This is a genomic window from Spirosoma migulaei (assembly GCF_054776855.1).
Genome location: NZ_BAAHBG010000002.1, coordinates 109,165 through 166,835 on the forward strand (window position 1 = coordinate 109,165; position 57,671 = coordinate 166,835).

44 protein-coding genes (2 of these 44 only partly in view) are annotated in these 57,671 nt (G+C 47.2%); 22 read left to right on the forward strand and 22 right to left on the reverse strand.

Going from position 1 to position 57,671, the window contains the following annotated elements:
- Window positions 1–400, forward strand: the end of a protein-coding gene (locus tag ACYVGO_RS01580; protein ID WP_460967066.1) for a glucosamine-6-phosphate deaminase. The gene continues 1,574 nt to the left of window position 1, outside the view; 400 of the gene's 1,974 nt are visible here — the last part of the coding sequence; its start codon lies beyond the left edge, outside the window; its stop codon occupies window positions 398–400.
- A 77-nt stretch (window positions 401–477) separates the two neighbouring features.
- Here ACYVGO_RS01580 and ACYVGO_RS01585 read toward each other — a convergent pair whose 3' ends face one another.
- Window positions 478–1,065, reverse strand: coding sequence for a DUF7010 family protein (locus ACYVGO_RS01585; protein ID WP_142776548.1), 588 nt, complete (start codon window positions 1,063–1,065; stop codon window positions 478–480).
- A gap of 285 nt (window positions 1,066–1,350) precedes the next feature.
- Here ACYVGO_RS01585 and ACYVGO_RS01590 point away from each other — a divergent pair, with 285 nt between their 5' ends.
- Both ACYVGO_RS01590 and ACYVGO_RS01595 read left to right on the forward strand, forming a co-directional pair.
- A complete protein-coding gene (locus ACYVGO_RS01590; RefSeq protein WP_460967068.1) occupies window positions 1,351–2,124 on the forward strand; it encodes a hypothetical protein in 774 nt (257 codons plus the stop codon).
- Window positions 2,125–2,172: 48 nt separating this feature from the next.
- The gene (locus tag ACYVGO_RS01595; protein WP_460967070.1) at window positions 2,173–3,345 is read left to right on the forward strand and encodes an acyltransferase family protein; all 1,173 of its coding nucleotides are present in this window, start codon (window positions 2,173–2,175) and stop codon (window positions 3,343–3,345) included.
- Window positions 3,346–3,384: 39 nt separating this feature from the next.
- On the opposite strand, the gene ACYVGO_RS01600 is transcribed toward ACYVGO_RS01595, so the two are convergent.
- From ACYVGO_RS01600 to nirB, 5 genes are all read right to left on the reverse strand, one after another.
- Window positions 3,385–6,654, reverse strand: a complete 3,270-nt coding sequence (locus ACYVGO_RS01600; protein WP_460967072.1) for a fibronectin type III domain-containing protein — start codon at window positions 6,652–6,654, stop codon at window positions 3,385–3,387.
- Window positions 6,655–7,188: 534 nt separating this feature from the next.
- The gene (locus ACYVGO_RS01605) at window positions 7,189–7,860 is read right to left on the reverse strand and encodes a response regulator transcription factor (protein ID WP_142776552.1); all 672 of its coding nucleotides are present in this window, start codon (window positions 7,858–7,860) and stop codon (window positions 7,189–7,191) included.
- A 2-nt stretch (window positions 7,861–7,862) separates the two neighbouring features.
- Window positions 7,863–9,347, reverse strand: a complete 1,485-nt coding sequence (locus ACYVGO_RS01610) for an ATP-binding protein (protein ID WP_460967074.1) — start codon at window positions 9,345–9,347, stop codon at window positions 7,863–7,865.
- Window positions 9,348–9,364: 17 nt separating this feature from the next.
- Window positions 9,365–9,718: a nitrite reductase small subunit NirD gene (nirD, locus tag ACYVGO_RS01615; RefSeq protein WP_142776554.1), complete on the reverse strand. Its 354-nt coding sequence runs from the start codon at window positions 9,716–9,718 to the stop codon at window positions 9,365–9,367.
- Between the two features lie 114 nt (window positions 9,719–9,832).
- The gene (gene nirB / locus ACYVGO_RS01620; protein WP_460967076.1) at window positions 9,833–12,382 is read right to left on the reverse strand and encodes a nitrite reductase large subunit NirB; all 2,550 of its coding nucleotides are present in this window, start codon (window positions 12,380–12,382) and stop codon (window positions 9,833–9,835) included.
- 280 nt (window positions 12,383–12,662) lie between these two features.
- Here nirB and cobA point away from each other — a divergent pair, with 280 nt between their 5' ends.
- From cobA to ACYVGO_RS01665, 9 genes are all read left to right on the forward strand, one after another.
- Window positions 12,663–13,421 carry a uroporphyrinogen-III C-methyltransferase gene (gene cobA, locus ACYVGO_RS01625; protein WP_460967077.1) on the forward strand — a complete coding sequence of 253 codons (759 nt, stop codon included), beginning with the start codon at window positions 12,663–12,665 and terminating at the stop codon, window positions 13,419–13,421.
- A 396-nt stretch (window positions 13,422–13,817) separates the two neighbouring features.
- Window positions 13,818–15,362 carry an alginate export family protein gene (locus tag ACYVGO_RS01630; protein ID WP_460967079.1) on the forward strand — a complete coding sequence of 515 codons (1,545 nt, stop codon included), beginning with the start codon at window positions 13,818–13,820 and terminating at the stop codon, window positions 15,360–15,362.
- Window positions 15,363–15,405: 43 nt separating this feature from the next.
- Window positions 15,406–16,707 carry a NarK family nitrate/nitrite MFS transporter gene (locus ACYVGO_RS01635; protein ID WP_460967081.1) on the forward strand — a complete coding sequence of 434 codons (1,302 nt, stop codon included), beginning with the start codon at window positions 15,406–15,408 and terminating at the stop codon, window positions 16,705–16,707.
- A gap of 96 nt (window positions 16,708–16,803) precedes the next feature.
- Entirely contained in the window at window positions 16,804–20,373 is a 3,570-nt protein-coding gene (locus tag ACYVGO_RS01640; protein WP_460967082.1) for a molybdopterin-dependent oxidoreductase, read from the forward strand.
- Between the two features lie 84 nt (window positions 20,374–20,457).
- On the forward strand, window positions 20,458–21,915 hold the full coding sequence (locus tag ACYVGO_RS01645; RefSeq protein WP_460967084.1) for a rubredoxin: 1,458 nt from the start codon (window positions 20,458–20,460) through the stop codon (window positions 21,913–21,915).
- A 39-nt stretch (window positions 21,916–21,954) separates the two neighbouring features.
- The gene (locus ACYVGO_RS01650) at window positions 21,955–22,428 is read left to right on the forward strand and encodes a nitrate reductase associated protein (RefSeq protein WP_460967085.1); all 474 of its coding nucleotides are present in this window, start codon (window positions 21,955–21,957) and stop codon (window positions 22,426–22,428) included.
- Window positions 22,429–22,565: 137 nt separating this feature from the next.
- On the forward strand, window positions 22,566–22,961 hold the full coding sequence (locus ACYVGO_RS01655; protein WP_460967087.1) for a hypothetical protein: 396 nt from the start codon (window positions 22,566–22,568) through the stop codon (window positions 22,959–22,961).
- Between the two features lie 73 nt (window positions 22,962–23,034).
- Entirely contained in the window at window positions 23,035–25,908 is a 2,874-nt protein-coding gene (locus ACYVGO_RS01660; RefSeq protein WP_460967089.1) for a M16 family metallopeptidase, read from the forward strand.
- Between the two features lie 51 nt (window positions 25,909–25,959).
- Window positions 25,960–26,268: a nucleotidyltransferase family protein gene (locus tag ACYVGO_RS01665; protein WP_460967090.1), complete on the forward strand. Its 309-nt coding sequence runs from the start codon at window positions 25,960–25,962 to the stop codon at window positions 26,266–26,268.
- Between the two features lie 100 nt (window positions 26,269–26,368).
- On the opposite strand, the gene ACYVGO_RS01670 is transcribed toward ACYVGO_RS01665, so the two are convergent.
- From ACYVGO_RS01670 to ACYVGO_RS01705, 8 genes are all read right to left on the reverse strand, one after another.
- The gene (locus ACYVGO_RS01670) at window positions 26,369–27,238 is read right to left on the reverse strand and encodes a hypothetical protein (RefSeq protein ID WP_460967092.1); all 870 of its coding nucleotides are present in this window, start codon (window positions 27,236–27,238) and stop codon (window positions 26,369–26,371) included.
- 13 nt (window positions 27,239–27,251) lie between these two features.
- Window positions 27,252–28,085: a HipA family kinase gene (locus tag ACYVGO_RS01675; RefSeq protein WP_460967093.1), complete on the reverse strand. Its 834-nt coding sequence runs from the start codon at window positions 28,083–28,085 to the stop codon at window positions 27,252–27,254.
- Window positions 28,086–28,350: 265 nt separating this feature from the next.
- A complete protein-coding gene (locus tag ACYVGO_RS01680; protein WP_460967095.1) occupies window positions 28,351–28,488 on the reverse strand; it encodes a hypothetical protein in 138 nt (45 codons plus the stop codon).
- A 96-nt stretch (window positions 28,489–28,584) separates the two neighbouring features.
- A complete protein-coding gene (locus tag ACYVGO_RS01685) occupies window positions 28,585–29,988 on the reverse strand; it encodes an MBL fold metallo-hydrolase (protein WP_460967096.1) in 1,404 nt (467 codons plus the stop codon).
- An 86-nt stretch (window positions 29,989–30,074) separates the two neighbouring features.
- The gene (locus ACYVGO_RS01690) at window positions 30,075–30,872 is read right to left on the reverse strand and encodes a sulfite exporter TauE/SafE family protein (RefSeq protein ID WP_460967098.1); all 798 of its coding nucleotides are present in this window, start codon (window positions 30,870–30,872) and stop codon (window positions 30,075–30,077) included.
- 104 nt (window positions 30,873–30,976) lie between these two features.
- Entirely contained in the window at window positions 30,977–32,485 is a 1,509-nt protein-coding gene (locus ACYVGO_RS01695) for an APC family permease (RefSeq protein ID WP_460967100.1), read from the reverse strand.
- 177 nt (window positions 32,486–32,662) lie between these two features.
- Window positions 32,663–35,737 (reverse strand): protein translocase subunit SecDF, encoded by a 3,075-nt coding sequence (gene secDF / locus ACYVGO_RS01700; RefSeq protein WP_460967102.1) that lies wholly within the window; start codon window positions 35,735–35,737, stop codon window positions 32,663–32,665.
- A gap of 97 nt (window positions 35,738–35,834) precedes the next feature.
- The gene (locus ACYVGO_RS01705; protein ID WP_460967104.1) at window positions 35,835–36,215 is read right to left on the reverse strand and encodes a hypothetical protein; all 381 of its coding nucleotides are present in this window, start codon (window positions 36,213–36,215) and stop codon (window positions 35,835–35,837) included.
- A 242-nt stretch (window positions 36,216–36,457) separates the two neighbouring features.
- Between ACYVGO_RS01705 and ACYVGO_RS01710 the strand changes: the two genes are divergently transcribed.
- On the forward strand, window positions 36,458–40,033 hold the full coding sequence (locus tag ACYVGO_RS01710; RefSeq protein ID WP_460967106.1) for a T9SS type A sorting domain-containing protein: 3,576 nt from the start codon (window positions 36,458–36,460) through the stop codon (window positions 40,031–40,033).
- 189 nt (window positions 40,034–40,222) lie between these two features.
- A complete protein-coding gene (gene nadC / locus ACYVGO_RS01715) occupies window positions 40,223–41,056 on the forward strand; it encodes a carboxylating nicotinate-nucleotide diphosphorylase (RefSeq protein WP_460967108.1) in 834 nt (277 codons plus the stop codon).
- 83 nt (window positions 41,057–41,139) lie between these two features.
- On the opposite strand, the gene ACYVGO_RS01720 is transcribed toward nadC, so the two are convergent.
- From ACYVGO_RS01720 to ACYVGO_RS01735, 4 genes are all read right to left on the reverse strand, one after another.
- The gene (locus ACYVGO_RS01720; RefSeq protein ID WP_142776564.1) at window positions 41,140–41,460 is read right to left on the reverse strand and encodes a hypothetical protein; all 321 of its coding nucleotides are present in this window, start codon (window positions 41,458–41,460) and stop codon (window positions 41,140–41,142) included.
- A 260-nt stretch (window positions 41,461–41,720) separates the two neighbouring features.
- Window positions 41,721–42,701, reverse strand: coding sequence for a pyruvate dehydrogenase complex E1 component subunit beta (locus ACYVGO_RS01725; protein ID WP_142770126.1), 981 nt, complete (start codon window positions 42,699–42,701; stop codon window positions 41,721–41,723).
- A gap of 173 nt (window positions 42,702–42,874) precedes the next feature.
- Window positions 42,875–45,106, reverse strand: coding sequence for a type IX secretion system anionic LPS delivery protein PorZ (porZ, locus tag ACYVGO_RS01730; RefSeq protein WP_460967110.1), 2,232 nt, complete (start codon window positions 45,104–45,106; stop codon window positions 42,875–42,877).
- A 68-nt stretch (window positions 45,107–45,174) separates the two neighbouring features.
- Window positions 45,175–45,804, reverse strand: a complete 630-nt coding sequence (locus ACYVGO_RS01735; RefSeq protein WP_460967112.1) for a thymidine kinase — start codon at window positions 45,802–45,804, stop codon at window positions 45,175–45,177.
- 218 nt (window positions 45,805–46,022) lie between these two features.
- On the opposite strand from ACYVGO_RS01735, the gene ACYVGO_RS01740 reads away from it, so the two are divergent.
- From ACYVGO_RS01740 to ACYVGO_RS01755, 4 genes are all read left to right on the forward strand, one after another.
- On the forward strand, window positions 46,023–47,282 hold the full coding sequence (locus tag ACYVGO_RS01740; protein ID WP_460967114.1) for a hypothetical protein: 1,260 nt from the start codon (window positions 46,023–46,025) through the stop codon (window positions 47,280–47,282).
- A 162-nt stretch (window positions 47,283–47,444) separates the two neighbouring features.
- Complete coding sequence (locus ACYVGO_RS01745) at window positions 47,445–49,541, forward strand: ComEA family DNA-binding protein (protein ID WP_460967115.1); 2,097 nt, start codon at window positions 47,445–47,447, stop codon at window positions 49,539–49,541.
- A gap of 34 nt (window positions 49,542–49,575) precedes the next feature.
- Window positions 49,576–49,761 (forward strand): hypothetical protein, encoded by a 186-nt coding sequence (locus ACYVGO_RS01750; protein ID WP_142770135.1) that lies wholly within the window; start codon window positions 49,576–49,578, stop codon window positions 49,759–49,761.
- The gene (locus ACYVGO_RS01755) at window positions 49,758–50,294 is read left to right on the forward strand and encodes a putative polyvalent protein kinase domain-containing protein (RefSeq protein ID WP_460967118.1); all 537 of its coding nucleotides are present in this window, start codon (window positions 49,758–49,760) and stop codon (window positions 50,292–50,294) included. The genes ACYVGO_RS01750 and ACYVGO_RS01755 overlap by 4 nt, the downstream gene beginning before the upstream one ends.
- Before the next feature lie 19 nt (window positions 50,295–50,313).
- On the opposite strand, the gene ACYVGO_RS01760 is transcribed toward ACYVGO_RS01755, so the two are convergent.
- Both ACYVGO_RS01760 and ACYVGO_RS01765 read right to left on the reverse strand, forming a co-directional pair.
- Entirely contained in the window at window positions 50,314–51,060 is a 747-nt protein-coding gene (locus tag ACYVGO_RS01760; protein ID WP_460967120.1) for an ABC transporter ATP-binding protein, read from the reverse strand.
- 82 nt (window positions 51,061–51,142) lie between these two features.
- On the reverse strand, window positions 51,143–51,874 hold the full coding sequence (locus ACYVGO_RS01765; protein WP_142770138.1) for an MlaE family ABC transporter permease: 732 nt from the start codon (window positions 51,872–51,874) through the stop codon (window positions 51,143–51,145).
- 159 nt (window positions 51,875–52,033) lie between these two features.
- Here ACYVGO_RS01765 and ACYVGO_RS01770 point away from each other — a divergent pair, with 159 nt between their 5' ends.
- Together ACYVGO_RS01770 and ACYVGO_RS01775 are read left to right on the forward strand one after the other, a co-directional pair.
- The gene (locus ACYVGO_RS01770) at window positions 52,034–52,723 is read left to right on the forward strand and encodes an SDR family oxidoreductase (protein ID WP_460967122.1); all 690 of its coding nucleotides are present in this window, start codon (window positions 52,034–52,036) and stop codon (window positions 52,721–52,723) included.
- A 135-nt stretch (window positions 52,724–52,858) separates the two neighbouring features.
- Complete coding sequence (locus ACYVGO_RS01775) at window positions 52,859–53,773, forward strand: ROK family protein (protein ID WP_460967124.1); 915 nt, start codon at window positions 52,859–52,861, stop codon at window positions 53,771–53,773.
- Window positions 53,774–53,842: 69 nt separating this feature from the next.
- Here ACYVGO_RS01775 and murB read toward each other — a convergent pair whose 3' ends face one another.
- On the reverse strand, window positions 53,843–54,871 hold the full coding sequence (murB, locus tag ACYVGO_RS01780; protein ID WP_460967126.1) for a UDP-N-acetylmuramate dehydrogenase: 1,029 nt from the start codon (window positions 54,869–54,871) through the stop codon (window positions 53,843–53,845).
- 122 nt (window positions 54,872–54,993) lie between these two features.
- Between murB and ACYVGO_RS01785 the strand changes: the two genes are divergently transcribed.
- Window positions 54,994–55,578, forward strand: coding sequence for an SPOR domain-containing protein (locus ACYVGO_RS01785; RefSeq protein ID WP_460967128.1), 585 nt, complete (start codon window positions 54,994–54,996; stop codon window positions 55,576–55,578).
- Window positions 55,579–55,660: 82 nt separating this feature from the next.
- On the forward strand, window positions 55,661–56,773 hold the full coding sequence (gene gmd / locus ACYVGO_RS01790; protein WP_142770142.1) for a GDP-mannose 4,6-dehydratase: 1,113 nt from the start codon (window positions 55,661–55,663) through the stop codon (window positions 56,771–56,773).
- A gap of 94 nt (window positions 56,774–56,867) precedes the next feature.
- Here gmd and ACYVGO_RS01795 read toward each other — a convergent pair whose 3' ends face one another.
- Window positions 56,868–57,671: the 3' portion of a Do family serine endopeptidase gene (locus tag ACYVGO_RS01795; RefSeq protein WP_142770143.1), read on the reverse strand. It continues 735 nt past the right edge of the window; 804 of the gene's 1,539 nt are visible here — the last part of the coding sequence; its start codon lies beyond the right edge, outside the window; its stop codon occupies window positions 56,868–56,870.

The following is a 57,671-nucleotide window of genomic DNA, read 5'->3' on the forward strand; positions in this document are numbered from 1 at the left end:
AGAGATAAAGCCTCATCAGATATACGCTGCCGGTGATCTTGCCGATCCGCACGGTACGCACAAAGTCTGTTTAGATGCTATTTTTGAGGCTGTTCGTCGGTTGAAACATAAGAACTTCATGAAAGACTGCTGGGTTTGGCTCTATCGTGGAGCCTGGGCTGAGTGGGACATTCATGAAATTGAAATGGCCGTACCCATGTCGCCGGATCAGGTAATGAAGAAGCGACTTGGTATTTTCAAACACCAATCGCAGAAAGACGGTGTTGTGTATCAGGGAACCGACTCCCGGGAATTCTGGCAACGGGCTGAAGAGCGTAATGGCGCTACGGCAGGCCTCTACAACCGGCTCGGTCTGGCCGAATACGAAGCTATGGAAGCGTTTGTGCGCTGGCGGTTTTAAGTAAGTTTCTCAAAAATAAAAAGCCTCCTGCCTGCTGTTAAAAGCAATAGGCAGGAGGCTTTTTATTTACCCACGCTTTAGGCCGAGCCCAGAGTTATTGCGGGTTGATTATCAGTCTGTTTACGAACTTTCGTTACTTCCCATGTCAAACCGAGAACAGTGAGCACATAAATAGCTGAAACAAGCAACGGTAAGATGGTAAAACGGTCGTCAGGAAAAAGATACCAGCAAGTAACTACTCCCAATGCTCTTATCAGTGCATGCAACTGGCATATAGTGCTGTTATATAGCCAGCCAATAATAGGCCAGTGAAGGCTCATGCCAATGGCCAGGCAAAGTGGCACCAGCGATTTATTGACACCACTCGCGGGAATTGTGATACCCCAACTGAGCATCATAGCGAATAGAGCAAAAGGAATCAGGCTTGCCAGGGGTGTTTTAACTATCAAATTAGATTTAAACGGTTTTTGTAAAACCAATCCTAACGGAAATAATAAACCACTTGTAAAAAAGGCTGTCAGTACCCACTGAGCCGGTTTTAAACAAAAGCCAGCAATGCCAAGGGTAAACCAGTAAATAGCACCTGCCACGGGCAGCGAAAGACCTGCGTTGGCAACCAGGAAAAATTGTTGTTTATGGTCTATAAGTTCTTTGTGAAAGTTCATTGGTAAAGTGAGAGTAAATGCGTGAGGAGTTATGGACTAAGTTAAAATTAGTAGGTCAAACCAGTGAACCCGTTATTAAAGCCGATAAACTGGATTAATTGTCGGATCAACAGCACTTTAAGTAGGTTGAAATTGCCTGATCCACCCATAAACTCTGTTAAAAAAAGTAGAGCTTACTCCTAAAAATTAACCGAACTAATCATTGTGATACAAAAATTGAATATACTTGCATTTATATATTGTAGTTATATTATATAATTCTACAACACCCTCCCTTTCAGCCCTATGACCAGACAGAACAAACAGAGAACATTTCGACTTTTTGCCTTACACGAATTTATTCAGGACCACTTTAGTAAGTCTGACTGGATCAAGGTTGGCTATCTGACAGATAGCCTTGAGTTGATTGAAGACCATCCTCGGTTGCTTCGTAGTCTGGATTTTAAAGATGATGATTATGAGGGCAACAGCTTGCAGGTTTTATCGAAATTGATTAGCGAAAGCACCAGTAACCTCTATGAAATCGAACGGTTTGTTGAAGCAAAAAAAGCAACGTTGATTCGGCCTGCCCGGGAAATGCCGGAATTTGTTTCAACGGTTCAGTCCGTTACGCCCGATCGGGTAATTACATTTGCTCCGGATGTATTTCGAATTCCGGCTAAATCCGTTGCGTCAAACGTCCTATCGGTAATGATGCCTTTCGAGAGTAAGTTTTCGGGCACCTATACCGCCATTCGGAACGTGTGTGCCCGGCTTGGAATCGACTGCAAACGGGCTGATGATATTTGGGATAATAGTATTCTGATTCAGGATATTTTCGATCTGATCTTTACCTCAAAAGCTGTCATCACCGATTTTACCGATCGTAACCCGAATGTGTTTTACGAAACTGGCGTTGCACATACACTCGGTAAACTGGTCATTCCTATCACACAATCCACTAGCGATATTCCATTTGACCTTCGGCATCACCGCGCCTTGACCTATCTCCCCAATACCGAAGGCTTATTGAAGCTGGAGAGAGATTTAGAGAAGAAGCTGATGAAGGTGTTCAGTTGATTCGTTAGACTTACTTGTTGTACCTTCGGGGAAACCTTTCTGGCTTTTATGCAATCCTCCATTTCGACACGTTCCGCCAGCACTCAACGTTCCGAAGTTAGTTCCGGCCGACTGCTTTCGCTTGATTTTTTTCGCGGTCTCACTGTCGCAGCGATGGTTACGGTCAATAACCCTGGCGATTGGGGCCACATTTATGCACCCCTAGAACATGCGCCCTGGAACGGATGGACACCTACCGATCTCATTTTTCCGTTCTTTCTGTTCATTGTCGGTGTGTCGATTACGTTTGCTCTGTCGGGAGGAAAGGAAAGGGATGGACAAATGGGGGAGCAGCGAGTTGTTGGAAAGATTGTGAAACGGAGTATTACCCTGTTTTTGTTGGGTTTATTTCTGAATTTCTTCCCAAAATTCGACATCTCAATTGTTCGAATTCCGGGTGTATTACAGCGTATTGCACTGGTTTACCTGGCCTGTTCGCTCATTTTTTTGAAAACGACCCCACGCCAGCAAGTGTATATTCTCTGCGGCTTGCTGGTAGGCTACTGGTTATCAATGACGGTCATTCCAGTGCCGGGTGTAGGTTATGCTAATCTTGAGCCGGAAACCAACCTCGCTGCCTGGTTTGACCGGACAATTCTGACGCCCGCGCACGTGTACAAACCGGCAAAAGTCTGGGATCCCGAAGGGCTGTTTAGTACACTTCCGGCTATCGGTACAGGCTTACTGGGTATACTAACTGGAACTTGGTTGCGAAGTGATCGGTCGGCCGCCGAGAAAGTAGCATGGTTATTCGCTGTGGGCTGTCTGTTAACCTTAGGCGGGCTAATCTGGGATAGCTTCTTTCCCATCAATAAAGCTCTCTGGACGAGTTCGTATGTGCTCCTGGCGGGTGGCCTGGCTATGCTTGGTCTGGCACTGTGCTATTGGCTGATTGATGTGCAACACTACAAACGGGGCGTATTGCCATTTGTAGCCTTTGGCGTTAATGCCATCACGGTGTTCTTTCTGTCGGGGTTGATTCCGCGTATTATGACCCTGATTCATGTTACCCAACCCGATGGTACTGAAATTGGCTCAAAAGAATATCTCTATCGAAACTTTATTGCTCCGTTCTTCGCCGATCCCAAAAATGCATCGCTGGCGGGTGCGCTGACATTTGTCTTGATTTGGTTTGGTATATTGTGGTGGATGTACCGGAAGAACGTGATTATTAAAGTGTGAATAGGTAGTAAGCAAGCATACATTCTCTTGCCTGCTGAATTACAGCCCCAGTTTTAACTGAGCACTTGTACCGAAACTTAATTTTTGGCCAGACTCGAAGCCTACCTGACGGGCATTAGCTATATAGCTGGCCGGAATAGTCACGATGTGTTTAATCCACACCACATCGGTATTCGTGGGTATGCGGTTACAGGACCAGATCATGGGATCATTCCAAGCGCCAGTTTGAATCGTATACATGCTGGAGCAGAGAGGGTGAGTTTGAAAGAAGTAGGATGTACTAAATGCTGAATTTATCGATGGATAACAAAGGGACTTTACCTGCCATTCGTAGGAAGTATTAGGCGTAAGACCCGTAATGCTAACGTTACCTGCATAGTTAGCTGTAGAAAGATTGGTAAGCGTAGTCCAGGTAGTGGTACCTGCTACCCGATAGCGGACTTCGCCCGGCGTGTTAGGCTCAGAAAAAGCAAATAACCAGTTCACGATTGCCGACGTATTAGTAAGATTGGTTACCGCAGGATAAGCCGGATAGGGTTGGCTACATGCGTTGGTTGTGAAATAAGTTTGATTAATTGAAAAATCACCTGTTTGCCCATCCGAACAGTGAGCTCTAACCTGCCACTCGTATTGAGTGCTACTGATTAAGCCAGTTACTACCAGGCTGGTTGTTGTTAGATTACTAAGCGTGGTGAAATCCTGTTGGCCTACCCGTCGATAGTTTACATCATAGGTAACCTCAAGGCCCATTTGTTTCCAGCTCAATAAAACCGAAGAAAACCGGGCGATTGCCGATAAATTAATGGGCGTCTGGCATTGGGTCGTAAAGTTTGGGCCTGCTGTAAAGGCGCCCACCTGCGTGTCTGAACAAAGCGTACTGATCTGCCATTCATAAGTTGTATTGTTCGTTAATCCTAACAGATTGTAAAAGCCTCCAGTCGATGAAGCTGTCAGACCATTGATCGTATACCAGTTTGGGGTGCCTATTGGACGGTAACTAATATTATACTGGGTATCGGGATCGTTTGAAATTGTCCATACCAGTTGTACTGATGTTGAAGTGATCAGTAAACTTTTCAGATTGTTGGCCACCAGTTGATTACAGCCAGTTGTAAACGTTTTCGTTACAGAGTAATTGGATGCAGTATTTGCTGTACACGTTGTTAGTACATGCCACTCATAGGTAGTACCAGCAACCAGACCTGTTAATGAATAGGAGGAAGAGGACAAGCCTGCCATAGTAGTCCAGGTAGGACTACCCACGGGTCGGTATTGAACGGTATAGGTAGTAGCCGGATCCGGTGAAGCACTTACCCCCCATTGGAGAATTGCCCCTCTGGAAGTAGGTATATTAGACAGTCCAGTGGGTGTTCGGCAGGTAGTGGTAAAGGTACTCAGAGTGGTATAGGGTGAACTTTCAACCGCTCCGCAAATATTTTTAACCTGCCATTCATAAGTTGTATTATTAGTCAGGCCCGCAGTCACGGTGTAGCTGCTGCCGTTGTATAATTCGTTTGGTATTCCACTAACTGTGATCCAGTTGGTTGTACCCACAGGCCGATAGCGAAGTTCGGCTGAGGATCCGGGCTCCCCAGAACCTATAGTTGACCAGGAAAAACTAACCAACTCTGCCCCTGGATTATTAGCACTCGTAAAAGAAGGAGGGTTGCAAGCTCCCGTTGTAAATGAGTGCGGGGTGGTATAATCCGAACCTATGGGAGGTGAGCCTGGGCAAACTGCCTGTACCTGCCATTCATAGGCCGTTTGAGATGACAGACCGGTTAACGAATAGGAGGTGGTTGAGTTGAAGGTAGTACCAGTCAGATTGCTAATAGTAGTCCAGTTGGTAGCCCCACTGGGTCGCCACTGAAGGGTATAGGCTTGATTACTAACCCCATTCCAAGATAGAGATGCCGAAATGCGGGTTGGGCTGCTGGCGGGAGAAGAGGGTGTGGGACAACCTGTTGTGAAACTCACGGGACCCGAATAGCTGGCACTACCTACTGCTCTTACCTGCCATTCATAGGCCGTATTAGTTGATAAACCGCCAAGGCCAGTATACGGCTCTGGTGTCGTGCCTTGTGTCATCCAGGTAGCTGCTCCCTGTGGACGCCATTGCACCTCATATTGTGCGCCTTCTCCTATACTATTCCAACTCAGTCGGGCGTAATCTCCCAGAATGCCAGTTGTGGTCAATCCGGTTATGGCAGGCACAACGGGTGTGATAATAGAAATAACTGAACTGATGCTGCCCGTTGTGGTATTAGAAGGACGAATTCGATAATAATAGGCTGTTTGTGGTGCGGCCTGGTTATCTCTAAATGCGGTTTGGTTGGTTGCTACGCCACCAATAGAAACAAAACCGGTTGTTGGAGAAGTAGATCGTTCAATGAAGTAGCCCATTTCATTGTTGGCGTTGTCTTTCCAGGTTAGCAGCACTGAAACGTTATTACTGGCTGCTGCTAGATTAGTAACAGGTGCTACATCCGTGGCGGGGAAATCGAGCGTGTAGGCCGTATGTGTTTGACGTAGGGCTAATCCAGCCTGCATTCGGTCGTACTGGCCAGGGGTGAAGTCGTGTGTGCAGGCAAAATAATAGGACATTATGTTGGTGACTAACGGCGTGAAGGCATCGCCATTGGCATCACGGATCGAGTTATCTGAATTATACTGCGGGCAACCATTCACATTTATGGTCAGGTTACTACTATTTGTGAATGGGTCTGCTGGTGTATCACAGATTAGATCGCCTGCAGAGCTGCAATTTGCGCCGGCTCCTCTTGTCACCAGTTCATTCGTAAACGACGTACCGTTGGAATTTCCAAATGTGTGAATCAGGCTAAAATTATGTCCCAGCTCATGGGGAATCACAAAATTGCCTACGTAATCTGCATCTGTATATTCACCTGCCAGGATAAACGACCGGGTTGAATAGATATAATTATCAGGATAATAGGCCAGGCCATTTAGCCCTGGCTGCAAAAACCGATTGACATAATACTGATTTAGTGCGTTGGGGGAGTCATAAGCATCTACCGACTGGTTGCCATACGTCTGATACATATCGTCATTATCAATATAATCAGGCGTAGTTCCGGCAAAGTAAAATTGGATGCCAAATCCATTTAATAAATAATAGTTGTTGGTGAGGGCTATTGCCTGATTCAGGTTAGCTAAACTAAAGCCCCCTGTGCCGTCGCTCTGGCGAATAATATGCGGGCGAATAGGTACATAGGTAATGGCGGTAAACGCAGTATTAGAGGCTCGTTTGCGTTGGAGAGCCAGATTAGCCTCTTGTACCAAAGACAACGCCTGAGCGGGTGTTAGATCTACTATACCACAAGTTGCTGAGTCAGATGGCAGAACTATCTGTGAACACGCGGATTGATAAGCACTGAGCCAGAGCATTAGCCCAATTGCGAACAGGAGGGACAAGGATACATGCTTCATATTGTACGGTCAAGGAAGGCAGTGATTGGTTTTTGAGAGCAGTGAACGGAATGCAAACGTTGTGGCAAGTGATCTACTAAATGCAGTAAATCCGTACAAACAGGCGAATGGCAGAGTTAATGGAGCCTCGTTGTTCCCGAAAATGCAGCTTACCAACGGTCTCATTTGCAACATAAAAACTAGAGCATAGCAAGTTAGATACAATTAAAAATAGGAAGCGAGTGGGTATACTTCCAAAAGGCTAAATTGTCCCCAATTGGAAAGAAATTGTCCCCAAATTGAAAGTGTATTAGGTTCTGATAAGCGATCTTATATCGGCTAGGCTATCGCTAAAACAGCAACGCTCCCACTAGAACTAGCGGGAGCGTTGCTGTTTTAGCCGAATCAATAGATCTATCGGTTTTTCTCTTCCAGAGCAACCCGAATTAAATCAACGGTATTTTTTACTCCAGCTTTACGGATAATGCTTGCTCGCTGATTGGCAACGGTGTTCGGGCTTATACCAAAGCGGTTCGCAATTTCGGGGCTGCTCATGCCCTCAATGAGACAGGTTAGAATCTGGGCTTCGCGCGAGGTAATTTTGTTCCAGATGGATGTTCGTTTGGGCTCGGCCGCTCTCGCTTCTTTTCGTTGGGTATTGTTGGGCAGCACTAAATGCTGGATAATTACCGATGAGGCATTTGGTGGATAGTACAAATCACCACTGAAAACCGTGCGGACAGCCCGTAATATTTCTTCAAGCCCCGTGTCTTTCAGAATGTAACCCGCAGCCCCATGTTGTACCGCCTTTATAATATAGTCCGGGTTGTTGTGCATGCTGAACATCAACGTTCGAACGCGGGGGTATTGACTGGAGATAACTTTGAGGGCGTCAATACCCGACATCCGGGGCATAGTGATATCTAACAGTAAAACATCTGTCTGAATACTGGAAAGTAAGTCAATTGCTTCGTCGCCGTCGGAGGCTTCGCCCACAATCTGTATATCGGCTTCATCTTCCAGCAACATCCGAATCCCCTTTCTTACCACAGAATGGTCATCGGCTATGAGAATTCGTATCGACATGGCTAGTTAAGGTTATCTACTAGATTAACACTAACGCGGACTTTCGTTCCCCTTTTAGGCTTCGTTGTAATGGTTAACTCACCGTTGAGCAATCGGGTTCGAGTACGCATATTATCGAGACCGTTGATTGTTGGTAACACCTTTTCATCGGCCGTATACGCTTTCATGACAAACCCTTTTCCATCATCTTCTACGGATAAAAGCAATTTATGCATATCCTGCTGCAAGGTAATTTTTATAGTTTTTGCTTCGGCATATTTCACGGCATTGTGCAAGGCTTCCTGCGCAACACGATATAGACCAATCTCCATGGATGGGCTGAGCCGTTTAGCATCCTTTGAGCCGGTAAAGACAACAGGAATACCTACTGATCGGGTTGTTTGTTCAGCCAGGAGTTGCAGGGTAGGGCCTAAACCGAAGTCGCTTAACGTTGAAGGCATCAGGTTATAGGAAACCTGCCGGGTTGTTTGAATCGTGTCGGCAATCAGATCGCATAGTTCCGCAAAACGAAGTCGCTGTTTTTCATCCGTAAATGACGTGGCCTTCAGCTTTTCTGCGTGTAATTTCAGGCCGGTAAGCATCTGACCGATGCCATCGTGGAGTTCACGGGCAAAGCGCCGACGCTCTTCTTCCTGACCTTCCAGCAATGCCGCCGATCGAACGGTATCTTCAGCCAGTTGAAGCTGATATTTTTCCTCGGTAGTCCGTAATAACTCACGTTGAGTATCAACCAGTTTCCGATTAGAAGCGGCCAGATTTTGATTCGTAGCTTCTAACTCCCTGTTAGTTAGCTCCATGTGGTTATTCGCTAGTTGCAGCGCCTTCTCCGACCTGTCCAGTCTACGGATAATATGACGGGTGTAATTGACCACCGGTCTAAAAACAAATAGGCCCTCAACCAATAGAGTCAACAGCGTGGCAATGGTAAGCAACCACTCGATTCGTTCAAGCCGTTTTACCTGATCAAAGCTTTCGGTATCAAACTGAAAGACGATTGCATTCATTTGCTGTATGAATGGGAACTCATCGCGTAAAATGATTTGAAGTGCCGCCTTTTTCTCATCAAGTGTGCTGCTAGGATCGTTGATGCGGCTAAAGTGGTTAAAAAGGGACTGAAATATGGGGGCGACGCGCGTAAACATGCTATCGAGTTGACTGCTCTTTCGAACCGTATAGTCCTTTTCCATATGCAGCATGCCGTTCCGCAACTGAATATGACTCTGACTCCAGGACTGGAGTAGCGAATCGAATGAAACGGTATCGGCGGCAGTAAGCCCCTCAATCCGAAGCATAGCTAACTTTGTCAGGCGCTGACTAAGCATCCGTTGCCGCCCCGCCACATTCACTACCCGGCTGTCATCGTAATGAGTGCTGATGGTATGCTTGATAAACAGGAGCCCGCTCAAAGATAACACGGCAATAACCGTGAGGGCTATCATATAAAACCGCGTTAGTCGGCTGGCTACCTGTTGATCGAGTTGAGTCATTTTGTTGTGGTATTCGGTTATACCCCAATATACACCATTCCATCTGCTATTTTGACCGGGAAGGTGTCAATCTCGTATCCGTCATCATTCAGGCATTGGCCCGTTTTGAGCGAAAACGTCTTCTTGTGAAAAGGGCAAGCCACCTTAGGTTCTTCGCCCTGGCTGCCGATCATACCCCGCGACAGAGCCATCTGTTGGCGATGCGGGCATTCGTTCGCGGTTGCGTACCACTCGCCCCGGCGTGCAAAATTGAATATGGCAATCTGCCGACCGCCGAGCAGCACACAGGCACCTCCATCTTCAGGAATATGTTCAGTTTTACAGGCAGGATGCCAGGTAATTTCGTTTTTATGTATTGTTAGTGTTTCCATTGTCTTTGATAGATTGTCATTCAGAAGTCATTAAGGGTCATTCGGTTGGTATTAATGGTTGATGACTACCGATTGGCAATCTATGACTATAAGTGCCCACCGAATGACTTTCCTTTAAACCCACTCTTTAGCTCGCTTCTGATCGCGCAAGGCGTCAAATTGAACCGTTGGGTCTTTTTGCTCGGGTACATTTACGAAATGAGCAAAGCGTGCACGGAGTTGTGGGTTATCCACTACTTCTTTCCATTCACATTTGAACGTATCAACCAGCAACTGCATCTCGCGCTCCAGATCGTTGGCAATGCCTAATACATCGTCAATAACAACGGCCCGTAAATAAGCCATGCCACCTTCCAGCTTGTTAAGCCAGGTAGCTGTGCGAGTCAGCGGATCGGCGGTTTTGATGTAGAACATCAGGAAACGATCAATGTAGCGGATACAGGTTTCTTTGTCCACATCAGAAGCCAACAATTGGGCGTGTTGGGGTTTGGAACCACCATTGCCACCTACATACAGGTTCCAGCCTTTTTCGGTAGCAATAATGCCGAAGTCTTTACTCTGGGCTTCGGCACATTCGCGGATACAACCCGATACGCCCGACTTGATTTTGTGCGGAGACCGGACGCCTTTGTATCTTTCCTCAACCTCTATGGCGAATGAGACCGAATCCTGTACGCCATAGCGGCACCAGGTACTCCCTACGCAGCTTTTTACGGTACGCAATGATTTTCCGTAGGCGTGCCCACTCTCGAAACCCGCAACGATGAGTTCTGCCCAGATAATGGGTAAATCGCCGACGTGAGCCCCGAACAAATCAATGCGTTGGCCCCCTGTGATTTTAGTATAGAGACCGTATTTCTTAGCAACCTGCCCAATCACAATCAGCTTATCGGGTGTTATTTCACCCCCTGGAATACGCGGCACCACCGAATATGTGCCGCCTTTCTGGATATTGGCCAAAAAGCGGTCGTTGGAATCCTGAATCGTAGCCCTGCCTTTTTCCAGGATATTCTCATTCCAGAGACTTGCCAAAATGGAGGCAACTGCGGGTTTACACACCTCGCATCCATCGCCATGACCAACATGGTCCAGTACGGCGTCGAAGGTTCTCAGGCTGTTGATTTTTACTAAATCCAGGAGCTCCTGACGGGTAAAGTCGAAGTGTTCGCAAAGGATGTTACGGACGTACACACCCTTCTGCTTCATGACACCCTGAATAATGTCTTTTACCATGGGTGTACAGCCTCCACAACCGGTGCAGGCTTTTGTCGCTTTTTTTAGCGCATCGATCGTATTATGGCCATTCTCGCCAATTTCATGGCAAAGCATGGCTTTCGTTACGGCTTCGCAGGAGCAGATCAGGGCATCGTCGGGCAAACTCATTACTCCGGCCCCGGCTTCTTCGCCACCCCGTGAGCCCAGAATCAGATCCTCGGGATCAGGCGGGAGGATGGTTTTGTTCTTGCAGGTTTGCAGGAGCATAGTATACTGGTCGGCATCGCCTACCAGAATACCTCCTACTAGTTCTTTCCCATCTGCCGAAACGTTGATCCGCTTGTAAACGCCTTTCGCCTTATTCTCGTAAACGATTGTTCGACAGGATGGCTCAGTTGCAAATGGATCACCAAACGAGCCAACATCCGTACCAATCAGCTTGAGCTTCGTGGACATATCGTAGGGCTTGAATTCCTTCTCTTCACCCATTAAACGTGATGCGACTACCTCAGCCATTTCGTAGCCGGGAGCCACCAGTCCGTAAATCATGTGGTGCGCTACAGCACATTCACCAATGGCGAAAATGGATGGGTCGGAGGTTTGCAGGAAGTTATCGACAATAATCCCTCCACGTGGGTGCGTATCCAGCCCAGATGATTTTGCCAACTCATCACGCGGGCGAATCCCAGCCGAAATAACCAGCATATCAACGTCTATACGCGAACCGTCGGCAAACAGTAGGCCGGTAATTGTATCGTCGCCAGTGATTTCCTGAGTGCTTTTCGATAAGTGAATCTTGAGCCCCAGCGATTCCAGTTGCCGTTGCAGAATACCTGAGCCCGCGTCGTCAATCTGCCGGGGCATCAGGCGCGGGGCAAACTCTATTACGTGGGCTTCTTCCATCCCTAAGTCGAGTAGGGCTTTGGCGGCTTCGAGCCCCAGCAAACCTCCACCCAGAACCGCTCCCTTCCGGACCAATCCAGGCCGGCCCACTCCAGGCGGGGCTTTACGTGCGTGGGATTGAATAAGGTCGAGGTCTTCAATAGTACGATAAACAAACACGCCATCTTTCTCGACACCAGCCACGGGGGGCACAAACGCGCCAGAACCTGTGGCTAGAATCAGGTAGTCATAAGGTACTACGATTCCGTGGTGTGAGCGAACCACTTTTTGCTCCCGATCAATGTCAACAACAGGGTCCGTCAAGTAGAGAGTAATTCCGTTATCGGCGTACCAACTTTGAGGGGCAAGTGTCAGATCATCGGCAGTTTTGCCGTCGAAATAGGCACTTAAATGAACCCTGTCGTAGGCTACACGTGGTTCTTCCCCAAAAACTGTCAGTCTAAATCGTTGTTCATTTTTTTCTTTGGCTACTATCTTCTCGCAGAACTTGTAGCCCACCATGCCATTGCCAATGACGACGACACGCCTGTTTGTGTTTGTGTTCATAGTTGATTGTAACTATAACATTGTGAAAACCCCGTTTTATTATTGTATTTATCTAATAAAATAGCCTTTTTCCTCCCAAAATAGGCTAGTCAAAAGTAAGAGGTGTTTTTGGTAAATCCTAATGAATAATTTTGTTATAGGTTGAATACGAAACATATTTTTTTGAAAAAGGCTTGTTTTTAAGAATTTCATCTCTACTTTTGAACCATAAATATTCAATAGTGGTAAATATCTATTAATAGTACAATACCACTATTTAACGGGTAAACGGTAAAGTCAGATGAAGCCAATGCTAACACTCGTGGGGGCGGGTCCCGGCGACGGCGAATTGATCACCTTAAAAGGGATCAGGGCGCTCCGACAAGCAGACGTTGTTTTATACGACGATCTTGCGAACCATACTTTACTGGAGTTTGCGCCTGAACAGGCTCTGAAAATCTACGTGGGTAAACGGGCTGGTAAAGCGTCGTTTACGCAGGAAGAAATAAATGAGCTGATTGTCCGGTTTGCGCAGGAATATGGCCACGTCGTTCGGCTTAAAGGGGGAGACCCTTATGTATTTGGGCGCGGATTTGAAGAGTACGAGTACGCCAGGCAGTTTGGTATTCGGTGTGAAGTGGTACCGGGGGTGTCAAGTAGTATAGCCGTTCCCGCTTCGCAGGGTATACCTGTCACAAGCCGGGGGGTTAGCGAGAGCTTTTGGGTAATTACCGGTACTACACGTAAGGGTGAGCTTTCCGATGATCTGCATCTGGCAGTTCAGTCGAAAGCAACCGTTATTGTGTTGATGGGAATGAGTAAAATAAATGAGATATGCACGCTATTTTGTGAGGCCGGACGCGACCACCTGCCTATGGCAATCGTGCAGAATGGTACGCGCGCTGATGAGCAGTGCGTACTAGGTCAGGTCTGGAATATACCGCAGTTGGCAGCAGAGCAAGGCGTGGGGGCGCCCGCTGTGCTGATCATCGGCGAAGTTGTTGCGCTACACCCGTCTTATCTGGCCGAATGTATGCGAAACTTCTCTATGGCCTACTGAGAAAGTTTAACGTTTGGCGTTCGAGGTTTGAAGTTGTCGTTCTCTATTATGTTTGTTTCTACTAGGGAATCAGTTAGTAGTGAACCTTAAACTTCGGACTCCAAACGTCAAACTAAACAAGAAAAAAGCCGATCCGGTGTGGGGGCACCTTTGGATCGGCTAAACGGGATTTGTCTATGCGAAAAACACAAACGCTTCAAAGAAAATGAAAAATAACAGGTAAAGCAAATTAGCGCATTCATGCTATCGGCCTGGCAATAGCCCGCCGGTTAGCCGTCTTCTCTTCTTCCAGGTCACGCTTACGGTCTGTTCTACACCGCCTTACCCCAATTCGGGTAGGTCCACTCACTGTTGTTTCTACCATTCATTTTCTTCTTAATCGGATTGCCTATTCGTATGAATTATATAATCAAACGGGTGTCATTAGCCGCTGTTATTCTGCTACTAACCCAATCAACACTATTCGCTCAGTTCTCGCTCATTGGCCAGGTTCGAACTCGGACCGAACTACGTAACGGGCTTGGTAACCTCGCTCCAAAAGATGCGCCTGCTGCCTTTTTTACCTCACAACGTACCCGGCTTACGTTTGGCTACAAGTGGGATCGTGTACAGTTTCAAACGTCTATTCAGGATGTTCGGGTATGGGGACAGGATGCGTCTACCATCAATAATGCCGACGGGAATCGCCTGATGGTACACGAAGCCTGGGCCGAAGTAACGCTGGCTAATGGTGCCGATACGACCATCAAATTTAAACCCATTCAGAACCTTTCCCTTAAAATAGGCCGTCAGGAGTTGGTTTACGACGACGTACGTTTATTAGGTAACCTCGACTGGCTTCAGCAGGGACGCCGGTTTGATGCCGCCTTGCTGAAAGGTCAGCACAAGGGCTGGGCGCTTGACCTCGGCGTGGGCTTCAACCAAAATACCGACGCGTTTGGGATCGTAGGTGATAATTACACGGCTGGGAATGTGCCTGCTTCGGCTTTGTCGAACAAAAACGTAACTCTGGTAATTCCAGCGGGATTTATACCAACATCGGGTAAGGGGGGGGCACCTGTATTGGCCACGCCATTGAGTACCAACGGGCAGAATCAGCAATTCAAGTCGTTTCAGATGGCTTACCTGACACGCAAATTCAACCAGACAAAATTCTCGGCACTGTTCTTTAAAGATGATTTTCAGAAGTACCGGTCCGATTCACTTGGGAATGCTACGGCGGGTTACGTATATGGGAGACGTTATGATGTTACCGGTACAAATTCACGCCTGACGTATGGGGCCATGTTGACAGGTTTGTTGGGAAACAACTCATCAAAATTTGGTAATGTACAATGGCAGGCATTTGCGTATGGCCAAAGTGGCAAAGACCGGGATGGCTTAAGCATCAAAAACGCGTACCACTACGGTGGGAATGTGATGTTCCAGAAAGGACTGCTAAGTGTTGGTCCCGGTTATGAAGTGCTATCAGGCAACGATGCCACAACAATCCAGTCGGGAGAAACCAGCCGATTTGATCCACTGTATGGAACGCCACACCGGCATTGGGGCTATATGGACTATTTCTATGTGGGAACGGGCTCACCATCGGGTGGGTTGAAAGATGCGTTTCTGAAGTTCAAATACACGGGAACACGCCTGACCACTACGTTTGATGTTCACTACTTCGCGCTGGCAGCTCCAACCTACAATAAAATGCCTGATGCCACCGCCGGTACGCTCCTGTCGACTAAACTGGGTATGGAATACGACTTCGTGGCGAATTATATGCTCAACAAGTTTACGAGCCTGGAATTTGGCTATTCGGTCATGAATGGGACCAACAGTCTGGAGTATGCAAAGCAGGGCACCATGGACGAAAAGAGTAAGATCGGCACCTGGGCTTATCTGATGATTAACATCCGCCCTGATTTCTTTGCCGCGAAAGCAGCCACCAAATAGACTCATCGAACAACTATTTCCTCGTTTTCTAAACACAACTAGCATGAATCTCACATCAAATAAACCGCTCGATTCGCTAAACATATTCAACGTAAAAGGTGTGCAGATGCGGACCTTCCATATTACGTGGTTAACCTTTTTTGTCTGCTTTTTCGGCTGGTTTGGATTGGCTCCGCTGATGCCCGCCATCCGCGCCGATTTAGGGCTAACCAAACCACAGGTGGGTAATACCATCATTGCGGCTGTATCTGCTACAATCCTGGCCCGCCTGGTCATTGGTCGGCTGTGCGATACCTGGGGGCCGCGCAAAACCTATACAGCCTTACTGGTACTGGGTTCATTACCAGTTATGTTCGTTGGTCTGGCGCATGATTACACCACATTTCTGTTGTTCCGACTGGCGATTGGTGTCATTGGCGCATCGTTCGTGATTACGCAGTTCCATACATCAATCATGTTTGCGCCGAAAATCAAAGGCACAGCCAACGCCGTAGCGGGTGGCTGGGGGAACCTGGGCGGAGGCATCACGCAACTGGCTATGCCACTCATCATGGCCGCTATCGTTGGCTTCGGCTATACAAAGCCCGAAGCCTGGCGGCTGGCAATGATTTTTCCGGGCGTGCTAATGCTCATTATGGCATTCATCTATTATCGCTTTACCAAAGACACACCTGCGGGCAACTATGCAGAGATCGAACGGTCGGTGGCAACAGAGGAAAAGGTAAGTTTCTGGGCAGCCTGCGCCGACATCCGCGTCTGGGCGCTGGCCCTTGCGTATGCCTGCTGCTTCGGCATGGAAATCACCTTTGATGGAGTAGCCGCGCTTTATTTCTTTGATAATTTCAAACTGGCCGAAACAGAAGCCGGTTTCTGGGCCATGCTCTTTGGCGGCATGAATATTTTTGCCCGTGCTCTTGGCGGAATTTTGGCTGATAAAGTCGGCAATAAATACGGGATGCGCGGCAAAGGCATCCTGCTGGCAGGCATGCTGGTACTGGAAGGAGCTGGAATCATGCTGTTTGCGCAGGCGGGTAGTTTGCCGCTGGCTATCATCTCCATGATTACGTTCGCCCTGTTCTTGAAAATGTCGAACGGCAGCACCTACGCCATTGTGCCTTTCGTGAACCCTAAAGCAGTCGGTGTTATTTCTGGTGTAGTGGGTGCGGGTGGGAACCTCGGTGGAATGTTGATGGCCTTTCTGTTCAAGTCGCAGTCCATCAGCTACGGCCAGGCCTTCCTATACATAGGCTGTATTGTAGTTGCTGCCGGATTGCTCTTATTCCTGGTGAATTTCAGTAAAGAAGTTGTTCTGGAACAGGCAGAAGCGGAATTGCAGTTGAATTAAGGGAGAAAGGGAAGAGAGGTAAGAAAGGAATGAATTTATTTCCCTCTTTCCCTCGTCCCTTTCCTCCCTCTCCTATTTTCCTCTCCCTTTAAAATCATGACTCATCAAACGACCTGTTGCTATTGTGGTGTTGGCTGTGGAATTGTGGTCAAACAGGAGCCGAACGGACGATTGACCGTTGAGGGCGATAAGCAGCACCCATCGAATCGGGGCCTGCTTTGCTCGAAAGGGATGAATCTACATTATACGGTTATGGATCAGTCGGATCGACTGCTGCATCCGCAGATGCGTCTCAACCGGAATATGCCCATGCAACGGGTAAGTTGGGATGCCGCCTTAGAGCGTACAGCTGCCGTGTTCAGGACATTTATCCAGAAATATGGCCCTGGTTCCGTCGCGTTTTATGTATCGGGGCAGTGCCTGACCGAAGAATATTACCTGGTTAATAAGCTCATAAAAGGGTTTATTGGCTCAAATAACATTGATACGAACTCCCGCTTGTGCATGAGTTCGGCGGTAGTTGGCTATAAACTATCATTGGGCGAGGATTCGGTGCCGGTTTGTTACGATGACATCGAAGAAGCCGACGTTTTTCTGGTGCAGGGGGCAAATCCTGCCTGGTGCCATCCCATAATCTGGCGTCGGATTGAAGCCCACAAAGCGGCTAACCCACACGTCAGGATCATTTGCATTGATCCCCGCAAAACCGATACGGCCCGGTCTTCAGATCTCCATTTACCCATTCGTCCCGGAAGCGATATTGTATTGAACAATGCCATTGGCCGGTTGCTGATCGAAAACGGCGATATTGATGCTGAGTTCATTACTAATCACGCAGACGGGTTTACGGCCTACAGCGAGCAGGTTATGAAGCGCTCGATCAGCGAAGCCGCGGAGATTTGTGGTATTTCTATAGAAGGTATTCAGCAGGCCGCGGACTGGATTGGCCGCTCGAAAGGCTTTCTCTCACTCTGGACAATGGGCCTGAATCAGTCGGTCATTGGGGTGAACAAGAATCTGGCCCTGATTAACCTACACTTAATTACGGGGCGGATCGGTAAACCCGGCAATGGACCATTTTCGCTTACGGGTCAGCCGAATGCGATGGGTGGCCGTGAAACCGGAGGATTAGCGAACGTGCTGCCCGCGCACCGTGATGTAACAAATGCAACTCACCGTGCCGAAGTCGAAACCTTCTGGAATAGCCCGGTTAAAATAGCCTCGAAACCCGGCCTGACCGCTACGGAAATGGTTGAGGCATTAGCCGATGATCGCTTGAAAGCCATCTGGATTATCAATACCAATCCGCTGGTGAGTATGCCTGACCTTAATGCAGCCGAAAAAGCGTTAAAGAATGCTCGTTTCGTTGTTGTTCAGGATGTATCGAACCGGGCTGATACCGTGCAGTTTGCCGATGTCGTGCTACCCGCTGCAGCCTGGCTTGAGAAAGAAGGCACCATGACCAACGCCGAACGACGGATTGCACACCTGCCCAAAGTTCTCGATGCGCCTGGAGAAGCCCTGCCTGACTCAGAAATCATCTGGCGATTCGCTCAAAAAATGGGTTTCGGCGATGCCTTTACCTACGCAAACACATCGGACGTTTACGACGAATATGCCCAACTCACCGCTGGAACGAACGTTGACATAACGGGGGTGAGTTATAACTTACTCAAGGAAAAGCGCACTGTTCAGTGGCCTTATCCGGCGGGAAACGGGGAGCAGGAGGCAGGGAAAACTGGCACCAAGCGCCTATTCACCGACAACAAATTCTATACACCCAATGGCCGTGCGCAAATACACGCGGTGCCTGATGAAAATACATCTGAACCAACCGATGGTAACTTTCCGCTTGTCTTAACCACTGGTCGTATCCGCGACCAGTGGCACACCATGACCAAAACGGGTCGGGTAGCCAAGTTGAACCAGCATAGCCCGCAGCCTTTCCTGCAAATCCACCCGGATGATGCCAAAGCACGCGATATTGAAGAGGGGCAACTGGTTGAGGTGCGGGGACGCCGGGGTGAGGTTCGGGTGAAGGCTCAACTGACGGATGATGTGCGTCCTGGCTTGTGCTTTTTACCGATGCACTGGGGCAAGAAGTCGGTGGGTGATTCGGGGAATAGCAATCTGAATCGGGCTAATAACCTGACCAGCTCGCTCGTTGACCCGCGTTCTAAAGAACCTGATTTTAAATTCTCGGCAGTTGAGGTGGTTCCTTATAGTAAGCCGGTTGAAAAAATCATAATTATCGGTGCCGGATCAGCGGGTTTGGGTTTTATCAACGCCTATCGCGCCTTGAAATCGGGCCGGGTGGATAGCCCTTCTACGCCGGTTAACGACGAGATACACGTTTTCTCCAAAGAGATTTACCCCTTCTACAACCGGGTTCTTTTGCCCGATTACATTAGTGGGGCGCAGTCATGGGAGCAACTTGTCAAACTGCGTGAGGATCAGTTTGAGGAGGCCCGCATTATTGTTCATAAAGGTGTTGGTATTGCTCACATTGACCGGAATGCGAAGGTTGTAGTTGATACCGATGGCATAGAACACACCTACGACAAGATTTTGCTGGGTACCGGTAGTCAGGCGTTTATGCCTAAAGGAATCCCTCGTTTGCCAGGTATTTTCAATATGCGTTCACGGCTCGATGCGGATTCGCTTATGCCCTTCCTTAATCAGCGTGATCCCCACGCCGTTATTGTTGGTGGTGGGTTGCTGGGTCTTGAACTGGCAGCTTCCCTGCGTCAAATTGACGTTCGGGTAACAGTTATTCAGCGGGTAGGCCGGTTTATGGAGCGTCAGCTCGACCCATTAGCCAGTGAATTGCTTTATTTAGAACTTCTTGATCGAGGCATTGATGTTTATTTCAATGAAGAGGTTCAAACCTTTATGGGTACGGATCACGTTGAAGGAGTTCAATTAAAATCAGGCAAAAAGATTGATTGTCAGGTAGTCGTCGTTGCTATTGGTACGGTGCCCAACATTGAACTCGCCCGGGAATCCGGTCTGACCTGCAACCGGGGCGTAGTCGTGAATGATTACCTGCAAACATCGGACCCCGATATTTTTGCCGCTGGCGAAGTAGCGCAATGGAACGGACAGATGTGGGGCATTACCCTGGCTGCTGAACAACAGGCTGAAGCTGCCGCCCGATTTATTGCTGGTGATATTTCGCAGCCTTACAAAGGCAGTTTGTCTATCAGCATTTTGAAAATGGAAGGTCTGCACTTGTGCAGCATGGGCCTAACCGAAGTTCCGTCTAATGCTGGTAGCAGTTATGAAGAAATCGTCTTCATCGACAAGTCGAAACGGTATTACAAGAAGTGTATCGTTCAGGGCGACAAGCTCATAGGGGCTATTTTAGTCGGAGATAAAAACGAGTTTGCTGAATTCCGTGAGCTCATTGCCAATGGGACTGAATTATCTGAAAAGCGGCTTCAACTCCTGCGGGCCAGCAAAAAAGTTGATCCTGTAGAAGGCAAACTGGTTTGCTCCTGCAATACAGTTGGCCAGGGAAATCTGGAGCGGGCTATTCAGGCTGGCTGTACCGATTTTCAGCAGTTATGTCAGAAAACCGGTGCCGGAACAGGCTGCGGCTCGTGTAGGCCCGAGGTGCGGAGTATTTTGGAGAAGATGAGTGAGGCTATTCTAGTTAATGAATAATGTACAATGGAAAATGTATAGCGTGGAAAACCTTATGACTGGCCTGCATTATTCATTGTGCATTATCCATTATACATTCAAATCATGCGCGACTACTATACCCTGAAAGTCAATATGCCCGCCGGGATTGTTTCGCCGGGGGCATTACAAACCGTGTTATCATTGGCCTACGATGCTAAGGTTAGGCAGGTGCGATTTGGTGCGCGTCAGCAGTTGTTAATGACGGTGCATTACGAAGACATGCGGTTTCTGGAAAAAAACCTGAAGCAACACCAGATTTCGTATGAGCTGAATACGGATCAGTACCCTAATATTATCAGTTCGTATTATGGGGAAGACGTATTCAGAACCGGTGCCTGGCTGCGGGAGAGTGAATACCATACCGTTCTGGATCAGTTTGATTATCAGCCTCGACTAAAGGTTAATTTATCGGATTCGAATCAGAGCTTTACCCCATTTTTTACCGGAAATCTCAATTTTATTGCCTCTCCCGAGCCACATTTCTGGTATTTGTATGTGCGCCCGAAGCAGCGTAATAGCCTGTTCAGGTGGCCGGAGTTAATCTACACCAACGACATTGGCCGACTGGCCAAAGCCGTTGAAGAGGCTATGCTGAAGCAGGATTTCCAGGGAGAAAATAGCCTCTATAAAGAGGTTACTGCAACGCAGCGCTTTATTACACAACCCGCTACACAGGACGTGGAGTTACCTGAATTCTCGCTACCGTATTATGAAGGCTTCAATCGATACGGAGAGCGATCATGGCTGGGTCTTTATCGTCGGGATGAGTTATTTTCTATCGCCTTTGTGCTCGATATCTGTGCCTTGTGCCTAAAAACTCGTATCGGTGAATTGTGCATCACGCCTTGGAAGTCGCTGATTATTAAGGGGATTGAAACGAAAGATCGTGCGGGCTGGTCGCATGTACTGGGAAAGCACAACATTAATGTACGTCACGCTGCCAATGAGCTAGCCTGGCAAACCGAAGATCATACCGACGAAGGAACCGAGCTAAAAAATTACATAATCCGTTATTTTGAGAAGAATGATGCCCGAACCTTCGGACTTTGTTTCGGTGTTCAAACGCGCCCGAAATCAGAAGTATTCGGCTCGGTGCTGGTGCGTAAACGCCCATTGCTTCGGTTAGGACAACTGGCGCTGTTTAGTGTCTACGATGTTTATTTTACCGAAAACTTCAATCCCAACAGTCGGACGTATCATCTGTTTGAAAAGGGATTATTCAAACTTCATCTGCCGAACCAATTAACTCGCCTGTGCCGGAAATTCAATGCCCGCCGATCACAGGAAAGTGGGGAAACGATTCGACATGAAATAGAAAAGCCAGAGTCGGCTCCTACTACAGGAACGCATGTACACCAATGCCTGCATTGCTTTACGGTTTATGATGAGCAATATGGCGATGCACGACGCAACATTCCGGCAGGTACCCTGTTTGATAATCTACCCAATGACTATACCTGTTCAACCTGCGACGCGCCGAAAGATGAAATGTGTGAATTAGCAGTAGAGTTTGTCAACTAAAAAAATATTAGCCACTCTGTGGTTAAAAATAATTTTTCTATGAAACCAGTTGCTATTGCCCCAATTTTCTTCGCTTTCGAAAACGATTTTGTCAGTTCGCTCCGCTGCATTCCGATGGTTGTTCGCTATAAACTGGATACCTGCGGCATTAAGTTAAAACTTCCTGAATGGGTTAAACTCACTATTGCTGACAAAGCACGATTAGCAGAACAACCTTGCTATACAACTGCTGAGATTAATCAATACCGACTCGACCTGATTGAACTTGTTCAGGCCAGATGTCAGCATCAAGCTAGCGAACTAGGCGAAGTAGATGCCGTCTGGGAGTACCTGGGTGATGTGTCCACTGAAGTACAACAGAAGGCTATTGAATGGGAGTGTAGCCCTTTAACAGTTCAACAATGGCTCCAGCTGGACATTCTCCAGCGGTTTGCACTTGTGAAATTGAGCCGATCAGGCCACGAAGGCAAGAATTTTCCACGGGCTATTCAGGAGTTTTTGGGGAGCAAATAGATCGGCCAAGCCAATGGAAAATGAATAATGGGAAATGTATAATGTACAATGGCAATTACGAACGGCCAATTGAGTGGCATTATGCATTTTCCATTGGCCATCTGCTTACTTTACCCGGAAAATACTATTATTAGGGTGTGACTCAGCATGCCCATAATCTCAAACAACAAATTGAACGCATCCTGCATTGGGAACAATCGTCCCACTGGCGTTTTCGCGACTTTGTGCAGTTAAGTGAACTGATTTATAGGCATACCCATCGGCGGGTAGAAGCCCATGAGTTGCAACTATTCTGGCAATCGTCTGACGCTAATTCCTCCTTTTTTCTGGATACACTCGCCCAGTTCGCTGATTATGCGGATTGGGAGGATTTCTGTACACGGAATTTTTATGGCACCGTGGAGGTCGATGAGGAAACGGTGCGACTGCATGCACCCATGTGGGAAATTCCAACGCGATGGGTTGTTGTTATCTGCTGGCTATCAGTCCTTGCGTCGATTGTAATAGGTGTTTTGTTAGTTTGGAAGCACTAAACGATTCACGTTATCGAATCGTTATTGTTGTGTACATTCGTTTTCAAAACCATAATCTAATTCAAACGACCAAATGGTACGTTTTCCCCTCTCACTGAGTTTGTTAATCAGTGCTACGCTGGTTGTAGCACAACCCGTTCCTAAACCCAAATCAACAGGTGCCAAACCTGCCTCCGCGCCAAAGCCTTCATCGTCACAGGCCGCAATGCCTAACCTTGCTAGTCTAATTCCACTCGACCCTGCGGTTAAAGTCGGGAAGCTACCCAATGGCCTGACGTATTACATCCGTAAAAATGTTGAGCCAAAAAATCGTGCTGAACTACGGCTGGTTATTCGGGCGGGTTCAGTACTGGAAACGGATAACCAACAAGGGCTGGCCCACTTCATGGAACACATGGAGTTTAACGGAACCAAAAATTTTCCTAAAAACGAACTGGTAAACTTCCTGCAATCGGCGGGCGTTCGCTTCGGCGCCGATTTAAATGCCTATACGGGCTTCGACGAAACGGTTTATCAACTGCCTGTTCCGACGGATTCTGCCAATGTATTTACCAAAGCATTTCAGATTCTGGAAGACTGGGCGCATAATGCCACCATCGATCCAACCGAAGTAGATAAAGAACGGGGTGTAATTCTGGAAGAGCGAAGGCTCGGACGTGGTGCTGGTCAGCGGATGCGCGATAAATACTTTCCGCTTCTGCTCAATAATTCGCAGTATTCGAAACGCCTGCCCATTGGTACTGAACAGGTACTGACCACTTTTAAGCCTGAAGTTCTTCGACAATATTATAAGGACTGGTATCGTCCTGATTTGATGGCTGTTATCGCCGTTGGTGATTTCGATATAAAGCAGGTAGAAGGCATTATTCGCGAGAAATTCGGACGGATTCCCGCTGTGAAAAACCCGAAGCCGCGTACGGAATATGAAATTCCAGCCCATAAAGACACGAAAGTTGTTATCGTAACCGACCCTGAGCAACCGAACACGGTGGTGCAGGTGATTTACAAACGCCCGGAAATCAAAGAGAAAACGCTGAATGATCTGCGTGAAAGTATCAAACGCGGCTTGTTCAACACCATGCTAGGCAACCGGATTCAGGAACTAACCCAACGCGCCGACCCACCATTTTTGGGTGGTTACAGCAATTACAGCGATTTTCTGGGTAATCTGGACGCCTTCACGTCTATTGCCGTAGCTAAAGAGGGCAACGTTGAAAAGGCCATTCGGGCGGTGTTAGACGAGAACGCCCGCGTTAAACAGTTCGGGTTTACGCCTACCGAATTGGCTCGTGCCAAACAGGAGTTCATGACCAATGTAGAACAGGCCTACAGCGAACGGAACAAAACCCGCTCGGTCAATTTCGTGAATGAATACGTCCAGAATTTCACGGATAAAGAGCCGTACACCAGCATTGAGTTCTATTATGATTTCCTGAAAAAAGAGCAGGACGGCATTAAACTGGCCGAAGTAAATGCGCTGGTTGATCAGTTCATCCACAATGATAACCGCGCAGTGATTGTGATGGCTCCCGAAAAGGACAAAGCTAAACTCCCGACCGAAGCGCAGATTCTGAGCTATGTAGACGATGCCGGAAAAGGCTTAACGGCCTACGAGGATAAAACTATCGATAGCCCGCTGCTGGCTACTCAACCAACTGGTTCGCCCGTTGTGAATGAAAAGAAAGTTGCTGATATCGGCGTAACAGAATGGACGCTCAAAAATGGCGTCCGAGTGATATTGAAACCAACGGACTTCAAGAACGACCAGATTCTGTTTTCGGCCAGTAGTTTTGGGGGCACGTCGCTCTATGATCTGAAGGATTTCCAGTCGGCGCGGTTTTCGTCTACGCTCACGGCTATGGGTGGTACGGGCGCTTACAACCAGATTCAACTGGGGAAATTCCTGTCGGGAAAGCAAGTGAGCGTATTTCCGTATGTAGGCGAATTGACCGAGGGTATTAATGGTAGTGCAGCGCCAAAAGATCTGGAAACAGCCCTGCAATTGCTGCATAGCTACTTTACCCAACCGCGTAAAGATGCCGATGTTGTAAAAGGCTTTCTGTCAAACCAGCGAAGTGCCCTGCAAAACCGGATCAATACACCAACCCCACAGGGCGTTTTTCAGGACACCGTGGCGGTTACGCTTGGTAATAACAACCCGCGTCGGCAACCACTCAAACCCGAGGATCTGGATAAAATTGACCTTGATCGGGCGCTGCAAATCTATCAGGAGCGTTTTGCCAATGCGGGCGATTTTACATTCTACTTCGTTGGCAATTTCAAAGAAGACCAGCTGAAGCCATTGGTGGAGAAATACCTGGGTGGATTGCCTGCCACGGATAAACCAGAGAAATTTAAGGATTTAGGGATTCGTGCTCCGAAGGGAGAAGTCAGCAAAACCGTTTACAAAGGCCTTGATCCAAAAGCATCGGTACAGTTAGTCTACACGGGCGATATAAACTGGTCACCAGAAACAGCTACTCAGTTGGATGCTCTGGCCGAGGTACTTGAAATTAAGCTGATTGAAAAGCTGCGGGAAGAAGAAAGTGGTGTTTACGGTGTTGGTGCCAACGCGGCTTATGCTAAATACCCGGTGCCACGGTACACTTTCCGCATCAATTTCGGTTGTGCGCCTGAGAACGTCGAAAAACTCATTGCTACAACGCAGGAGCTGATCAATGACCTAAAACAAAAGGGAGCTTTACCCGCCGATATTGCCAAATTCAAAGCCGAAACCCGCCGGGAAACGGAGCTTCAACTGAAAGACAACCAATTCTGGCTCGGTTATCTCCAGAACCAATATTATAACGGCGATGCGCCCGACGAAGTCCTGCACGAAAGCGAACAGTTGAATAAAGTAACTGTCGAGAGCACGAAGGCTGCTGCTAATCAATACTTCGGCTCGAATTATATTCGGCTGGTGCTGATGCCGGAGAAGAAACAGTAAACGTAGGTGTCCAGCTTTTAACGACCTTTGCCAATCATAAATCAGTCTATCATGGAACTGAACAAGCAAACAATTCTTCAATTCATACAGCGAAACCGGGTGCAGATTAGGGCGTTCGGTGTCGAACGAATTGGCTTGTTCGGGTCGTTCGTCAGAAATGAGCAACGCCCTGATAGTGATATAGATTTACTAGTGGAGTATGAAGCTGGGCAGGCATCATTTAAAAATCTGATGCACTTAGCCTTCTTTTTTGAAGATTCCCTGCATCGTAAAATCGAACTTGTGACGCCAGCATCCATAAGTACCCGACTTAAACAATACATCGCCCGAGAAGTAGAATATGTCGCGCTCACTGATTGAATACCTGGAACATATTCTATGAAACAAAGAATATAAACTGAAGGGCCGGACAGCAAATGATTTGCTGTCCGGCCCTTCAGTTTATTAAAAACACCAGCTTTTATTTTTCCTCTTCTAAAATTACCGACGCTTTCACATGACCATTTGACGCAATAAGCCGTGCCTCTTCAGCTAATTGTTGAGGTGTAATAATAGAAAAAATACTTTTCTTGATCTCTTTTACCGTCTCAAACTGTTCATGCTGGGGTGACTGAATGGGTGGAGTTTCAGCAATTATCTTGAATTGACCAGGCCGGTCAAAATTAACTTTTGAGTAGGGATTTAGTATGTCCGCTACGGCTTCATATTCGTAAAGATTATTCGCCACAACAGCTTCTGTATTAGTAAAGTCGATTTGTTGATAAACGATCAGAACACCATGCGTAGTGAGTAGCGTTACGTTGGTTGGTTTAAGTAGACCTTTAATTCTGCCCGGTTTCAACGGATAATTGATATCGGCCTTTTGATCTAACCCCGGCACATCAAGTGTTTTTTTGACAAGCCGCGCAAAGGCACCACGCCCGCTAGCGGCTGGATTATAGGGTTCACCAACAAATTTTTCGTACAAATCAATGAATTGTGTTCTCGACAGACCCCCAGCAAGGGGCATTGGTTCGCCAAATTGAAGAAGCCCGTTACTATACTGGCTTAACGTACTAATATAAGAGGCATTAAATGCCGACAGCGCTTTACCAAATAGTTCCTGTTTAAACGCTTTGTTGTGCTGCTTCACCGTCTCACGCAGGCTACTCAAACTATTCTTAATAAACTGAGTAACCGGCTTCCCGAGCAATTGCTCAGCAACGGATAGTTTATGGTCAGACGTATGAAAAAAGACAGCCTGATCCGAGACACCCAAGAGCCCGAAGACAATTTTTTCGAGGGACAACGGGTTGGTCTGTATATATAGAGCTGTAATGAACGTATTCATAATGAACGATCAATCAAAAGGGTATAGACTGATTAAGAAGTGTCTGAATAGCAATTCGTCGCTGATCATTCAGCAAGAAATCGACCATTCGTGTACGCAGCGATGGCGGTGTTCCCCAAGTAGGCGGTAAGCTGGCAAATGCCGTATGTATAGCTTGTTTACCCCGTTCATAGCACAAAGATAGACAATCGTTGGCCACAGTGAAACGTCGGCTTGGTGTAATATGTTTCACAACCGCTTTGTAATAAGGGCTATTAAATAGACGGTTTTGGGGTAGTAATGGCCATTCTGGATTGAAAATACGAAGGCCATTTTCACCTCCGAATGTAAAAGCGTTATCGAACGCTACAAACTGAGTCTTTCCTTCATAAGGTACACAAAGCAGATTGTAATTATAACCGCCCTCGAATGCTCGACCCCTGTCAGTATTATCTGCCCAAAGGTCAAATACAGCCAGACGAATCAGGTCGGTTGGATTCAGTAAACGTTTAAACGCGCGGGTTGAACAGACGGCTTCTGTCTGGCGAACCAAATCAGCATGGGGCAGGGCGCGCGAGCCAAAACAAATAATGCCTGGTTTTATAAACCGCCGATTTGCATTTAATTGATCCGGGCGATACGACCCTACCTGTACCTCCACCAGTGCTACGTCAGGTGTGGGGAGGTTAAGTGCTCGTAACAACGTATAGCTGACTACTTCATAAGCCAAAAAATCCAGTTCAATGGCGTTCGCCCGAATTCTATACTTACAGTAATACAGATTGCCATCATCGCACAGGAATTTCATGGGGCTGTGCCCATCGGTAGGTACTTCCTCAATAAGGGTACGCGTTCGGCAAGTATGCATTAAATAAGTTGGCCAGGATTTATGATAAATGGTCCGTTGTTTCTATTACTCAACTTCCTATGTAAAAAATGCAGATTGCGATTTGATGAAATTAAGTAATGGCAATTCTGGCTGACAGCATACTTGCGAGCCTGTTCTTTATCTGTAAGGGGGTGAATGTGTTCGGCTTTCGCTTCCAGCACGACTAATGGAAATCCACGCTCATCAAGTAGCAAAAAGTCAAGAAATCCATTTTTGATCTGCTCAAAATTTTCGCCAAGTTCGTTTAGGTACGTCGAACTGATTTTCGTATGTATTCCAGCGTTACGTTGGCTGGTTCCTTATCTGTATCAAAAAAGCGCCATCCTGCCTCCTCAAGCAGTTTATTGATTTTAATTCGTGCTTTAGCCTCTTTCTGCGCCATCTGTTAAGGGTTCAGACAAACAAAGTAGCACCGAACTTCGGTCTAACAAGATGATTGGTGTTGATAATAGAGAAGAATTAGTAACTCAAACGACTTTTAATGAGAAACGGGCGTATCGGCTGAAATCGGTACGCTCGTTTTTTTGATGGCAGCCATACCACCCTCCACATTGACAACATTATCGAAGCCCCGCGCTTTTAGGATTGAGTTGGCCACCATAGAACGGTAACCGCCTGCGCAATGGACATACACTGGCTCGTTACGGCTAATCTCGGCCATATGATCGTTGAGGTTATCTAAGGCCAGATTTTCGGCACCTGTAACGTGCTCACTGGCAAACTCACCTGGCTTCCGCACATCAACTACAATCATGTCAGGGTTTTGCTGCCATCGATTGTCGAACTCATCAGCCGAAATCGACTCAACCGTATCGACTTCCTTGCCTGATTCTTTCCAGGTCTCAAAACCACCTTCCAGAAAACCAATGCAATGATCATAACCAACACGGGCCAGCCGTAGAACGGTTTCACTTTCCTGACCTATGGGCGTAACCAACGCGATAGGCTGTACTAAATCTGGAATCAACGCCCCAACCCAGGGAGCAAACTGGCCATTCAGGCCAATGTTGATGGAGTTCGGGATAAACCTTTTAGCAAAGTCAACGGCATCGCGTACATCCAAAATGAGTGCGCCTGTTTCATTAACCGCAGCCTCGAATGCATCGGGCGACAACGCCTGGCTACCCCGTTGCATCACGCGATCAATAGATTCGTAGCCTTCTTTGTTGAGTCGGGCATTCTCGGCGAAATAAGCGGGAGCGGTTGTTAACCCATCAAGGACTTTCTCAATAAACTCTTCCTTCGATTTCGCCCGTAGCGCGTAGTTAAAGCGTTTTTGATTGCCGAGCGTATCGGTTGTTTCCTTGCTCATGTTCTTGCCGCAAGCAGAACCAGCACCGTGAGCTGGGTAAACAATCACATCGTCGGCAAGGGGTATAATTTTGGTCTGAAGGCTAGTATAAAGCATACCTGCCAGGTCGCGTTCCGTCAGATCGCCTTTAATCGCCAGATCTGGGCGGCCAACATCGCCAATGAACAGCGTATCGCCCGTAAAAATAGCGCACTCTTTTCCTGTTTCGTCGATGAGCAAATAGGTTGTGGATTCCTGGGTGTGGCCGGGTGTGTGCAGCACTTTTATCATCACGTCACCCAGAGCAAACGTTTCACCATCTTTCGCATGATAAGCCTTGTAGCTCGTGTTTGCATTAGGACCATACACAATGGTAGCCCCCGTTTTTTGGGCTAAGTCGATATGCCCCGATACGAAATCGGCGTGAAAATGGGTCTCGAAAACATACTTGATTTGGGCACCTGCTTTCTCTGCTTTTCGGATATAGGGAGCCGTTTCGCGGAGTGGGTCAATGATGGCTGCTTCGCCATTGCTTTCAATATAATACGCTCCCTGGGCCAGGCAGCCCGTATATAGTTGTTCGATGACCATGAATTACTGTGTCAAGTTTCAGATTCCAAATGAGTAGCCAGTGCCATTGATACGCCTGACCCTGGAACAGTAAGTGTGAACCAGTTTTACAAAATTTCCCGACCAATCATGTACAGCGCAATTACTAATACAAACCAGCCAAATCCTTTTTTTAGTTTGTCGGGAGCTACATAGCGGGCTAAATACATGCCCACAAAAATGCCGACGATAGATAAACCCGTGAAGGGTAGCAGAAAATTCCAGTTTAAATCGGTATGATGAATATCACCTAAAAAGCCGACGAACGAATTGACCGCAATAATGAGTACCGAAGTGGCCACGGCCCGATGAATGGGTAATCCGGCCATTAATACCAGCATCGGTACAATCAAAAAACCGCCCCCCGCGCCAATGGTGCCCGTTAACAAACCGACTGCTAGTCCATCTAATGCCAGGCTACCATACCGAGGACGCCCGTCGGCGGCTTCCCCCTGCTCCGGCCGATCATTGCGGATCATGGCGCGGGCTGCAATAATCATAACGATGGCAAAGAAATACAGAATAGCATCGCTTTTGGGTAGCACAAACCTCTCAAACTGAAACAGTGGATCAGGCAAGGCGGGCACTAAATACCGCCGACTTAAATAAACCGACACAAAGGAGGGAAGCGCAAACGCTACTGTCACTGGAAGATCGACCCGCTTGTGCCAGACATGATGAAGCGAACCGATTAGGGATGTTGAGCCCACCACAAACAGGGAATAAGTAGTCGCCAGAACGGTGGGAATATGAAAAACATAGACAAAAATAGGTACTGTCAGGATGGAGCCTCCCCCCCCGGCCAGGCCAATCACTAAGCCTACCAGTAGGGCCGAAGCGTATCCAAATAATTCCTGTCCACTCATTACAGGGCAAAACTACACTTGTTTAGTCTATAGACTAATGCAAATGCCCGCTAATGCAGAAACATTAGCGGGCATTTGAGGTAAATACTAACAAACGGAACGATCTATTGATGATCTTCAGGATTGTTCAGGTGACTATGTTTACGGCTATAGGTGAAATAAACAATCAGACCGATTACACACCAAACCACGAATGATATTTTGGTGTCAGTCCGCAGATTGTACATCAGATACAGGTTCGCACAAATACCCAGCGTAGCGATCAATGGTAGCACGGGTGTTCTGTAAGGCCGTTCCAGGTTAGGCTCCCGAACACGCAATAACCAAACAGCTCCGCAAATCATGGCAAAAGCCAGCAGTGTTCCCGAACTGGTTAGCTCCGACACTTTATCGATTGGCGTTAAGGCAGCTACCACCGAAACAATAAGCCCTACCAGAATCGTGCTTTTCCAGGGGGTCTTAAACTTAGGGTGAATAGAAGCAAACAGACTCGGAGGAATCAGACCATCTTTCGCCATACCCAGGAAAACCCGTGTTTGACCGAGCATCATCACCAGCATGACCGACGTTAGTCCGCCCAAAGCTGCAATCGTGATAATATATACGGCCCAGGTTAACCCTTTATCGGCGAATGCCTGCGCTACAGGTGCTTTCAGATCAAGGCTTTTAAACGGTACCATACCTGTTAACACAAGTGATACCAAAATGTACAGCACGGTGCAAATGATCAGCGAGGCAATGATAGCGAAAGGCACATCTTTCTTGGGGTTGATCGCTTCGCCAGCCTGGGTAGACACGGCGTCGAATCCAATATAGGCGAAAAACACGATACTGGCTGCCGTTACGATACCATTGAAGCCGTAGTGTTGTTGTCCACCGCTGTCAATAACGGGTTCTGGAAGAAATGGATGCCAGTTGGCTGTATCTACGTAAAAAGCACCGACGACAATCACGAAAATAACCACGGCTACTTTCACAATTACGATGATGTTGTTCGTGCTGGCCGCTTCTTTAATACCTCGAACCAGAATGTAGGTCACCACCAGTACGATCAGAAAAGCGGGCAGATTGAACGCGAATGTGAAGTCTGGAACCGCCACGCCAGCCGCCCGAAGTGCGGCTGCTTTTTCCTGAGCCGTAACCGGATCATTCATTAACCAGATAGGCGGCTCAATATGAAAGAGGTGAAGTAATTTCTCGAAATACCCCGACCAGCTCACCGCTACAGTTGTGGCTCCCATCATGTATTCCAGAATCAGGTTCCAGCCAATGAGCCAGGCAAAAATTTCACCAACGGTTCCGTAGGAGTAGGCATAAGCTGAGCCTTCTACGGGTAAGATCGACGCAAACTCGGCATAGCAAAGGGCGGCAAATGTACAGGCTACACCGGCCAGCACAAATGATAACGCCAAAGCAGGACCAGCCCAGTCATGAGCAGCAATACCGGTCAGTACAAAAATCCCGCCCCCAATTACGGCACCTATGCCCAGGGAGGTCAATCCCCAGCGCGTTAATACACGTTTGAGTTCACTTTTTTTCATGTCGGCTTCATAAGCCGCAAGGGGCTTCTTACGCCAGACACTGGTATCAACAGGTTTAAATTTGGTTTCCATGTAGGGAAATAGAGTTTGGTGATTGTGTCGTTTGGAGAAATATTCTTAGGTTAAAACGTCGGGAAAGATACGAAATAAAATGAGTGAATGAGTGAATGAGTGATTGAGCGAATTATTTCCCGCTACATTTTATTCACTCAATCGCTCATTCACTCATTCACTCAATCACCCGTTAGCTTACGATTGTGAAGGCCGAATTAGTGGCTTCTTCTCTTTCTTTTCCTTCTTGGCGGTAAACTCTTCTGGCGTAGCAGGAGCTGCCGTGGTGAAGTCAGCAGGAATAGCATCGAAGCCCGTTTTCTTTTCGCTGATAGTTGGCACAATGACTTCTTTTTCCTGATCGCGGCTTAACGAATCAACCACAATCGGGGTGGCTACGAACAGCGACGAATAGGTACCAACGATTACACCAATCAACATCGCGAACGAGAAACCACGAATGGTTTCACCACCGAAAATGAATAGCACTAGTAAGACCAGAATCGTTGAGAAACCGGTTACCGCTGTGCGGCTCAATGTGCTGTTCAGGGCGTTGTTGATGATGGTGGCAATTGTTTCTTTCTTGCCTTTATTTTCGGCCAGATACTCACGTACCCGGTCAAAAACTACAACCGTATCGTTCATGGAATACCCCATAATCGTCAGCAAGGCACCCACAAAGGCCTGGTCAACGTCCAGCGAGAAAGGAAGAAATCCGTTGAAGATCGAGAAAATAGCCAGAATGATCAGTACATCGTGGAACATGGCCACAACCGCACCATAACCAAAGGCCAGTTTCTTGAATCGGATAAGAATGTACACAAACACGACCGCTACGGCTAGCAGAATAGACCATAATGCCGAGGTCAGTAAGTCATATGCAATGGTAGGCCCAACTTTTTGTGAACTCTCAATTTTCGCTGGATTTCCCTGAATGCTGCTCAGACCCTTATAAACCGTTGCTTCTGCTTTCTTGTCAGCCCCCTGCGAATTATCGTCAACCAGATAAGGCGTCGTTACTTTAACCTGATTGGCACCAATACCCGTACCACCATAGGTTTTTACTTCTGGCGATCCACCTAACACCGGCTCTAAAGCATTCCGAACGTCGTCGGTACTTACTGTTTTTTCGAAACGAATTACGTACGAGCGACCACCTTTGAAGTCAACACCTAAGCCGAAGCCGCGGAAAATAGCGGAGATAATCCCTAAGCCAATGATTACCGACGAAACGGTGTAGTACAGTTTCCGACGTGATACGAAATCAAAATCAGAATCGGCAAACAGATTCTTGGCCCAGGATGAAGTAAAGCTTAACGTCTTGCCATTTCGGATGTAATATTCCAGCAACAGGCGGGTAATGAAGATAGCCGCGAATAACGAGGTCAGAATACCAATGATCAGGGTTGTGGCAAAACCAAGAATCAGACCCGTACCAAAAATAAACAGAACGATACCCGTCAGGAAGGTCGTTACGTTTGAGTCGATAATCGACGACATCGCGTTTTTGAACCCGTCGGTAACGGCTACTTTAAAGCTCTTCCCCAGCTCCAGCTCTTCCTTGATCCGTTCAAAAATAAGTACGTTCGCATCAACGGCCATACCAATCGAAAGTACGATACCGGCAATACCTGGCATCGTCAATACCGCTCCCAGCGAGGCCATAACGCCCATCAGGAAGAACAGGTTGACAATCAGGGCAATGTCGGCAATAAGGCCTGCACGGTTGTAGTAAAATACCACAAAGCCCAGTACTAATAAAATACCGATGATTGAGGAGAGAACCCCCGCGCTAACGGCTTCTGAACCCAAAGTGGCACCTACAACGCTTTCTTCAACGATGTTGGTTGGCGCGGGCAGTTTACCGGCTTTCAGCACGTTGGCCATGTCTTTGGTTTCTTCTACGGTGAAGTTACCCGAGATGCTCGAACGTCCGTTTGGAATTTCGTTTTGTACGTTAGGCGCTGTGTAAACCAGGTTATCCAGCAAAATAGCTACTGGGCGACCCACGTTTGCTGCCGTTAGGTTTTTCCATTTGCGGGCACCTTCTGGGTTCATGTTCATCGTTACTTCCGGCCGACCACGATCATCGTAGTCATTAGCAGCATCCGTAATCACATCGCCTTCGAGCGGAGCACGACCACCTGATTTTTTTAGGAAATACAGGGGCAGAATTTCTTTGCCATCCGTTGCTTTGAATGTCTTACGATCCCACGCAAAGAAGGCATCAGCTGGGAACAGACCTTTTACTTCGGGAGCGTTCAGAACGGCATTGGCACGAGCGGTATCTTTCAGGTAAACACCTAACTGGTCCTGACCAACGGGCAGAAATAACTGAGTCAGGGCTGTACCCTGAGCCGCAGCGGCAGCTGTATCGTTTTTCGCGGTCGAATCTTTCTTGCTACCCTGTGCTAATTGCGTCTCAAGGCTTGATGCTCCTTTAGCAGCCGAACCCGTAGTTGGTGCCGTAGTTTTGACAGCTGCTTTACGAGCAGCTTCCTGCGCTAATAAATAAGCACCGATACCTTCAATGGCAGGAGCCAGTTCGTTAAGGCGATAAACTTCCGTGAATTCGAGTTTAGCGGCCCCCGTTAACAGACGACGAATACGCTCGGGATTATCAACACCCGGTAATTCAATCTGAATCCGACCTGAACCTGGCAACCGCTGAATGTTTGGGTTAGCCACACCAAATTTGTCGACACGTGCCTGAATGATCTGGAACGCACGAGTAGTTGCCCCGTTTACTTCGTCATTCAACAACTTACGAACTTCGGTATCCGACGACTGAAAATTGATTTTGCTGCGGTTTGCGCTGGTAGCGAATACACTGGCCAGCTTGGTGTCTGGAGCCAGTTTCTTAAATGCACTGGCGAACAGGTCAACAAAGCTGGTATTGCTCGTTTTCTGATCTTCCAGTGCCTGCTTCAGCGCCTGATTAAATTTAGGGTCGCGGTTGTTGCCCGACAGGCTGCGAAGAATGTCGGAAGGCGATACTTCCAGCACAACGTGCATACCACCTTGTAAGTCAAGACCTAAGCCTAACTCGCGCTCGGTAACTTCCTGGAGCGTGCTACCTAGATAAACGGGTTCTTTCCAGAGCGAATCAAGATAGTGCTGCTTTTTGTTACGGTCAACTACGCTCTGCTTGTTGGTGGCGTAGGCTTCGGCGTCGGATTTGATGTTCCGAGACACGAAGGTGAATGACAGAAAGTAAATGCATATGGCTGCAATAACCCCTGTCAGAATAAGAATTCCGGTTTTGTTTTGCATGAGTGACAACGAGACCAAAGCTCGTTTGTGAAGAAAAAATGAACTACTTGAAAGGACAAAAAACGATCAGTTACCAGGCAGGAAACCTGGTAAAACGCTAGGGGGCGTTAGTGGCAATATGATGCCCGAAGACGTGCCTAAAATAGGAGAAATAGAAATGCGGAAGGGTGAAATGCCGGAGTAGCACAACGCTGAGCAACAGCAGAATCACAAGCGTGGGGGCTGGCAACAGAAACGCTGTCTGACCTGAATCCCCTAACTGGATAGCTGGGGTAACAACGGCTTCAAACTGGGCTGCGCTCAGTTCCGCCGAGGAAGGAGCATCCGTCGCTTTACCGGACTTGGCCTGCTCAGTTACCGCTTTTTGGGCTAATGGCTTTGCCTGTGTCACATTACCATGCCCCCAAACGGCTGTAAACAGCAGCAGGGAGGCCAGTATAAAACTGGAAAGGCGTTGTATGACACGCGGTTGCTTCATATTATTCCTTAGCGGATGACAAATTTCGTACCAATTCGGGAGTAATGCAAGTGTAATTCGTATAGCTTTTAAAATCATAACGTATAACCTCCATAGTCATAGGATAAAGTATACATTTTTCAACATCGTGATTATCAAGGAGTTTGGTCACTTAATAAATCACATAATTTTTAAGATGAATGACTACTATTTTGTAGATAAGCCGTATTTTGTTGATGAATAGCTCCTCTAAATAACCACACATGATTAAATTACTACTTGCGTCCACACTGATGCTGGTGGCCATCGTTGCACAAACACAGTCACTCCCAGTCCGCCTATCGGTTGTATCGATCACTCCCAGTGAGAATACAGGCCAGGATTATTCGCCCTGGCTCTCCGACGATCTTACTAATCTGGTACAGAGTGCCTGGTCAGACAATGCTAAATGGGTACAGGTAACGCTCAAGCTTGAGAAAAAAAGCTTGGTTTCCAGCCTATCGTTATATGACCATGAAGGCTCGTTTTCGGATAAACCTGCGCTACTATACGCTATGAATGGTACCCAGCGGGTGCTCATTGGCTCCTTCGATGGCTCTGCGTACAAAAGTTGGGTAACGCTTAAGCCATTTCAGGCACTCGTTGCCGATGCCATAATGATTTATAAGTATGGCAATAACATTCCCCAGAAAATCAACGTGTTTGGCCAGCCTATCACAGAGTCGACGTCTATCCCTCGTCCACTCGACTTGTTGAAGCTTGTATCTGCAAAAGACAATCCTGTAACGGGCGCAGATTATTCGGCTTACCTCAACAACGATATGAACAAGCTGGTACCTTCTTATTGGCAGCCTGAAAACTTCAAGTGGACCGACGTTACCATAAAATTTGATAAGAAGAGTTTGCTGACCAAACTGGACTTGTATGACACTGAAGGGTCTTTTGAATCGGCACCTGCCCAGGTATATGCATTGAATGGGAAAGAAAAAACCTTGATTGGGACCTTCACGGGCGACAGCTATTATGAGTTTAAATCGTACGCATTAACGGAACCGCTGGTTGCCGAAGGCATCGTGATTCATAAATATTGTAATAATATACCCGTTAAGATACGTGCCTACGGTAAGGTGCTGCCAACCGATCCACTCGATGCGATTCTGTATGCGCAAGAGCGGGTGAACGTAACGAGCGTTACATCGAACCTACCCACACCCCAGAACTATTCACCCTACATGAATGATGATATGGGTAGCCTGGTGCAAACGGATTGGAGTGGGGATAATTGTCGATGGATGGATCTGACGCTCAAATTAGACATCAAAAGCACACTGACCAAACTGGAGCTATATGATGGCGAAGATGAGTTTTCGAGTACGCCAGCTCAGATTTATGCGCTCAACGGAACCAAAAAAACGCTGCTTGGTACGTTTACAGGGCCTGCGTATAAGGTCTGGCAGACACTTACGTTTCCGTCTGTAGTGGCCGAGGCTATTGTTATTCACAAATATTGTAATGCACTACCCATTAAAATCCGGGTGTATGGGCATCCGGTGGAAGAGGCTACAGTAACCCCTCCTGTTGTTTCACTAGGTAATAAAATTCCAATTGATGCGAGTCGCTGGTACCAGCTTAACAATACGAGCGGTGGGTTGGCCTCTCTGTTTGATGGTAACACCAACGACGAACTACAATCAGGGTGGGGTAAAGTTCTGAATACGTATGATGCTTATTATCCGCTACAAGCTGGTGAGTCAATGGATATTAAAGCGGTTAAGTTTTATGATGGCAATGGCAGTAATTCCACCAGTCCAATGAAGTTATCCATCATCACCAGCGATTGGAAACGGATTGAACTGGCTCAGTTTCAGGGCTTGGAATATAATGCCTGGGTGGGTCCGTATCCTACACGGTCAACATCGGGAGATGCTAAATTTCTGCTCGATAATGTAGTGACCGGCGCGCGATACCTGGTTATTAACACGTCGGATTTCTGGCCTCGGGAAATCGAACTCTATGGAACGTATCAGGCGGGAAATGTTGCAGCTAGTGGAGTGCCCAAAAAAAGCCCGACATTCAAAAAGCTGCTCGGGGTAAACGCCTTCGAATGGGATTTTTATCAGTCAAATGTGCCGGGGATTTCAGCACCTAAACTAAAAGCACTTCAATCATTTGGTGTCATCCGGCACTATATGGATTGGGAAAAGCTGGAGCTAACTGAAGGCAATTACACGTTTAATCCAACCCATTCGGGTGGCTGGAATTATGACCTGATGTACGAACGCTGCAAAGCGGATGGCATTGAAGTAATGGCTTGTCTGAAAGACATGACCCCCTGGATGAACTCAACCTACCCAGCCGACCAACAGGGCAGCGATAATGTACCTGTACGATTTGGGAAAGATTATGCAAATCCGCTCTCGTATATCGAACAGGCGAAGGTGGCGTTTCAGTATGCTGCCCGCTATGGAAAGAATCCATCAGTCAATCCCGCATTAGTTAAGGTAAATACGAATGCCCGTTGGGCAAACGATCCAGCCAATGTGGTGAAAATTGGGTTAGGATTAATTAATTTCATTGAGTGCGATAATGAGCGTGACAAATGGTGGCGGGGAAGAAAAGCGTACCAGACTGGTCGCGAATACGCGGCTAATATGTCTGCGTTTTACGATGGGCATAAAAACACAATGGGGGAGGGCGTTGGAGTAAAAAATGCTGATCCAAGCATGACTGTGGTAATGGGGGGCTTATGTTCGATTGCTAACGGTACTGATTACATCAGGGGTATGATTGACTGGTGTAAAGAATTTCGGGGCTACAAGTCAGATGGGCGCGTTGACCTTTGCTGGGATGTAATCAACTATCACCTTTACCCCGATAATGGCCAATCCATGCAAAATGGTAACGGTGCCTCCTCCCGAGGGAAGGCTCCTGAACTATCGGTGGCTGCTCAGGTCGTCCGAAACGTCTTGAAGCTAGCGCATGAAGCCTGCTACGATATGCCGGTCTATGTGTCAGAAACGGGCTATGACCTGAACCAGGGAAGCCCACTTCACGCAATTTCCATTGGTAACAAATCGGTAATGAACACCCAGGCCGACTGGAACCTGCGGACGGCCCTGCTGTATGGCCGGGAGGGTGTAGATCGGGTTGATTTTTACCAGACTTACGACCTGAATCCGGATTGTGCCAATCAGTTTTGTTCAATGGGTTTTATGAACGCTGATTTCACCCGCAAACCGGCCGCCAACTATTTTTATCAGGCCAAAAAACTTATTGGTGATTATGTGTTCAAGGAGTCATTGAGCACAAACCCAAATGTTGATCGGTACGAAAGCAATGGTCAGTCAGCTTACGCGCTTTGGATTCCGGATGAAGTTGGCCGCACTGGTCAGTACACACTGAGTTTGGGCGTTGGGACTGCCGCGAAGGTGTATACTCCTCAAACAGGATGCGATTCCATGGCGATACAAGTGCTGCCCGTTATCAATGGTCAGCTTGCATTGACGCTGACCGAAACCCCTGTATTTGTTATACCTGCGTCGATCTCTGCGCGCTTAGCTGCCCAATCGCCTGAAAATGAGGAAGAATTGCTACGTGTTTACCCGAATCCATCGGCTGATAAAGTATCTGTTCAGCTTCGTAGTGCGTACGTGGGCGACGTAGAAATAAGTATAGCTGATGCCAACCTGGGCATAACCCGGCATCAAATCACGCGGCCAAAAAGCACAACCACATTTTCTGAAATGGTCGATTTGTCAGCACTACCGTACGGAATTTACCTCCTTGAGGTAAAACAAGGCACCACCCGAACGGTTAGGCGAATTTTGAAGGTGCATTAGCCCGTAGGCCTACAAACTAAAAGGACCCATCAATCGGTGGGTCTTTTTAGTTTAAAGGTGTTAAGATGGGAGTGTCTACCTGAATCCTTATCCTCAAAGACCCGGGAAATGAGAAACTGAGTCAATCAGAAACTCCATTCGGCTTGCGGATAATTCTGTCAAAAAAGAATAAACCATTACTTTCGCCCTATGAATCTGCACGAATTTATTCAATTGGCCTTGGCCGAAGATGTCGGCGACGGCGATCATACATCCTTATCGACCATACCCGCCGATGCACAGAAGCGCGCCCGCTTGTTAGTGAAAGAAACGGGTATTCTGGCGGGAGTTGACGTAGCCCAAGCCATTTTTGCCGAAGTTGATCCAGCTTTTGAGGTCAACGTGCTCATGCACGATGGAGCCAGCATTAAGCCCGGCGACATTGTACTAACAGTTAGCGGAAACGCCCGGAATATCCTGACTGCCGAACGGCTGGTATTGAATTGTATGCAACGTATGAGCGGCATTGCAACGCATACGCGTGAGTTGGTCAATCTATTGGAGGGAACCCGGGCGAAGCTGCTGGACACGCGCAAAACCACGCCAAATTTCCGCATCTGTGAGAAAATGGCAACCAAAATCGGGGGTGCTGCGAATCACCGCTTCGGGTTGTACGACATGATTTTGATTAAGGATAACCACGTCGATTACGCCGGAAGTATTGAAGCGGCCATCACTAAGGCGGTCACGTATCTGAAGGAAACCGGTCGGCAGTTGCGCATCGAGGTAGAAACCCGAAACCGCGCTGAAGTGGAGGAAGTCCTGCGAGTTGGTCAGGTAGATGTGATTTTGTTAGACAATTTTACGCCCGATGGCATTCGTGATATGGTTCGGCTAATTAATGGTAAGTTCGTTACCGAAGCATCGGGCGGCATTGATGAAACGAACCTGCGCGCCTATGCCGAAACAGGCGTAGATTTTATTTCATCGGGCGCACTAACGCACCAGATCAAGAGCCTGGACTTGAGTTTAAAGGCGTATTAACTAGTTGTCAGGTACCGTAAAGGGTTGTCAGGTGTAGTCAGGGTTTGTGGTTTTATCGACCATTCTTGACTATCTCTGACCTTTTATTTGGCTGGGTTTTCATCAATCCCCAATCTGGGCAAAGCTGGGTTTAAAATTCGGGGAACTATTTTAATTCGGAAAACCCGCATGTCGGCCATATGGAAATCGCAACTGTAGAACTCCCGTTGCTTAACTCCTCTGTATACCGCCATATAGTTAACTTTTGGGGGCCAGTTATTCAGCGCCAGCTCCGCTGTGATCGCATCCACGGCCTTTCGGAGATTAGAAAAAAATATGACCGTTGGCTCTCGCTGCCGAATGGTCATTAAGGAGCCGACATACTGAATTGTTACTTCATAAATCGTTCGGCCAGTAGGGCGCATTCCGATAGTTTTGGCCAATCGATGGAGGTTTATGCGTAAATATAGATAAAATGAAAAACTATTCTACTATTTTTCAATGTCTAAACTAAAGTTATACCTCAGGCGTTTTACCTACAATTGCATCAATCAACACCCGGCCGCTTTAAACGACCGGGTGTTTTTGTTTTCAAACAAAAAAGCGCTGGCCAATAAGACCAACGCTTTTTTGCTTGAGTAAGGCGGCCGCTGGGCTGGCGTATCAGTGGAAACCCGCGTTACACTTACTTCTTATACATTACCGTTTCGACGGCCTGTAGTGTACGCTTTACGTTTGGTAAAATAGCTTCGATGAGCGTTGGCGCATATGGAAGTGGTAAATCCATGCTGTTCACACGAACAACCGGCGAGTCCAGATAATCGAAGGCATTCCGTTGAATGTTGTAGGTCAACTCCGACGAAATAGCCGCCAATGGCCAGGCTTCTTCGACTATAACACATCGGTTCGTTTTCTTCACCGAATTGATAATTGTTGCGTAGTCAATGGGGCGAACTGAACGCAGGTCGATAACCTCCGCCGAAACGCCATTCTTCGCTAACTCATCGGCGGCTGCAAGAGCCACTTTCATGATTTTGCCGAACGATACGATCGTTACGTCGTTGCCTTCACGAACTACTTTGGCCTGCCCAATTGGAATCAGGTACTCTTCTTCAGGTACCTGACCTTTATCGCCGTACATCAACTCCGACTCCATAAAAATAACGGGGTCATTGTCTCGGATACAGGATTTAAGAAGCCCTTTGGCATCGTAAGGGTTTGACGGGACAACAACTTTCAGCCCTGATGTATTGGCAAACCAATTCTCGAAGTTCTGCGAGTGTTGCGATGACAGCATACCCGCATTACCGGTTGGTCCCCGGAAAACAATTGGGCATGAATATTGTCCACCCGACATCGACATAACTTTGGCCGCTGAGTTAATGACCTGGTCAATCGCAACAAGCGAGAAGTTAAAGGTCATGAATTCAATGATTGGCCGTAGTCCGTTAATGGCTGAGCCAACGCCAATACCGGCAAAGCCAAGTTCGGCAATGGGGGTATCAATTACGCGCTCCGGACCGAATTCGTCCAGCATACCCTGGCTAACTTTATAAGCCCCATTGTATTCGGCGACTTCTTCGCCCATCAGATAGACCAGCGGGTCCCGGCGCATTTCTTCCGTCATGGCCTCCCGCAGGGCTTCGCGGAACTGTATTTCTCTCATGCTGAGTGTGTTGCTTTCGGTTAGTTACCTGCCCAAGCTAAATTAGGCGAGATGGCTGAAAAATTGGTCAAAAGTAGGCAAAATGCCCTGATTCATCAAATGAACCTCAATACCTTCTTTCAGTAAGATAGAAAATTCATGAATGAGGGTTAAATAGGGTCATTTATAGAGCCTCAGCGTACTACGGCCAGCTTTCCTGCCAGACCTTCCAACCCATCCGCTGTGACGACCACAACCAAATAAATGCCCGTTTGAGCCTGACGGCCCCGATAGTCCTGAAGATTCCAGGTTGCTGTGCCCCCCTGCGACCGGGTTTCATAAACCAATTGCCCCCCTGCATCAAGAATTTTCACGGTTGTGTTTTCAGTCAGCCCCCTAATCCCGACGGTACCGCTGAAATCAGGCCGGACGGGGTTCGGGAAAATGGTTAGGCCACTAAGGGCTTCTACAGGTTCAGTGGCAGGTCCCTGATAAGATACCAGGCCATTGGACTGAACCGAGGTTCCGGTTTCGATAAATACCTTTCCACTAGTGGGTTCAATGGTAATAGCCTGAACAACATTGTTTGGTAATGGGCTATTCTCTGCTGTAAATGTATCCAGCAATTGCGAGCCATCGGGTGCGACATGATAAACTCCCTTTTGCGTACCTATCCATTTTCGATTACCGCCATCAACGGTAATCGCAGTAATGAGTTCATTGGCCAGTAACCGACGTCGGTTGAGTAAGGGAGGCTGAGCATCAATGGTTACATCGAATGCCGCGTATGGGCTATCAAATACAGTTGGTCCCAGATCTGTACCAACCCAGATTGCTCCATTCCGGTCTTTGACCAGTGCCCGTATGCTGTTTGAAAGAAGACTACCCTGCCCAGCTTGGGTTGAGAGAAAACGACTGCGATTGCCTTGGGGATCAATAACAAGTAAACCCCCACCGAGGTCAGGCCGAAGCCAGAGAAATCCATTATCGTCAGGAACAACCTGTACAATGTTTGTCTGACTGACTAGTGGGAACGATTGGAATGTTCCGTCGGCCCGTCGGACGTGTAGGGTGGCTTGTTGAGGAGGAACGGCTCGTCCAGTTATTATCCAGAGATTACCATCACTATCTGTTGCCAGGCTACTAATAAATGGACTAATGGTAGCAGGCAATGTAACGGCTATAGGCGCTTGTCCTTCTGCCTGGCTCCATAATCCACTACCAAAACTACCCAGATAAAGCTGTTGCTCTGTAGCTAAATAGGCTGCTGAATTAAAGCCACGAGTTAAGCCTGTAGGTATTGTACTGATCCATCGGCCATTCGGAACTGAAAAAACCTCATAGGGTGGCTGATTGGTAACTAGTAACGTAGCATCCAGTGGCCCATTAGGCAATGCCACTAGGGCTTGTGGATAGGTATATAAACTAGCAAATTGATCTCGGGTTGGGCCTTCAGGAGCAATACGCTGAAACTGGCCTGCATTTCCGAACAGTAACCCACTCTTTGTATCTGCAATCCATGCTGAATTACCATCTGCCACAACCTCCCGGGGATCAGCGAGCAACGAACCAGAAAATTGACCAGAACCGGGTAAGGTTATTGCTTTGTCTGTTGCCAGAATTATACCGGTAGACGCTGGAAATTGCCGAACTGTCGGGTTTGCCAATGATTGTGTTAAAATCCATTTTCCGCCCTGACGTTCGTAAATCCCGAGACCATTGACCGTAGCTGACAATCGCCCCTGATTGGCTATAATCGACTCCAATTGCTGACCCGGCTCAGTAACCAATCGCCAGTTAGCGGGGTCTACAATATTGACGTTTGAGGCAAAACGAATAGCTCGTAATCGAAGCCCTGTATCGGTTGAACGAAGCGGAGCTGTTAACGCATATAGACTATCGTTAGCGCTAGCAGTCTGGTAAATTGGTAAAGGTGTGCCGTCTGGTCGTTGACTAAAATACGTATCCCGAATCTCATTCTTAAGTAGATCCAGCACAACCAGCCCAAAGTCGGTACTGAGGTAAGCGTTGTTGCCAATGCGATTCAGATGATTGATACCTCTGGAAACCGGTAGGCCTGAGGCAGAAACAATTGTGTTGACGTTAGTAACAGCACCCGGTTCCCCCGTATCCGTGAGCGTCAGAAAGTCTAGATTGCCGTTTCGATAGGCAATGAGCAATTTGTTCTGATCGGCCAGGTAAAGCAACCGACTGATGCTTACATCACTCAGACCCAATGTCTTGCTGAGCGTTGTTGTTTCACTGGTAGCTTTATCGTAGTAGAAGAAACCGTTTTGGGTAGCGGCATAAATTTTAGATCCAGCTACCACAACAGACTGCCCAGACTGATAACTAACGTGCGTTTGCCAGGTTCCAATCTGAGCGAATGATGAATGATAAATGATGAATGATGAATAAAAAATCAATACATACCAGGATTTATGAGTTTTCTTAAACCCTGTTTTTTTTATTGACCTATATATATTACAATTCATCATTCATCATTATCAACGTCTTCATAGGCCCATTCCTTTCGTCCAGCTTCATCGCCAAGATTAAAACAGCGTCGACAGCGGGCTTCGTAACTATCTGTCTCACCTAATAATACCCGCTCCTGTGAGGGAACAAGTCGATATGAATACTGAGCAATATCACCACAGACAACACAAATGGCGTGAACTTTGGTTACGTATTCTGCAACACTCAGTAAGTGGGGCATACAACCAAACGGCTTCCCGGAAAAATCCATATCCAGGCCTGCTACAATGACTCGTTTACCCTGATTAGCTAGTTCATTACAGACATCCGCAATGTCTTTGTCGAAAAATTGAGCCTCATCAACTCCAACGACGTCGCAATCACCCGCTAACATAAGAATCTGGCCCGCTGTTTGCACTGGGGTTGAATGAATAGCCACTGCGGAGTGAGAAACAATATTTTCTTCGTGATAACGAGTGTCTAAAGCAGGTTTAAAAATACGGACATTCAATTTGGCAATACGTGCCCGAATAAGCCGACGAATCAATTCTTCGGTTTTGCCAGAGAACATGGAACCACAGATTACTTCAATCCATCCAGTACGGAGATGGGGCGGTTCACGTCGTCGGGAAGGTTCAATAAACATCAGGTAAGAATCAATAAAAGCAATACGATTGAGCCGATTCGATAAATTAAATGCAACCTTCCATGACAAATCGAAACGAATATTGTTTCATATACCCACACGGTTTGCCCGTTGTGGGTTTAAATCATGGAGCGCATCCCGCTGCATTTGATTTCTTCATTGACAACAGTCGGTTTGTAGCCGAAAGTTATATATTTACAAAACAAAGGCTTTTCCTAATGTCGAACAAGTTTAACGCCAACGCCCTTGCTGAATATAGCAAATCCTACGCTCGTCGGATTGCCTCTGATTTTTACCAGCAACATGCGACCATGAATGGTCGGCAGATTCTCTCGCTTACACCTATTAGTCAGATTAATCTGTTTGTCATCAGTAGTTTATCAGATAAATGGCAGGCCGATGCGGCTAAGTTTCGGAGCCCTTATTTTGACTTCACCAATGATGAGGTGCAGGAAGCATTGCAGAATTTCATGAATGTTGTGTCGCAGTATATTTCGGTCCGGCGTGAACACCTCGAACCGTTGCTGGCCGATGCCACACGCCGAACCATCATCATGATTTTTGACCCTCGTGCTTATTTTGATGATGTTTTGCGCGGCCAACCCGATTTTACGGTGACGGCAGCTGCACTCAAGCAAATTACACGCTACACAAAGATCAATCAGTTTATCCCTGCCCATATTACGCAACGGATGAATGGGAAGGCGTTTATTTATGTCAATCAGGCACTCATCTATCTGGATGAAGCGCTGACTCAGCGAGGGCATGAAATAGAACATTATGATAAGTTTGTAGCCCAGTTTTCGGAGAAATTACCGATGGATGTGTCGGCGTTGCTGCGTAGTCATGTACCTGATAGTATTCCTGCCGCTCCATTACGATCATTCTTTGATACGGCTATTGAAACATCAGTTCCACCTGCACCGTTGGTAGCCATGGAGTCTCTCGCCGAAACCGTTGCTCCAGCTATACCGCCTAAGCCTGACCCAACCCCTGTTCCAGAATTGGTAGATGATTCCAGCTCAATGGGTGTTAAGTTTATTGATGATAACAGCATGAGTGGTCCAGAGCCTGTAGCTCCTATTAGTCAGCCGTCGCCTTTACAGACGGGTGCGATTACCACCCCTACAGACACAAAGCAGCCAATTATTGCAATCGAAGCAACACCATCGCTAAACGATACCCTGCGGGAAACGACTCCTGCTGAGCCAGCCACTGTTGCTGAAACATTCCACCGCGCACCTATCGAAAGTGTTGCCCGTAGTATTTCCTTAAATCAGAAATTTCGGTTCATTAACCAACTCTTCAATGGTAATTCAAGCGCTTACAATCAGGCTGTTGAGGAAATTGATACCCTGAACAACTATGGGCAGGCGCTGGACCTGATCTCTTACCGGTATGCTTCCCAGTATTTATGGGATATGAGCAGCGATGAAGTTAGTGAGTTGGTTGAAATTTTGAAACGACGTTTCTCCTAAAAAACCTCACGTCAACTTTATGTGCCTTTTTGTTTGCTAAATGTATCTTTCTGATACTGATTTCGTCTTACTTATCGTCAGCCTTTTCCGGCGATTAGGTTCAATAGATGGATGACTTACCAGGAAGGGTTTTATACGTTTAGCACTTGAACAACAAGGATTTTGCGAATTGCTTCCCTACTCATAGTGGTCGGATGGCTGGCCACTATTCCTGCATTCTGCCAACTCAGCACGCCTTCAAGCCGAAGAATAGATCGGTCGGGCGATATTAGCCGATATTTACAGGATTTGTTTCCCGTACAAACGGAGGGTATTGACTATGAGTCTGTATACGATGCGCTGACGCAGCTCTATGCCAATCCCATCGATCTGAATACAGCAACTCGGGACGAGCTTCAGACAACGTATCTTTTGTCCGAGCGCCAATTGACTAGTTTGGCAAACTACCGTGCTGAGTTCGGGGATCTTTTATCCATTTACGAGTTACAGGCCGTACCTGGATTCGACTTACCAACAATTCGGCGTTTGTTGCCTTTCGTAATGGTAGCCGGAACCCCTGGTCTGTTTGGTGCTTTACCGACACCAACTGATAACTACCTTATTTTGCGCTATGAGCAGATTCTGGAACAGCAAAAGGGTTTTTCAGAAGCTACTCCCGACAAAAAAGGAAACCTCCCGACGCGCTATCTGGGTAATTCCGGACAGTGGTATGCTCGTTATCGGTACAGCCGGCCTCGTGCTTTCAGTATTGGGTTCACGATGGAGAAAGACCCCGGTGAGCGAATAAACTGGCAGCCTTCGGTGCATCGTTATGGTGCTGATTATAGTTCGTTTCACGCTCAGGTACAAAATCGGGGCCGCTGGCGAAATATCTTACTGGGCGATTATCAAATGCAGGTTGGGCAAGGTTTGGTCTTATCTGCCGGATTTGTTCTAGGTAAAAGTGCCGAGACAGTACAGACCGTTCGTAGACCCACGCTTGGGGCACGTCCCTATACCTCACTAACGGAATATGGCTATTTTCGGGGTGCAACAGCCACCTATGCCTTACACAAAACAATGGATCTAACGCTGTTAGCCGCTCGGAACCGGCGTGATGCCAACCTGGCACAGGATAGTTTGGGAACGGGAGTTATAGCGACCTCCCTGCAAACGTCCGGTCTTCATCGGACGCAATCTGAGATTGATGATCAGGGTAGTTTAGTAGAGACTAATCTTGGGGCGCATCTATTGTATCATAACCGCCACCAGTTTCAACTGGGCCTAACTATACTCCGTACCTCTTTCGATAAATTTCTACAGAAGCGCGACTTAGCCTACAACCAATATGAATTTACTGGAAAGCACAACCTGGTTGTTGGCCTTCACGGGGGCTACATCTGGCATAACTGGAACCTATTTGGTGAAATAGCACGTAGTAGCGGTTCTGCAACGAATTCAGGAGGTGTTGGCGCAATAGGCGGTGCTTTAGCGAGCCTGACTAAAAAGCTGGATATGGCCGTCGTACTGCGGCATTACGACCGCAATTTCCACAGTTTTTATAGCAATGCGTTCAGCGAAGGAAGTCGAAGCATAAACGAGTCAGGAGCGTATCTGGGATTGAAATACACTATTTACCGCAAGCTGACAGTTGGTGGATTTTTGGACTACTTCAATTTTCCCTGGCTAAAATATTTGGTTGATAAACCATCCAACGGGTTCGATTATCTGCTCCAGGCCCGCTACACGCCAAATCGAAAAACGGCGTTTTATGCCGTCTACCATGAAGAACATAAGCAGAAGAACTTAACGATTGATAAGATCAAAGATGTGGTCGGAACAATCCGCCGGAATTACGCACTCAATGCCGAATACACATTGGTGCGAGGGGTATCGTTACGCTCACGAGTGCAGTGGGGCGGATTTGCTTACTCAGGCCAACCCGTTTCTCGTGGGTTTGCACTAGTGCAGGATGCAACGCTGGATTACCGGCGGCTGAGCATTAGTGGGCGAGTAGCGCTATTTGGCACCGATGATTACGATAGTCGGCAGTATGTATATGAGCGTGATGTACTCTATGCATTCTCATTTCCGGCCTACTTCAACCGAGGTGTCCGGCATTATTTATTAGCGCAGTATAGCCTAAGCCGTCATTTGGATATCTGGATGCGTTGGGCCAGAACCGACCTTACCAACCAGGATACCGTTGGCTCCGATCTCGACCAGATTGATGCTCCACACAAAACGGAAGTAAAGGTACAGGCACGGTGGCGATTCTAAACAATTCATTCCTGGACCTATTATCTTTATAAAAATGCCCAATCCTACGCCGATGAAGAAAGCCAAAGAGATCGAATTGAACGACTTCCACAAAGCGCGGAACGAGCGATTAGTCAGGAAAGTCTCCGAGCAGCCCTCGATGTCACCCGAAGAGTCCATAGAGCAAATCAAACGTATAGCCGAACAGAGCCGCCAGGCAGTGAAAGTTGGCGGGCATTGAACGAGTATATCCGGAAGCAAGAGGCTTCAGCTTTATTCGAGTTGGCTACTCACGATGACCTGTTATTAGATAGCGAAGCGTTTACGAATCGGTGGATAGACTATGGGCGCATTGAAGGTGGTGAGCATCAGATTTTTCAACAGAATGGCGTTTTCTACAAACGCAACAACTTAGCTTTTCACACAAGCTATCTGGAATATTTTGAGCGCCTGGCCTTGCATAATTGGCTCTTCCCTGATACGATTTATTGGTTGGAAGGCTTGATGCTGGTCGTTGAGCTAGGTGATGAATTTCCTCAATTACGCCCTGTTCTTTCCCAGAAAGCCTTGCGAGCAATTCGAGGTGCTACCCAAAATGAGGTTAAAGCATTAATGAATAAGCTAGGCTTTGTGCGCCGGTATGAAGATAATTATACAAACGCTGATCAGACCCTCTTTATCGAAGATTTGCATGACCAGAATGTCCTGGTAGATGCCACGGGTGATTTGCTCGTTTTTGATCCGGTTATTTATCTCACCAAGCCAGGGGTATAGGAGGAGTTATATAGCATCCTCACTTTTCCATTTCCCGGATGAGTTTATTGGCGTTGATAAACTCGTTTAGTTCCTTCACGTTCGAATGGATAAGCGTGTCACTGTTGCCTTCCCAGAGTTTTTTGCCCTGATATAAAAACATGATTTGTTCACCAATCTCCATCATTGAATTCATATCATGCGTGATGACTACCGTTGTAATCTTAAATTCATCCGTGATTTCGGAGATTAGCTGATCAATCTTAATGGATGTTAGCGGGTCAAGACCTGAGTTGGGCTCATCGCAAAATAGGTACTTAGGATTCAGGACGATAGCTCGGGCAATGCCAACGCGCTTTTTCATACCACCACTGATTTCCGACGGCATACGGTCGGCGGCAGCCTCCAACCCAACCCGACGCAAACACTCATGAGCGCGTTCTAGTTTTTCATCTTCGGGCTGACTGGTCAGCATGTCGAGCGGAAACCGAACATTTTCCAGAACGGTCTTCGAGTCAAATAGAGCTGACCCCTGAAACAGGACACCCATCTCCCGCCGAATGGCCTTCTGTTCCTCAAGGTTACTTGTTAAAAAATCACGGCCATCATAGAGGACTTCGCCTGTATCGGGCTTAATCAAGCCAATCATGCATTTAAGTAGTACACTTTTTCCGGTACCACTACCACCAATAATCAAACTTGTGTCGCCAGGTTTGAACGATCCGTTGATGCTCGTCAAAATCTGCCGATCACCGAAGGTTTTCGATATGTTTTTTATATCAATCATGATAAAGAGCGAAAGAGCGAAAGAGGGAGTGAGCGGAAATGGACGCGTCAGCCACTCTTTCGCTCATTCCCTCTTTCACTCTTTAAGTTAGCAGCATTTGAGTCAGGATAAAGTCGGCGGCCACAATGGCAATACAACTATTGGTAACAGCCGCAGTAGAAGCTGCGCCAACTTCGAGCGCACCACCGCTCACCCGATAGCCCTGATAAGCTGAAATGGTAGAGACAAGAAAGGCAAATACGACCGTCTTAATGAGCGCAAACGTAACGCCGAACGGCTTGTACTCGAAACGTAGACCAGATACATAATCTTCCGACGATATGACACCAGCTAGCGTTCCGGCAATATAACCACCCAAAATGGCTAAAAAACCAGCCATGATGACCAGGAGGGGGAACATTAGTATAGACGCGATAACCTTTGGTAAAATGAGATACGAACTGGAATTGATTCCCATAACTTCAAGCGCATCAACCTGTTCTGTAATTCGCATAGTACCTATCTCGCTGGCGATGTTTGATCCTACCTTGCCCGCCAGTACAATACAGGATAGTGTTGGGGCTAATTCCAGGATGGAACTGTCGCGTACAATAAGCGCGATTATATTTCTAGGTACGAAAGGATTGGTAAGGTTATAGGCCGTTTGTACGCAGGTTACCGCTCCAATAAATGTATTAACCAACGCGACAATAAATACAGAGCCGACACCAATAGAAGTGCATTCGTTCAGAATAAGGCTCAAATAAACGCGGAGTTTCTCCCGGTTGCGGAAGAGAGTGCCCAGAAAAATGAAGTAATTACCTAATCGAGACATAAATCGTGTAGCAAAACAAACCGACCTTGCTCTTGCCAAGTCGGTATTATCTACCGGGAAGAACCCCTGTAAAGATAGAATGGTTTCTACGTAACTTGCGCCGTAGGCTAAACCTTATTGGTCTCTTTGACTTTAAGGATAAAACTGACTAAAATTTTAATGAATCCACTAATTGTAGTAACTGGCGGAACCAAAGGGATTGGCCGCGCCATTGCCGACCGGTTTGTAGCTGAAGGTTTCGACGCTATTATTTGCGCCCGTTCTGTTGAAGGACTAGAAAATTCATTTGAATCGACGTCTAAATTACTACCTATTGCCGCTGACCTGTCAACAAGAGCTGGAGTCAATGTGCTGCTTGGCTATATTCAATCGCTCAACCGTCCTGTAGATGTACTGGTTAATAATACGGGCGTTTTTCAGCCGGGACAAATTCATAATGAGGCCGAAGGAACCTTTGAACAATTGATGAATACCAATGTTGCCAGTGCATATCACCTCACACGTGGGTTGGTTGGAGACATGATTTCGCGTCGGCAGGGGCATATTTTCATGATGTGCTCCACGGCCAGCATTACCCCTTATACTAATGGTGGCTCATACTGCATCTCTAAATTTGCCCTATTAGGAATGAGCCGCGTGCTACGAGAGGAGCTAAAACCGCATAGCGTGAAAGTGACAGCTATTTTGCCTGGCGCAACACTCACGGCCAGTTGGGAAGGCACCGACCTGCCCGAAGAGCGATTTATGAAGCCCGAAGATGTGGCTAACAGCGCCTGGGCTGCCTACTCGCTTTCGCCTGGTGCCGTAATGGAAGAAATTCTTATTCGCCCTCAGTTGGGTGATATTTAGTGGTAGCTATAAAGTGGGTAACCAATGACTATGTGGGGTACGGGAGGTCCCGTAACTACTTTTTCGTATCTTGCACCCTGCTTCACGTTCCTAATCTCTGCTAATTGTTCACTGTTAAACTGATTATTGCTACGAATGGCTTCCGTTGAGTATTTAGGTATTGACGTCGGCGGTACGAACGTCAAAATGGGTATTGTCGATGCGAATACCGGTAAGATTTCCAATTTTTATAGCCACGACACCATCAGCTGGCGCGAATCAGGCCATTTTGTCGAGCGATTTGGTGATGCGGTTGCTCTGCAATTGTTAAGCAATAAAGATGTAAAAAAAGTAGGGATTGGTTTGCCGGGTATGCTCAATCGCGAGCGAACGGTTCCACTTGAAATTACGGCTATTCCAGAAATCAATGGTATTCCCATGGTGGATCTGTTAAGTAAACGGTTTCCGGGCACCCAATTTTTTCTGGCCAATGATGCCAATGCTGCTGCTTTGGGCGAGTACTACTTTGCCGAAGAAAAAATTACTGAAAACTACATTTTCATTACGCTTGGTACTGGTGTCGGCGGTGCTGCTATCATCAACAAGAAAATATTTACCGGAGGGGATGGCAACGCTATGGAGCCAGGTCATATACCTTCTCGCAATGGCCGTGTACTCGAACGTAATATTGGCAAAAAAGAACTCCTTGACTTAGCTAATGAACGTCGGAGTGAATTTAAGGGTGAAACTCATTTAGCGGATGATGGTAGTATCTCAACAACCGGCTTGGTAGCAGCTGCGGCCGAAGGTGATGAGTTGGCTTTACAAATCTGGACGGAAGTCGGAGAGATGTTGGGCGAGGGCCTGGCTGCGCTCATTAAAATTCTGGACATCAAGCAGGTGCTAATTGGCGGAGGCTTGTCAGCTTCATTTGATTACATTATACCTGCCGTTACTAAAACACTTGATTATTGGCTCAATCCTTATTATAAAAATGGCTTGAGCATCAAGAAGGCCACGCTCGGAAATGATGCTGGCTTGCTTGGTGCCGCTTCGCTTTGTTTTGAGTAAGGGAGTTGTGAAATGAGTGGCGTGAGTGTAGTAAGTGGCCTGAAAATGAACTTACTACACTCACGCCACTCATTTGACTATATTGACTTCAGGCGAGATAGATATCCCAAACTTCTCCTGAACGGACTCCTGCACCAGTTTGGCAAGAGCCAGAATTTCCTCACCTGTGGCATTGCCGTAGTTGACTAACACTAATGCCTGTTTGGCATGAACACCTGCATCGCCAGAGCGATAACCTTTCCAACCCGCCTGCTCAATCAGCCAACCTGCTGGCACTTTCACCAGCTCATCACTAACAGGATAACCGGGAAGGGCTGGATATTGATCGTTTAATGAATCAAACTGGGATTTGGGAATTTCCGGATTTTTGAAAAAACTGCCTGCATTACCAATTTGTGCCGGATCAGGGAGTTTACTACGACGAATATGAATAACAGCCTCACTAATTGCCTTAATGCTTAGTTTATCTTCTGATACACCCATAGTCGTCAACGTTTCCTGAATAGCCCCGTAACGCGTGTGAAACGTTGGATGCTTGTTTAATTGAAATGTGACGCTTGTAATGATGTACTGGCCTTTCAGCTCCCGTTTGAAAACACTTTCCCGATAGCCAAATGCGCAGTCGGCATGGGTAAAGGTTTGTTTTTTTCCGGTTAGTACATGGACCGCAGTGAGCGATTCGAATACCTGCTCCAACTCCACCCCATAGGCACCAATATTTTGCATAGGAGCTGCGCCAACTGTACCCGGAATGAGGGATAGGTTTTCCATGCCGGCATAGCCCTTTCCTACACAAAATAGAACTAACTGATGCCAGTTGACCCCTGCACCCGCTGTTAGATAAACATGATCGTCGTCTTCCCGACTAATGTCGATTCCCTGAATGTTAATTTTAACCACCAAACCCTCAAAATTCTGGCATAGCAATACATTACTTCCTCCCCCAAGAATCAGTTTAGGTGTATCAATATAGTCAGACAGTTGAAGTAAGGTCTGGAGGTCTTCTTCGTTACTAATCTCAACCCAATACCGCGCGTTGGCATCAATCCGGAATGTATTGTAGGGTTTGAGCGATACGTGGCTTTGTATATTCAGCATGGAATAGTTCTGGTGAATAGCCAAAATTAGCTAAAATCCGGCACGGGTTAGTACCTGAGTGTATGGGATTCAGGTATTGAAATGACAAAATGGCTATTTTAGCGTTTTATTTATCGATGAGTATGTATTACAACGTGAGTGGATTGTTCTTACTGGGTATATTGACACTGGCTGGTTGTGCAGGTAGCCGTTCAGTTACCTCAGGCCGCTCGACCACCGATTATAACAGCTACAACGAAGATTTAGCTTCGGTACGTCCTGTGTATGGTGTAGCCGCAAGTAGTGCGCCCGTTGCAAATCGCCCAACTGCATCAGCCACAACGCCCACAACTACAACCCGCCGACCTGACAGCCGTAAATCGACTGCACCGGTCGAAGCTCTGCATATTAACCGGCGGCTTGATCTGGTGCTAGATACAATTGCCACTCATAATCGAACGATTCGTTATGCACCAGGCTATAGGATTCAGGTTTATGTTGGCAATCAGCGTCAGGAAGCCGATGCGGCTAAATTGATGATTTCCCAGAATTTCCCTGAACTGAGCCCCTACCTAAGCTACAACCAGCCGACTTACAAGCTTAAAGTCGGTGACTTTATGCGTCGTTTAGATGCCGAACGATACTATACATCAATCCGTCGGTTGATTACATCAGCGCAGTTACAGCCTGATAAAGTGGACATTCGACGTAGCCTAATAATAAAGTAAGTGATAAGATTTAATGGTGATCCATTAACTTTGATTAGTTTTCCACAATTTCAAGTGTTGGACAAGACCTGTTTAGGATGATATGAAAAAAGCGCTAATTACCGGGATTACCGGACAAGATGGGGCCTATCTGGCCGAATTGCTGTTGGAGAAAGGCTATGAAGTTCACGGAATTAAGCGCCGTAGCTCGCTTTTTAACACACAGCGGATTGACCATATGTATGAAGATCCACATGAGAAAAAAGTGCCTTTAAAGCTTCATTATGGAGACCTGTCTGATTCAGCGAATATTATCCGCATAATCCAGGAAGTACAGCCTGACGAGATTTATAATCTTGGTGCGATGTCGCACGTGCGGGTAAGCTTCGATGAACCTGAATATACCGCTCAGGTTGATGGCATTGGGACACTCCGCATTTTGGAAGCCGTTCGGTTATTAGGCCTGACAGAAAAGACCCGTATTTATCAGGCTTCGACATCTGAACTTTATGGTGGTGTTCAAGGACACGCCCAGTCAGAAACAACCCCGTTTTATCCCCGGTCTCCTTATGCTGTAGCTAAATTGTACGGCTATTGGATTACAGTTAACTATCGGGAGGCATACAATATGTTTGCCTGTAACGGAATTCTATTCAACCACGAGTCGCCACTACGGGGTGAAACCTTCGTGACACGTAAGATCACTCGTGCAGTATCGCGTATTGGACTTGGCCTGCAAGACAAGGTGTATCTGGGTAATATGGATTCCCTGCGCGACTGGGGTCATGCTAAAGACTACGTCGAAGCTATGTACCTTATTCTGCAACAAGATAAGCCTGAAGATTATGTGATTGCAACCGGTGTAACCACCAGCGTTCGGGATTTTGTACGGATGGCATTTGCTGAAATCGGTGTTGAACTAGCCTTCAATGGCGAAGGCGTTGAGGAAGTTGGAACGGTTGTAAGTTCGACCAACCCGGAGTTTCCAGTTGAAGTAGGCAAAGCGGTTGTTTGTATCGATCCACGGTATTTCCGCCCAACGGAGGTTGACCTGTTACTTGGCGATCCAACGAAAGCCATGACACAGTTGAACTGGAAACCAAAATATGATTTACCTGCTCTGGTGAAAGATATGATGACGGCTGATATTGATCTCTTCCGACGTGACCAACTGCTTGCTAAGAGCGGTCATCAGATCTTAAATTACTTCGAATAGAGTAAGGAATAAAAGGGAGTACAGAGAAGAGGGGGAGTAAAGGGATAACAGCATTCCCTTTACTCCCCCTCTTCTCTGTACTCCCTTTTATTCCTTAAACAGGCACAGCATAGTAGTACATCCGTGAACTGTTAGGGTACATACCAATGAGCATTAGCCCTTCCCCTTCCTTCACGGCCGACATGATGGCTTGAAGATCTTTCGTGCTTTTAACGTTTTTACCGTTTGCTTTCACGATTATAAAACCTTCCTCAACATCAGTTTCTGCCAACTTGCCATCCATGATTTTTTTCACCCGAACACCACCACTTACGCCTAATTGTTTAGCATCTTGAGCAGATAGTTCTTCAAACTGAGCACCGAGTGTGCTCAACGATGCAGTCGACGCCGTAACTTCTTCTTTCTTGATAAGCTCCCGCCCACCATTCCGGTTACGAAGTTCAACTTTAACATCACGTTCGGTACCATCTCGGTTGATCGTAACTGTAATTGCATCTCCTGGACGACGACGACCAATGATTTCACGCATTTGCGCATCAGAATCAAGGGGTTGGCCTTCCATTTTTACGATAACGTCCCCTTTCTTAAGACCAGCGGCTTCAGCGGCACCTTTTTCAACCACGTTTTCTACATAGATACCGCGGCCTACTTTCGCACCTTTTTCTTTAGCTACCGTGCTGTTCAATTCAACAGGCAGGATGCCAAGGTAACCACGTTGTACGTTACCATACTTGAGCAGATCAGCTGATACTTTCTTAACCAGCGATACAGGTACTGCGAAACCATAGCCGCTGTAATAACCCGTAGCTGATGCGATAGCCGAGTTGATACCAACTAGTTCGCCACGCAAGTTCACTAAGGCACCGCCCGAGTTACCAGGGTTGATGGCTGCATCCGT

What these genes read in the sequence shown, in the direction of transcription:
- ACYVGO_RS01585 (WP_142776548.1), bottom strand. Translation starts at nt 1,065, where the DNA reads ATGAACTTTCACAAAGAACTTATAGACCATAAACAACAATTTTTCCTG.
- ACYVGO_RS01590 (WP_460967068.1), top strand. Translation starts at nt 1,351, where the DNA reads ATGACCAGACAGAACAAACAGAGAACATTTCGACTTTTTGCCTTACAC.
- ACYVGO_RS01595 (WP_460967070.1), top strand. Translation starts at nt 2,173, where the DNA reads ATGCAATCCTCCATTTCGACACGTTCCGCCAGCACTCAACGTTCCGAA.
- ACYVGO_RS01605 (WP_142776552.1), bottom strand. Translation starts at nt 7,860, where the DNA reads ATGTCGATACGAATTCTCATAGCCGATGACCATTCTGTGGTAAGAAAG.
- ACYVGO_RS01610 (WP_460967074.1), bottom strand. Translation starts at nt 9,347, where the DNA reads ATGACTCAACTCGATCAACAGGTAGCCAGCCGACTAACGCGGTTTTAT.
- nirD (WP_142776554.1), bottom strand. Translation starts at nt 9,718, where the DNA reads ATGGAAACACTAACAATACATAAAAACGAAATTACCTGGCATCCTGCC.
- nirB (WP_460967076.1), bottom strand. Translation starts at nt 12,382, where the DNA reads ATGAACACAAACACAAACAGGCGTGTCGTCGTCATTGGCAATGGCATG.
- cobA (WP_460967077.1), top strand. Translation starts at nt 12,663, where the DNA reads ATGAAGCCAATGCTAACACTCGTGGGGGCGGGTCCCGGCGACGGCGAA.
- ACYVGO_RS01630 (WP_460967079.1), top strand. Translation starts at nt 13,818, where the DNA reads ATGAATTATATAATCAAACGGGTGTCATTAGCCGCTGTTATTCTGCTA.
- ACYVGO_RS01635 (WP_460967081.1), top strand. Translation starts at nt 15,406, where the DNA reads ATGAATCTCACATCAAATAAACCGCTCGATTCGCTAAACATATTCAAC.
- ACYVGO_RS01640 (WP_460967082.1), top strand. Translation starts at nt 16,804, where the DNA reads ATGACTCATCAAACGACCTGTTGCTATTGTGGTGTTGGCTGTGGAATT.
- ACYVGO_RS01645 (WP_460967084.1), top strand. Translation starts at nt 20,458, where the DNA reads ATGCGCGACTACTATACCCTGAAAGTCAATATGCCCGCCGGGATTGTT.
- ACYVGO_RS01650 (WP_460967085.1), top strand. Translation starts at nt 21,955, where the DNA reads ATGAAACCAGTTGCTATTGCCCCAATTTTCTTCGCTTTCGAAAACGAT.
- ACYVGO_RS01660 (WP_460967089.1), top strand. Translation starts at nt 23,035, where the DNA reads ATGGTACGTTTTCCCCTCTCACTGAGTTTGTTAATCAGTGCTACGCTG.
- ACYVGO_RS01665 (WP_460967090.1), top strand. Translation starts at nt 25,960, where the DNA reads ATGGAACTGAACAAGCAAACAATTCTTCAATTCATACAGCGAAACCGG.
- ACYVGO_RS01670 (WP_460967092.1), bottom strand. Translation starts at nt 27,238, where the DNA reads ATGAATACGTTCATTACAGCTCTATATATACAGACCAACCCGTTGTCC.
- ACYVGO_RS01675 (WP_460967093.1), bottom strand. Translation starts at nt 28,085, where the DNA reads ATGCATACTTGCCGAACGCGTACCCTTATTGAGGAAGTACCTACCGAT.
- ACYVGO_RS01680 (WP_460967095.1), bottom strand. Translation starts at nt 28,488, where the DNA reads ATGGCGCAGAAAGAGGCTAAAGCACGAATTAAAATCAATAAACTGCTT.
- ACYVGO_RS01685 (WP_460967096.1), bottom strand. Translation starts at nt 29,988, where the DNA reads ATGGTCATCGAACAACTATATACGGGCTGCCTGGCCCAGGGAGCGTAT.
- ACYVGO_RS01690 (WP_460967098.1), bottom strand. Translation starts at nt 30,872, where the DNA reads ATGAGTGGACAGGAATTATTTGGATACGCTTCGGCCCTACTGGTAGGC.
- ACYVGO_RS01695 (WP_460967100.1), bottom strand. Translation starts at nt 32,485, where the DNA reads ATGGAAACCAAATTTAAACCTGTTGATACCAGTGTCTGGCGTAAGAAG.
- secDF (WP_460967102.1), bottom strand. Translation starts at nt 35,737, where the DNA reads ATGCAAAACAAAACCGGAATTCTTATTCTGACAGGGGTTATTGCAGCC.
- ACYVGO_RS01705 (WP_460967104.1), bottom strand. Translation starts at nt 36,215, where the DNA reads ATGAAGCAACCGCGTGTCATACAACGCCTTTCCAGTTTTATACTGGCC.
- ACYVGO_RS01710 (WP_460967106.1), top strand. Translation starts at nt 36,458, where the DNA reads ATGATTAAATTACTACTTGCGTCCACACTGATGCTGGTGGCCATCGTT.
- nadC (WP_460967108.1), top strand. Translation starts at nt 40,223, where the DNA reads ATGAATCTGCACGAATTTATTCAATTGGCCTTGGCCGAAGATGTCGGC.
- ACYVGO_RS01720 (WP_142776564.1), bottom strand. Translation starts at nt 41,460, where the DNA reads ATGCGCCCTACTGGCCGAACGATTTATGAAGTAACAATTCAGTATGTC.
- ACYVGO_RS01725 (WP_142770126.1), bottom strand. Translation starts at nt 42,701, where the DNA reads ATGAGAGAAATACAGTTCCGCGAAGCCCTGCGGGAGGCCATGACGGAA.
- ACYVGO_RS01735 (WP_460967112.1), bottom strand. Translation starts at nt 45,804, where the DNA reads ATGTTTATTGAACCTTCCCGACGACGTGAACCGCCCCATCTCCGTACT.
- ACYVGO_RS01740 (WP_460967114.1), top strand. Translation starts at nt 46,023, where the DNA reads ATGTCGAACAAGTTTAACGCCAACGCCCTTGCTGAATATAGCAAATCC.
- ACYVGO_RS01750 (WP_142770135.1), top strand. Translation starts at nt 49,576, where the DNA reads ATGCCCAATCCTACGCCGATGAAGAAAGCCAAAGAGATCGAATTGAAC.
- ACYVGO_RS01760 (WP_460967120.1), bottom strand. Translation starts at nt 51,060, where the DNA reads ATGATTGATATAAAAAACATATCGAAAACCTTCGGTGATCGGCAGATT.
- ACYVGO_RS01765 (WP_142770138.1), bottom strand. Translation starts at nt 51,874, where the DNA reads ATGTCTCGATTAGGTAATTACTTCATTTTTCTGGGCACTCTCTTCCGC.
- ACYVGO_RS01770 (WP_460967122.1), top strand. Translation starts at nt 52,034, where the DNA reads ATGAATCCACTAATTGTAGTAACTGGCGGAACCAAAGGGATTGGCCGC.
- ACYVGO_RS01775 (WP_460967124.1), top strand. Translation starts at nt 52,859, where the DNA reads ATGGCTTCCGTTGAGTATTTAGGTATTGACGTCGGCGGTACGAACGTC.
- murB (WP_460967126.1), bottom strand. Translation starts at nt 54,871, where the DNA reads ATGCTGAATATACAAAGCCACGTATCGCTCAAACCCTACAATACATTC.
- ACYVGO_RS01785 (WP_460967128.1), top strand. Translation starts at nt 54,994, where the DNA reads ATGTATTACAACGTGAGTGGATTGTTCTTACTGGGTATATTGACACTG.
- gmd (WP_142770142.1), top strand. Translation starts at nt 55,661, where the DNA reads ATGAAAAAAGCGCTAATTACCGGGATTACCGGACAAGATGGGGCCTAT.